A 57,671-nucleotide genomic window follows, 5' to 3' on the forward strand; every position below is an offset into this window, starting at 1 on the left:
TCTTGCAGCAGAACGCGTTGTGCGTCGCACTGGGCCAGCACGACGAAGCGCTCATGACCATCGTCGGCGCGGAGGACGGCCAAGGCCGGCAGCGGTGCCAGGGCCAAGCGCTTTAGGTCGGTGACGCTGCGCTTGGCACTCAGGCCGAGTTGCTTGGCTGCGCGCAGCAGCGTGGCGGTGTCTATGGCATCACTGGGGGCCAGACCCAGTTGGTGCGCCAGCGTGGCCGGGTCGGCCGCAATCTGATGGAAGCGGGCAACGGTGCAGAGCGCCGCCAAGGGCGCCCAACTGCGCCTCGCGTCGGGCGACGGAGCGCTCGCTCTGTCCTCAGCAATCAGCTCCCCCTGCACAGCGCTCATTGTCGTCTTTTGTAAGTTCCCTTACCAAAAGATAACTTAACGCCAACTGACCTGCAAGTGCCAGATGCGGATTTTCTTACCGCCGAATTGTGTTCAGCCGGAGATCAAAGTCAACAGAATGTTGGCAATGAAAACGGCTCAGTGCGTCGGCACCAGGAAGTCCTGGCTGATCCGCCACCCCAGCTCGTTCACCCGGTCGAGGAACTGCGTCAGGTAGGCGTGCAGCCCGGTCGCGAGGATCTCGTCGACGCGGGCGTACTGCAGGTCGGCCAGCAGCTTGCCGGCGCGGCGTTGGGTTTCGGCGCTCTGGTCGTTCTGCACCTTGGCGAGGTTGGCCACCACCTCGGCCAGGCTGGCGTGCAGCGAGCGCGGCATGTCGGGGCGCAGGATGAGCAGTTCGGCGACGCGCTCGGGCTTGATCACGTCGCGGTAGACCTTGCGGTACACCTCGAAGGCCGAGACGCTGCGCAGGATCGCGCTCCAGTGATAGAAGTCGTACTCCTGGTCTTCCTCGGTGGCGGCGCCGAAGAACTCGCTGTTGAGCGCATGGAACTTCACGTCGACCAGGCGCGCCGTGTTGTCGGCGCGCTCGAGGAAGGTGCCCAGGCGCGAGAAGTAGAAGGCCTCGTCCTGCAGCATGGTGCCCAGCGTGACGCCGCGCGACAGGTGCGAGCGGAACTTCACCCACTCGAAGAACTGGGCCGGGTCGCGCTCGAACTCGCCGGCGCGCAGCATGCGGTTGACGTCGAGCCAGGTGGTGTTCTGCGTCTCCCAAGCCTCGGTGGTGAGCGCGCCGCGCACCGCACGGGCGTTCTCGCGCGCGGCCTTCAGGCAGGAGATGATCGACGAGGGGTTCGACTCGTCCTTGACCATGAACTCCATCACCTCGTCGGGAACGATCTGATCGTGCTTCTCGTTGTAGGCCGGCAGCAGTTCGCTGATGGACAAGAGGCCCTGCCAGCCGTACTTGGCCACTTCGGCCGACTGCGGCAGCAGCGAGGTCTGGTAGTTGACGTCGAGCATGCGCGCGGTGTTCTCCGCGCGCTCGGTGTAGCGCGACATCCAGTAGAGGTGGTCGGCGGTGCGTGACAGCATGTGTGGCTTCTCCTCTTGCTTCAGGCCGACTGAGTTTGGGTTTGCGATGGCGCGGCCGCCGGTGCGGCGGCCCTGGGGCGCCGGTCGGCTTCGAGGATCCAGGTGTCCTTGGTGCCCCCGCCCTGCGACGAGTTGACGACCAGCGAACCTTCCTTGAGCGCGACGCGCGTCAGGCCGCCCGGCACCATCTGCACCTCCTTGGCCGACAGCACGAAGGGGCGCAGGTCGATGTGGCGCGGCGCGATGCCGGCGTCGACGAAGGTCGGCGAGGTCGACAGGCTCAGCGTGGGCTGCGCGATGTAGCCGTCGGGCTTGGCGATCACGGCCTGGCGGAACTCCTCGATCTCGGCCTGCGTGGCGGCCGGGCCGATGAGCATGCCGTAGCCGCCCGCGCCGTGCACTTCCTTCACGACCAGGTCCTTCATGTTGTCGAGCGTGTATTGCAGCTCGTCCTTGTTGCGGCACATGTAGGTCGGCACGTTCTTCAGGATCGGCTTCTCGCCGAGGTAGAACTCGATCATCTTGGGCACGTAGGGGTAGATCGACTTGTCGTCGGCCACGCCGGTGCCGACCGCATTGCTGATCGCGACGTTGCCGGCGCGGTAGGCGCGCATCAGGCCGGCGCAACCCAGCGTCGAGGTCGGGCGGAACACCTCGGGGTCGAGGTAGTCGTCGTCGACGCGGCGGTAGATCACGTCGACCCGCTTCGGGCCGCGCGTGGTACGCATGTAGACGAAGTCGTCCTTCACGAACAGGTCCTGCCCCTCGACCAGTTCGACGCCCATCTGCTGCGCCAGGAAGGCGTGCTCGAAGTAGGCGCTGTTGTACATGCCGGGCGTGAGCACGACGACCGTCGGCTCGGCGGTGGCCGGCGGCGCGCTGGCGCGCAGGGTTTCGAGCAGCAGGTCGGGGTAGTGCGCGACCGGCGCGATGCGGTTCTGCGCGAACAGGTCCGGGAAGAGCCGCATCATCATCTTGCGGTTTTCCAGCATGTAGCTCACGCCGCTGGGGACCCGCAGGTTGTCCTCGAGCACGTAGTACTCGCCGTTGCCGTCGGCATCGGGCGCGCGGACGATGTCGATGCCCGAGATGTTCGAGTAGACGTTGTTCGGCACCGTCACGCCCATCATCTCGGGGCGGAACTGCGCGTTGTCGCGGATCTGCTCGATCGGGATGATGCCGGCCTTGACGATTTCCTGGTCGTGGTAGACGTCGTGGATGAAGCGGTTGAGCGCATTCACCCGCTGGACCAGGCCCTTCTCCATCAGTTCCCACTCGTGCGCGGGAATGATGCGCGGCAGCAGGTCGAAGGGGATCAGGCGCTCGGTGCCCGAACCGTCCTCGTCCTTGGCGCCGTACACCGCGAAGGTGATGCCGACACGGCGGAAGATCATCTCGGCCTCTTCCCGCCGGGATTTCATCAACTCGCCGGGCTGTTTGGACAGCCATTGGTCGTAGCGCTTGTAGTGGCTCCGGATCGCAGCGCCCGCGTAGGGCAACTGCTCGTACATCTCATCGAATTTGTGCATGGAACGACCAATCTCCTTCGACATAGCTTAGCAAGTTCAAGGCCAAGCTTCGGGCGATCTTTGCACAAGCGGGACTTCGGCCGCTCAGCCACCCCGCTCGATCAGGGCGTCCAGCACCACGGCGCCCTGGCCCCGGGCCGCGACCAGCACCGGGTTGACGTCGATCGATGCGATGGCCCCGCCGGCCCCCACGATGAGCTTCCCGACGGCCACCACCACCTCGGCCAGCGCGTCGATGTCCAGCGGCGGATCGCCCCGCACGCCCTCGAGCAGCGGCGCGATGCGCAGCGTGCGCAGGGCTGCCGTCACGTCGGCCGCGGCAAAGGGCGGCACGAGCACAGCCACGTCCTGCAGCGCCTCGACGTACTTGCCGCCATCGCCCACCACCACCACTGGCCCGAAGACCGGGTCGATGCGCGCGCCGACCATGAATTCGTGCTGCCCGCGGCGCATGGCGGCCACGATCACGCCTTCTTGCGTGGCGCCGAGCTCGGCGAGCTTGGCCCATTGCCGATCGAACAAGGCAGCCGCCTCCGCCGCCGTACCGACGTTCAGCGCCACCAGGCCGTGCTCCGACTTGTGCGGCACATCGCCCGAACAGGCTTTGACGACGGCCGGGGCACCCACTGCGGCCAGTGCGTCCTCGGCCTCCTTCGCGCTGCGACACAAGCGATGCGCCACCACCGGCACGCCGGCCGCGGCCAGCACCGCCAGGCTTTGCGCTTCGTTCAGGAACTGCCCGGTGCCGGGCGGCAGCGCGGGGGCCGTGTCGGCGGGCCACGGCACGATCGCCTTGCGCATCAGCGCCGTGTGCGACGCCAACTGCGCCAGCGTGCCCAGCGCGTCGTTCTCGTTGACGTAGGTCGGAATGCCCTGCGCCTTGAAGGGCGCGGCCACCGAGTCCTGCCAGGCCGCCACGACCACCGGCTTGCCCGTGCTCAGCGCGAAGGCGGCCGTGTCGCGCGCAAAGGCCTCGACGTCGTAGCCCGCACCGGCCACCGGGATGTTGATGAAGAACAGGTCGGCCGCCGGGTCCTGCGCCACGGCCGGCAGCACGTCGCCGAACAGGCCGCTGTTCGACAGCAGCGCGGCGGTGATGTCGATCGGGTTCAGCGCCGTCGCGAAGCCCGGCAGGCGGCTCGCCACGTCGGCGCGGGTGGCGGGCGCCAGTTCGGCCAGCGGCAGCCCGAATTCCTCCGACGCATCGGCGCCCATCACACAGCTCGCGCCCGAGTTGCTGATGATCACCAGCCGCCGGCCCTCGGGCCGCCAGCCTTTCAGATAAGCCTCGGCCGCCAGCGCCTGCGCATGCGGGTCGCGCACCCGCCAGATGCCGTGGTGGCGGAAGAAGGCGTCGACCGTGCGGTCTTCGTTGGCCAGCGAGCCGGTGTGCGACGACGCCGCCTTCTGTCCGCTCTCCGAGCGCCCGGCCTTCACCGCGATGATCGGCAGGTCGCGCTCGCGCGCATAGGCCGCGGTACGCGCCAGCAGCTCCGGGTTGGCGATGTTCTCGAGGTACAGAAGCAGCAGCTTCACGTCGGGGTCGTGCGCCACCGCCCAGGCCAGGTCGGACACGGTGATGTCGGCCTCGTTGCCAGTCGCGTGCACATGGCGCACGCCCAGGCCGCGGCCGCGCAGCAGGCCGTAGGCCATGGCGCTCATGCCGCCGCTCTGGCTCACGATGCCGACCGGGCCGTCGGCCGGTGGCACCTCGACGAACATGGTCGAGAAGCCGGCGATGGCGCCGGTGCTGAAGTTGGCCAGCCCTTGCGTGTTGGGCCCATAGAGGCGCATGCCGGCGGCGCGCGCGGTGGCGACCATGGCGTGCTGCACCGCACGACCCGCCTCCCCCGTCTCGCCGAAGCCCGACGCGACCACCACCGCCGACTTCACGCCGAACGCCGCGCATTGCGCCACCGCATCGACCGCCTTGTCGCCGCCGACGATGACCATCGCCAGGTCGGGCGCCTCGGGCAGGGCCGCGAGCGACGCGTAGCTCTTGAGCCCCTGCACCTCCTCGCGCGCCGGGTTGATCGGGTAGATGCGCCCGCCGAAGCCGTGCTTCTGCATGTAGTAGATCGGCCGTCCACCGATCTTGTGGATATTCTCGGAGGCGCCGATGACGGCGACCGATTGCGGGTTCAGGGCGGATTCGAGCAGGTCGGACATGGAAGTGCTTTGCAGAGAAGAGAAAGAAGCGTCGGCCTCAGCCGCGGCGCGTATTCAGGAAGGATGCGATACCTTCACCGCACGCGTCGCTGTAGAGGCTCTCGACGAAGGCGTCGCGTTCGGCGTCGAGCTGTGCGCGCCGCGAGCGGCCGCGTGCCGCATGCACCAGCTGCTTGATGCGCGCCTGCGCGTCGAAGGGGCCGGCGGCCAGCCGCTGCGCCCAGGCCATGGCGGTGGCGAGCGCCTCGCCGTGCGGCACCACCCGGTTGACGACACCGAGCGCATGCAGCCTGTCGGCCGTGCAGACGCCGCCGTCGAGCAGCAGCTCCAGCGCCAACTGCGACGGCAGCGCGCGCGCCAGCGAATCGGAGCCGCCGCCGTCGGGCGTGAGTGCGAGCTTGACGTAGGACATGACGAACTTCGCGTCCGCGGCCGCGACGATCAGGTCGCAGCCCAGGCAGACCGAGAAGCCGCCACCGGCCGCCGCGCCCTCGACGGCGGCGATGACCGGCTGCGGCGCGTCGTGCATCGCCATCGCCCAGTCGTGCAGTGCGTCGAGGTGCGCCGCCTGCGTCTCGCGCGGCAGTTCGCGCTGGGCCGCCAGGCGCTTGAGGTCGCCACCGCCGCAGAAATGATCGCCCTCGCCCGTCAGCACGATGGCGCGCACCGCGCGGTCGTCCACCACACGGCGCAACGCATCGACCGCGGCGCGATAGAGCGACGGATGCATCGCGTTGCGCGCCGTCGGGTTGCTGATCGTCATCACCAGCACCGGGCCGTCCCGGTGAACCAGAAGACGCGCGGCGGTCTCGGCCGGTTCGGGCGTCGCCATCAGTCGACCTTGATGTTCGCCGTGCGCACCACCTTCGTCCATTTGGCGATCTCGGCGTGCAGCATCTTTCCGAAGGCTTCGGGCGTGCTCGGCATCGCCTCGGCCCCGACGTCGTAGAGGCGCTGCTTGACCCGCGGGTCGTCCAGCGCCTTGCCGATGTCGGCACTCAGGCGCTGCACCACGTCCTTCGGCGTGCCGGCCGGCGCCAGGAACGCGGCCCACGAATACGCCTCGTAGCCCGGCAGGCCCGACTCGGCCACGGTCGGCACGTCGGGCAGCAGCGCCGAGCGCTTGGCACTGGCGACGGCAATGGCGCGCACCTTGCCGGCCTTGATCTGCGGCAAGGCGGTGGGCGCGTCGCTGAACATGAACTGCACCTGCCCGCCGAGCAGGTCGGTCATGGCCGGCGCGCTGCCCTTGTACGGCACATGCAGCAGCTTCGTGCCGGCCTGCATGTTGAACAGCTCGCCCGCCAGGTGCGTGCCACCGCCGTTGCCGGCCGAGCCGAAGCTCAGCGTGCCCGGCGCGCGCTTGTCGAGGGCGATGACGTCGGCCACCGTCTTCACCGGCACGTCCGGGTGCGCCACCAGCACCACCGGGAACATCGCGCCGAAGCTCACCGGCACGAAGTCGCGCTCGATGTCGTAGGTCAGCCGCGGCTTGAGGCTGGGCAGCACCGAATGGTGGATGCTGCAGACGAAGACGTTGTAGCCGTCGGCCGGCAGCTTGGCCGCGATCTCGGCCCCGACGATGCCGCCGGCGCCCGCGCGGTTGTCGACGATGGCCTGCTGGCCCCACAGTTCCGACAGCTTCTGCGCGACGGCGCGGCCGGTGGTGTCGACCGGGCCGCCGGCCGGGAACGGCACGACGAACTTCACCGGGCGGCTGGGGTAGGCGCTCTGCGCGAAGGCGGGCAGGGCCAGCGTGCCGAGCGCGGCGGCCGCGCCGCCCAGCAGGGTTCGGCGGCCGATGGCGGGGCCATGGATCTCGGGGGTCTGCATCGTCATCTTGTCTCCTCGTCGTTGGTTTGAAAACTCAGGCCGCGAACACGGCGTGGCCGTGGTCGAGCACCACCTTGTCGCGCGCCGGCACGCGGACGCGAAAGCGCACGTCGCTGTCCTGACGGAACAGTTCGAGCCGCAGCGTCTCGCCCGGAAAGACCGGGGCCGAGAAGCGTGCGTACAGGCGGCGCAGCCGCGTGGGGTCGCTGCCGGCGCACTGCGCCAGCAGCGCATGCGCCGCGATGCCCCAGGTGCACAGGCCGTGCAGGATCGGCCGGTCGAAGCCCGCCGCCCGCGCCGTCGCGGGGTCGGAATGCAGCGGGTTGCGGTCGCCGCAGAGGCGGTAGAGCAAGGCCTGTTGCGGCAGCGTCGGGATGTCGACGATGGCATCGGGCTCGCCCGCGGGCACCGGCACGGGCGGCGGCGGCGCGGCATCGCCGGGCATGTCGGCGGTCGCGAAGCCGCCGTTGCCGCGGGCGAAGGTGGTGTGCGTCACGGTCGCGAGCAGCGCGTCGCTGTCGGCGTCGTGCAGCGCCTTGTCGTAGCTGATGGTGGCGCCGCGGCCCGGCCCCTTGTCGACGATGCGGGTCACGCGGTGACGCGCCCGAACGGCGCCTGCGGCCGGCAAGGGCCGGTGCCACACGACCTGCTCTTCGCCGTGCACGATCTGCGCGAAGTCGATGCCGGTGGCCGGGTCCTGCATCCACGAGCCCGGGAAGCCCAGCACCACCGCCATCGTCGGCAGCGCCAGCGGCGCCGCGGGTGAGTCGTTGACGAACTGCAGCTGCTTCGCGTCGGTCGGGTCACCGCCCAGGCCCAGCGCGAGCGCGTAGCGCATCGTGTCGTCGGCGTCGTAGCGCTGCACGACCTCGTCGAAGCGCCATGCCTTCAGTCGATGGAAGTCGATCACCTCAGTCCACCTTCGCGCCCGACACCTTCACGACCTTGGCCCACTTGTCGACTTCGGCGGTCATGAAGCGGCCGAAGTCGTCCGGTGAGCTCCAGGCGGCGGCGAAACCCTGCGCCTCGAACTTGTCCTTCACGTCCGGCGCAGCGAGCACCTTCTTCAACTCGGCACTCAAGCGCGCCAACACCTCGGGCGGCGTACCGGCGGGCGCCAACAGGCCGTTCCATGCGATGGCCTCGTAGCCCGGCAGGCCGGACTCGGCCACGGTCGGCACATCGGGCGCCACCGGCGAACGCGCAGCGCTCGTCACGGCCAGCGCCTTCAGCTTGCCGCCCTTCACATGCGGCATGGCCGACAGCATGGTGTCGAACATCAGCTGCGTCTGTCCGCCCATGGTGTCGGTCAGCGCGGGCGCGCTGCCCTTGTACGGGATGTGGTTCATCTTTACGCCGGCCATTGCCGCGAAGAGCTCGGCCGACAGGTGCGTCGACTGGCCGTTGCCCGAGGACGCGAAGTTGAGCTCGCCCGGCTTGGCCTTGGCCAGCGCGATGAGCTCGGCCACGTTCTTCGCCGGCAGGCTCGGGTTCGCGACGATCACCAGCGGGCCGCTGGTCAGCAGCGACACCGGCGCGAAATCCTTCGACAGCGAATAGCCGAGGTTCTTGAAGAGCGACGGATTGATGGCGTGCGCCGTGGTCGCGACCACCAGCGTGTAACCGTCGGCCGGGCTGCGCGCCACCAGCTCGGCGCCCGTGTTGCCACCCGCGCCCGGCCGGTTGTCGACGATGAACTGCTGACCCATCGCGTCCGACAGCTTCTGCGCGACCAGGCGCGCCACGATGTCGGTCGGCCCACCCGGCGGGTAAGGCACCACCAGCTTGACTGGTTTGGTGGGATACGTCGGCGCTGGTGCCTGCGCCTGCGCGAAGGCCGGGATGGCCAGACACAGCGCGGCGCCCGCTGCGGCGAGCAGGCGGCGGCGTGAGGGAAAGCAGAAGCGGATCGCATGCATGTCTTTGTCTCCAGTCGTTTTGTTCTCGTTGACGGATGCCCCGATGCGCCACGCGCTACCCGGTGGCGGGCGAAAAGCGGACCAGCGTGTGGCCGTCGTGCGCGAAGAAGCCGGCCGCCACGCGGTCGCCGATGCGCACGCCCGGCTCGGCGTGCGCCATCAGGCGCGGGCCTTCGTCGAGCTGCGCGATGACCAGCGTGTACGGCGCGAGCGCGCGGAAGGCATCGGATGGCGCGCGCGACACCACGGTCACCGCATGCAGCGTGGCGGTGCCGCAGGCCGTTGCCCACGCCAGCGCTTCGCTGCCGCAGTGCGCGCAGGCATAGCGCGCCAGCGTCTGCGCCGTGCCGCACGCGGCGCAGCGCTGAAAGCGCAGTTCGTGCCGCGCGAGGCCATCGACGAAGGGCGATGCGAGCGCGCTGGAAGACGTGGCAGTCATGGCGAAGGCTCCTGCGAGAGGATCAGGCTCACATGCGAGGACATCACGCCGCCGTCGGCGTGGACGAAGGCATGGTTCGGCCGGGCGACCTGACGCGCGCCGGCCTGGCCGGTCATCTGCCGGAACACCTCGACCGCGTGCGCCATGCCGCCGGCCACGCCGCAATGGCCGAAGGACAGCAGGCCGCCGTGCGTGTTGAGCGGCAACGGCCCGCCCGGTGCGAAGTCGCCGTTGCGCACCCGCTGGGCCGCCCCGCCGCGCGGCGCGAAGCCGATCTCTTCGAGCAGCATGGTCAGCGTGATCGTGAAGGAGTCGTAGATGCCGAGGTGGTCGATGTCGGCCACGCCAAGACCCGCGTCGGCGAAGGCGCGCTGCGCCGCGATGGCCGCGCCGCACTGCATCACGTCGGCCATCGCGCTCAGGTGCTGGTGCCGATGCGCCTGGCCGGCGCCGGCCATGGCAACGCGCGGGCCGTCACCGGGCACGGCCGACACCACCAGCGCCATCGCGCCGTCGGAGATCGGGCAGCAATCCATCAGCTTGAGCGGGGCGGCGATCGGCTTGGAGGCCAGCACGTCGGCCACCGTGATCGGTGCGGTGAGGTGCGCGCCGGGGTGCCGCCCCGCGTTGGCGCGCATCAGCACGGCGAACTCGGCGAGGTCGGCTTCGGTGGTGCCGGTCTCGTGCAGGTAGCGCGAGGCCATCAGGCCGTAGTAGGCCGGCACGGACGCGCCGTTGGGCACCTCGTAGTCGGGGTCGCCGACCTGCGCCAGCGTCTGGATGGCGCTGTCGCGCGACTGGCCGCTCAGCCGGTTCTCGCCGGCCACCACCAGCACATGGCGGCAACGGCCGCTGCGCACCAGCTCGCGCGCCAGCATCAGCATCGCGGCGCCCGTCGCACCGCCCAGCTGCAGGCTGTGCGCGTAGGCCGGGTCGAGCGAGAAGCGCTCGCAGAACAGCGTGGAGATCATCAGGTGCGGCAGCGTGGTGGCGTAGCCGCACAGCACGCCGTCGATGTCCGCGCGCTGCAGGCCGGCGTTTTGCAATGCCTGCTGCGCGGCCTGCGCCATCAGGTCGAGCGCGCCCTGCCCGTCGTGGCGGCCGAAGGCGGTGCCGCCGACGCCGGTGATCCACGCCGTCGTGGGGTTCGTCGCCATCAGTGCACCCGCCCGCGCCGCGTGACGGCCGCGGCGCCGCCGGTGTGGGCGGCGCGGCTCCACAGCACTTCGCAGGTCGCGGCCTCGCGCCGCAGCGCCTGCGCCAGTTCGGCTTCGCGCGACGTGATGCGATCGTTGAGCGCCGCGATGCTGATGGCCGCGACCGGCCGCCCGTCGGCCCCGAGGATCGGCACCGCGATGCCGCCCATGCGTTCGATCACCACGTCGAGCAGCACGGCGTAGCCGCGCTCGCGCGCTTCGCGGGCCTGCTCTTCCAGCAGCTGCGCCGTGATGCGCGGGTAGCGCTGCAGCTGCGGCGCGATCACCGCCAGCGCGGCCTGCCGTTCGGCCTCGGGCATCCAGGCCAGCAGCGCCAGGCTGCCGGCGCCCACGCCCAGCGGGCGGCGGCTGCCGATGGTGAGGTAGTTCGCGCGGATCGGGTAGCGGCCCTCCTCCACGTCGACGCAAAGCGATTCGATGCCGCTCGGGATCGACAGGATCACGCTGTCCTCGAACTGCCCGGTGAGCCGCAGCAGCGCCGGCCGCACCAGCGGGCGCGGGTCGAAGCGGGCCAGCGCGGCGGCGCCCAGCACCAGCAGCTCGGCCCCCAGGCTGTAGTGCTTGCTGTGCGGGTCGCGCACGACGAAGCCGTCGTGCATCAGCACCTCGAGCAGGCGCAGCACGGTGGTCTTGTCGAGGCCGGTGGCAAGGGCGATGTCGGTCAGGCGCGTGACGCCGGGGTCGGACAGCGCACGCAGGATGCGGCAGGCACGCTCGACCGACGAGGTGGGTTCCACGGCCCGCTGGGCCAGCATCGACGCAGGGGTGCGCGTTCTTCCGGGCATGTTGTCTCTTGTTTCGTTCAGCGGAACACCGCGAAGTCGTTCTGCATTGAACGCGCCGCCGCTTTCCGGCGTCAAGCAAAGCCGGAAAAGTTGCCGCAGGCGAAACTTTTCAAGGGAAAACCCGGCACGGCCGGAGCCCGCTCACGGCACGCGGTGGTGCCAGTAGCGCGCCTGCGTCGCGCGCTCGCAGCGCACCGCCTGCGGCGCGCGGCTCGACCACTGCGCGGCGCCGCAGTGCGGGCTGTCGATGACCGTCGTGCCGCGCGCCTCGTAGGCCTCGCGCACCGGTGGCGCGGGGTGGCCGAAGCGGTTGCGGTAGCCCGCCTGCATCAGCGCCAGGCGCGGCTGCACAGCGTCCAGCAAGGCCGGGCTCGACGAGCTCTCGCTGCCATGGTGCGGCACCAGCAGCAGGTCGGCGCGCAGGGCGCCCTCGGCGCTGCGTGCGACGAGCGCGGCCTCCTGCGCGCGCTCGATGTCGCCGGCCAGCAGCACGGCGGCGTGCCCGTTGCCGATGCGCAGCACGCAGGAGACGGTGTTGGGCTTGACCGACGGGGCGTCGTAGTCGGCCGCCCGTGGATGCAGCACCTCGAAAACCACGCCATCCCAGACCCAGCGCTGGCCGGCGATGCAGCGCTGGGCCGGCCGCAGCGTCTGCGCCGGATGGGCGGCCTCGATCGAACTGAGCAATGCGGCCTGCGGCTGCATGGCGAGCACGGCGGGCGCGCCGCCGGTGTGGTCGCTGTCGCGGTGGCTCAGCACCACGGTGTCCAGGCGCTCGCCGCCCGCGCGCAGCAGCGGCACCAGCACGCGGTGGCCGGCATCACTCTCCAGGCTATAGCGCGGGCCGGCGTCGTACAGCAGGCTGTGGGTGGCGGTACGCACCAGCACCGCGTTGCCCTGGCCGATGTCGGCGGCCAGCAGCTCGAACTCGCCGACGGGCGGGCGTGGCGCCTGCCACAGCACCACGGGCAGCAACAGGGGCAGGCCCAGCACGCGCACCGACCACGGCAGGCGCATCGCCAGCAGCACGCCGCCCGCCACGCCGCCGACCGCGGCCCACAGCGGCGGCGCCGCCGTCGAGACGGTCGCGAAGGGCAGCGCCGCGAGCCACTGCAGCCACCACGACAGGCCCTGCACCGCCCAGGCGGCGGCATCCCATGCCCACGGCACCAAGGCGCCGAGCATGGCCAGCGGCGTCACGACCAGCGTGACCCAGGGGATGGCCAATGCGTTGGCGAACAGCCCGACCACCGACACCTGCTGGAACAGCAGCAGCGTCAGCGGCGTGAGCGCCAGCGTGACGACCGCCTGCTCGCGCGCCAGCCGGGCGAGGCGGCGGCGCCAGGTCAGGGCCTGCCCGGCCTCGGCCATCGCGTCGGTCGCGAAGAGTGCGGCGACGGCGACGAAGCTGAGCCAGAAGCCGGCCTGCATCAGGGCCCATGGGTCGACCGTCACCACCACTGCGCAGGCCAGCAGCCACACGCACGGCCAGGGCCAGCGCCGGCCGACGATGCGCAGCAGGGCGACGGTCGCCAGCATCCACACCGTGCGCTGCGAAGGCACCCCCCACCCGCTGAAGAGCGCGTACAGCCCGGCCAGCGCCACGCCGCCGACGAGGGCGGCCTGCTGCGCCGGCCAGCGCAGCATCAGGCGCGTGCTGCGCCGCCACAGCGCCCCGACGAGCAAGGCCGCGAGCCACGCGAACATGGTGATGTGCAGTCCCGAGATGGCCATCAGATGCGCCACGCCCGTCGCGCGGTAGACGTCCCAGTCGGCGCGGTCGATGGCACCCTGGTCGCCGGTCACCAGCGCGGCGATCACGCCGGCCAGGCGCCGGTCGGTCACGCGCTCGAAGACCGCGTCGCGCACGGCTTCCCGGGCGCGCTCGACGGGGTGCCGCCAGGTGGCGGCGAGGCGCTCGGGCGGCGCATCGCGGGCGCCGGTGCGCACGTAGCCGGTCGCCTGCACGCCCTGCTCCCACAGCTGCAGCTCCTGGTCGAAGCCATGCGGGTTGAGGTTGCCGTGCGGGGCCTTGAGGCGCACGGTCAGCCGCCAGCGCTCGCCGGCGTGCAGCGCTGCGGGGCGGCGCGGGGCCTGCGGCGGGGCCGCTGCCTCCTCCGCCCCGCGGCCCCACAGGCCGGTGCCCTCGGCGTACCAGCCCAGCGCGATGCGGCGCGGTACGCGCGGCGGCGGTGGCTCGCTCGCCGCGTCACCGGCCCATCGCGCCGATTCGACATCGAGCCGGAAGCGCGTGCCGCTCTCGTCGTGCTGCGGCATCTGGGCGATCACACCCGTCACCTGAAGGTCTCGGCCCTCGAGCGACGGGTCCAGCGCGTCGCCGACATAGACCACCGCGCGCCATCCCGTGAGGCCGGCACTGGCGAGCGCTGCCAGCACCAGCCACGCGGCAACGGCCATTCGACCATGACGGCGCGTGCGCCAGATGGCGTACAGCGCCAGGCTCGCCGCAACGGCCAGGGCCGCATAGCGCCCGGCCGGCCACAACACCGCCTGCTGCAACTGCAGGGCAGCGCCCGCGATCGCGCCGGCCATGGCCGCGAATGGCGCCCAGCCGCGCAGCGCGTGCTGCGCCCTCAAGAAATCTCTCCCTGATCCATGCGGCCGGACCTCCCTTTACACGCTTTCCGTGGCGCGTTAATTGCTTTGCCGGTGGGCTAGTATGCGTCTCACCCGAGACCCGTCGCCGCTCCGAGAAAAACCGATGTCCATTCACGCCGCACTCCACCACGTCACCCACTACAAGTACGACCGTCCGGTGCAGCTCGGCCCGCAGGTGGTCCGCCTGCGCCCGGCGCCCCACTGCCGCAGCAACGTCATCTCGTACTCCCTGCGCATCGAGCCCGAACAGCACTTCATCAACTGGCAGCAGGACCCCTTCGCCAACTACCAGGCCCGCCTGGTGTTCCCCGAGAAGACGCGCGAGTTCAAGGTCACGGTCGACCTCGTGGTCGAGATGGCGGTCTACAACCCCTTCGACTTCTTCCTCGAGCCGCAGGCCGAGAATTTCCCCTTCACGTACACGGCCGAGCAGGCCGACGAACTCGCCCCCTACCTGGTGGTGGAGCCGGCCACGCCGCTGGTGCAGGCCTACCTCGACAAGATCGACCGCACCGAGAAGCGCACGATCGACTTCCTGGTTGGCATCAACCAGCAGGTGCAAGGCGACGTCGATTACCTGATCCGCATGGAGCCCGGCGTGCAGACGCCGGAAGAAACGCTCACCAACGGCAGCGGCTCCTGCCGCGACTCGGGCTGGCTGCTGGTGCAGCTGCTGCGCCACATGGGCCTGGCCGCGCGCTTCGTCTCGGGCTACCTGATCCAGCTCACGCCCGACGTGAAGGCGCTCGACGGCCCGAGCGGCACGACGGTCGACTTCACCGACCTGCACGCCTGGTGCGAGGTCTACCTGCCCGGCGCCGGCTGGATCGGCCTGGACGCCACCTCCGGCCTGCTCGCCGGCGAAGGCCACATCCCGCTGGCCTGCACGCCCACGCCGTCGAGCGCCGCGCCGATCGAAGGCGTGGTCGACGACGCCGAGGTCGAGTTCGGCCACGAGATGGTCGTCACCCGCATCCACGAATCGCCCCGCGTCACCAAGCCCTACACCGACGAACAGTGGGCCGAGGTGCTGGCCCTGGGCGAAGCCGTCGACAAGCGGCTGGCCGTCGGCGACGTGCGCCTGACCATGGGCGGCGAGCCGACCTACGTGGCCACCAGCGACCGCGACGCCGCCGAATGGAACACCGACGCGCTCGGCCCGACCAAGCGCGGCTATGCCACCGAGCTGGTGCAGAAGCTGCGCGCCGAATACGGCAACGGCGGCTTCCTGCACTTCGGCCAGGGCAAGTGGTACCCGGGCGAGCAACTGCCGCGCTGGGCGCTGTCGATCTTCTGGCGCGCCGACGGCCAGACCATCTGGCACAACCCCGAGCTCTTCGCCGACGAGCGCGTGCCCACGCACTACACCAGCGAAGACGCGCGCCGCTTCACCACCGTGCTGGCGCACCGCCTGGGCCTGACCGAGCGCTACATCCAGCCCGGCTACGAAGACACCTACTACTACCTGTGGCGCGAGCGCCGCCTGCCGGTCAACGTCGACCCCTTCGACTCGAAGCTCGACGACGAGATGGAACGCGTGCGGCTGCGCCGCGTGTTCACGCAGAAGCTCGACGCCGTCATCGGCTACATGCTGCCGGTCGAGCCTGGCAACGCCGATGCAGACGCGCCCGCGCTCGAAGGCCCCGGGTGGAAGACCGGCCCCTGGTTCCTGCGCGACGACCGCATGTACCTGATCCCCGGCGACTCGCCCATGGGCTACCGCCTGCCGCTCGATTCGCAGCCGTGGGCCAGCAAGGGCGACTACCCCTACCTGGTCGATCGCGACCCGACCGCGCCGCTGGCCGACCTGCCGAACGACGCCGACTACCGCGCACGCTACGCCGGCCTGCCGACCGGCCCGAAGGACGACCTGGGCGCCGTGCCCTATGCCTTCGGTTCGCCGCCGCAGACGCCGGCCGCCCTGCGCATGCAGGGCCCGGGTACGGCAACTGCAACCAGCACTGCGACAGGCCCGGGCGCAGCTTCGGCGGATAGCGCCGACCCCACCACGCCGCGCCAGCCGCGCCGCGGCGAGTCGGCCCACTGGATCACCCGCACCGCGCTGTGCGTCGAGGTGCGCGACCCGCGCCGCGCCAACGGGCCGGCCGCCGAGAAGGTCGGCGATTCGTCGGGCGTGCTCTACGTCTTCATGCCCCCGTTGCGCCGCCTGGAGGACTACCTCGACCTGGTCGCCGCGATCGAAGCCACCGCAGAACAACTCGGCTTGAAGATCGTGATGGAAGGCTACCCGCCGCCGCGCGACCCGCGCCTGAAGATGCTGGCCGTCACGCCCGACCCGGGCGTGATCGAGGTCAACATCCACCCGGCCAACAACTGGAAGGAACTGGTCGCCCACACCGAGTTCCTGTACGACGCGGCCTTCGAGACGCGCCTGTCGGCCGAGAAGTTCATGACCGACGGCCGCCACACCGGCACCGGCGGCGGCAACCACTTCGTGATGGGCGGCGCCACGCCCGCCGACAGCCCCTTCCTGCGCCGGCCCGAGCTGCTGGCCAGCCTGCTGCTGTACTGGCACAACCACCCGTCGCTCAGCTACCTGTTCTCGGGCATGTTCATCGGCCCGACCAGCCAGGCGCCGCGCGTGGACGAAGCGCGCAACGACCAGGTCTACGAGCTGGAGATCGCGCTCAAGGAGATCGCCAGGAACCGCGAGATCTACGGCCAGAACATGCCCGCCTGGCTGGTCGACCGCACGCTGCGCAACATCCTGGTCGACGTCACCGGCAACACGCACCGCAGCGAGTTCTGCATCGACAAGCTGTACTCGCCCGACTCCTCCACCGGCCGCCTCGGCCTCTTGGAACTGCGCGCCTTCGAGATGCCGCCGCACGCCCGCATGAGCATCGCGCAGCAGTTGCTGCTGCGTGCCTTCATCGCGCGCTTCTGGGACGAGCCCTACCAGGCGCCGGCCACCCGCTGGGGCACCGAGCTGCACGACCGCTTCCTGCTGCCGACCTTCGTCAAGATGGACTTCGAGGACGTCATCAGCGAGATGCGCCAGGCCGGCTTCCCCTTCGACCCCAACTGGTTCGCGCCGCACCTCGAATTCCGCTTCCCGCTGGTCGGCCAGGTGCAGGCGATGGGCGTCGAGCTGTCGCTGCGCAACGCGCTCGAGCCCTGGCACGTGATGGGCGAGGAAGGCTCGGCCGGCGGCACGGTGCGCTATGTCGATTCGTCGCTCGAACGCATCGAGGTGCGCGTGACCGGCCTCAACGAGAGCCGCCACGTCATCACCGTCAACGGCAAGGTGCTGCCGCTGCAGCCCACCGGCACGGTCGGCGAATTCGTCGCCGGCGTGCGCTACAAGGCCTGGAACCCGCCGTCGGCGCTGCATCCGAGCATCGGTGCGCATGCGCCGCTGACCTTCGACATCGTCGACACTTGGATGAAGCGCTCGCTGGGCGGCTGCCAGTACTTCGTCGCCCACCCGGGCGGACGCAGCTACGACACCTTCCCGGTCAACGCCTACGAGGCCGAGAGCCGTCGCATGGCGCGCTTCACGCGCATGGGCCACACACCGGGCCTGATGAAGACGCCGCCCGCGACGATCGAACTGGCCGGCAGCCGGGAATTCCCGTTCACGCTCGACCTGCGCCGATGAGGCTGCCCACGCGGCCGCATTGCGCAGGCGCCGGCATTCTGTCGTGCGGCCGGCGTCGTGCACGCGTGACCACGGTGTGACAATCGGCGCACCGTGGAACCCTTGAACGACTCCCTTTTCGGCGCGCAGTCGCTCGAATCTCCCGCCGCGCTGGCTTCAGCGCTGGCGCCGCCGGCCGCGCCTGGTCATTTCGACGAACTTCGGGGCGCCGCCACCCCAGCAGCCGTACCGCGCCAGCAGCCCGCGCCGGCCGGTGCGCCCCTGCACGACGCCGCCCTGCCGCCCCCCGCTGCCCCGGAATCGCCCGCCCCGGCGACCACCCCGGCCGCCGCCCCGGAACTGACGCCACCCTGGGCGCGCTTCTTCGAGCACCTGGGCAGCGGCGGTTTCGCCGACCTGCCGCGGCGCGCGCTCAACCTGGAGCGGCAGATCCGCGACAACGGCGTCACCTACAACGTCTATGCCGACGCCGACGGCCCGCAGCGGCCGTGGTCGCTCGATCTCTTCCCGCTGATCATCTCCCCGGAGAGCTGGACCCAGATCGAGGCCGGCGTGCTGCAGCGCGTGCGCGTGCTCGACCGCGTGATGGCCGACGTCTACGGCCCGCAGCAACTGCTGGCCGAGGGCCTGCTGCCGGCGGCGCTGGTGCGCGGCCATCCCGGCTACCTGCGCCCCATGCACGGCGTGAAGCCGCCCGGCGACACCTGGCTGCACATCGCCGCCTTCGACCTGGCGCGCGGCCCCGACGGCAACTGGTGGGTGGTGTCGCAGCGCACGCAGGCGCCCTCGGGCCTGGGCTACCTGCTGGAGAACCGGCTGGCCATCTCACGCCAGTTCCCGCAGGCCTTCGAGGAGCTGCAGGTGCAGCGGCTGGCCGCCACCTACAGCGCCATGATGGAAGGCCTGCAGGGCATGTGCCCGGCCGGTTCGCCGCCGCACATCGCGCTGCTCACGCCCGGCCCGTACAACGAAACCTACTTCGAGCACGCCTACCTGGCGCGCTACCTCGGCATCACGCTGGTCGAAGGCAACGACCTCACGGTGCGCGACCAGCGCGTGTACCTCAAGACGCTGCAGGGCCTGCGCCCGGTGCACGGGCTCATCAAGCGCCTGGACGACCAGTACCTCGATCCGCTCGAATTGCGGCCCGACTCCACGCTCGGGGTGCCCGGCCTGCTGCAGGCCATTCGCGCCGGCAACCTGCTGGTCGCCAACATGCCGGGCTCGGCCTTCCTCGAATCGCCGGCGCTGCTGGGCTTTCTGCCCGCGCTGGCGCGGCGTCTCATCGGCGAGAAGCTGCAACTGCCCGCGCTGCCCACCTGGTGGTGCGGCGAGCGCGCGGCACTGGAATCGGCACTGCCGCAGCTGGGCGACTGCGCCATCAAGGCCACCTACCCCGGCTACGACTCGCACACCAGCTTCGAGGCGGTGCTCGGCAGCCGCATGAGCCGGCGCGAGCTCGACGAATGGGCCGGCCGCATCGTGCGGCAAGGCGACGAGCACACGGTGCAGAGCTACCTGCCGCTGTCGCAGATGCCGACCTGGGCACCGAACTTCGGCCGTGGCCACATCGCACCGCGCGCCGTGATGCTGCGCGTGTTCGCGGTGAGCGACGGCGCGCGGTCCTGGCGCGTGCTGCCCGGCGGGCTGGCCCGGCTGGCCGGCGCCGATGCGCAGATCGCCTCGATGCAGCGTGGCGGCAGCAGCGCCGACGTCTGGGTGCAGACGCGCGGCGAGGTCGACCGCACCACGCGGCTGCAGCCGCATGCCACACCGGCCTCGCTGGCGCGGCACCGCGCCCCGGTCACCAGCCGCGCGGCCGAGAACATGTTCTGGCTCGGCCGCTACACCGAGCGCGCCGAGAACGCGGTGCGCCTGGCGCGCCTGGTGCTCGACCGCCTGGGCGGCGAGGAGCCCTCGTCGCGCCCGCTGCTCGAGTGGCTGCACGGGCTGTCCACGCGCAACACGCTGATCGCGCCCGAGGTGCCGATCGGCACCAAGGCGCGCCGTGTGTTCGAACGCGCGCTGATCGCCGACCTGGGCAACGCCGAGACCGGCGGCAGCGTGGGCTACAACCTGCGCTGCGTGCGGCAGGCCGCCGCCGCGGTGCGCGAGCGCCTGTCGCAGGACCACTGGAACCAGATCGTGCGCGCCGAGGAAGAATTCCTGCGCCGCACGGCCGAGCAGGACGACGACGAACGCGAAGGCGGCTTCGCCGCCGGCGCCGCACTGCACTCGCTCGAAGCCGCCAGCGCCGCGCTGTCGGCCATGACCGGCGCCCAAACCGACCGCATGACGCGCGACGACGCCTGGCGCCTGCTGTCCATCGGCCGCCACATCGAGCGCCTGGCCTTCCTGTCGAGCGCGCTGGCCGCGGGCTTCAAAGGCGGCGCGGTGCACGAGGTCAACGGCTTCGAGGCCGTGGTCGCGCTGTTCGACAGCACCATCACCTTCCACGCGCGCTACCAGCAGCGCCGCGACGTCGCCACGCTGGTCGACCTGCTGGTGCTCGACGGCGACAACCCGCGCTCCCTGGCCTGGGTCACGCAGACCCTGCGCGGGCGCATCGCCCGGCTCGCGGGCAGCGCCCCGGGCAAGCTCACCGCGCTGTCGTACGAACTGCCCGACCCGGCGATGTGGACGCTGGAGAACCTCTGCGAGGTCGACGCCGACGGCAAGTACCCGGCACTGGTCCAGCTCTTCGAGTACTGCGAAGCCGCGGCCTACCACGTGTCCGACGCGATCGGCATCCGCTACTTCACGCTCACCTCCGAGTCGGTTCGCTCCGTGGGAGTCTGACCATGCTGCTGCACGTCACCCACGAAACACGCTACGACTATGCGCCCCCGGTCGAGACGGCGCAGCACCTGGCGCACCTCAAGCCGCGCGAAACGCCGTCGCAGCGGCTGGTGAGCCATGCGCTGTCGATCACGCCCGCGCCGGCGCAGCAGAACGAATCGCCCGACCTCTACGGCAACACCCGCGCCTTCTTCGCGCTCGAATCGACCCACGAGGAACTGGTGGTCACGGCCGAGAGCGTGGTCGAGACCTCCACGCCGGTGCTGGCCGCCAGCATCGCGCGCGAGCTGCCCTGGGAAGAGGTGCGCGAGCGCTTCCGCTACCGCAAGGGTTCGCGCTTCGATGCCGCGTCCGACTTCGTCTTCCCGTCGCGCTACGTGCCGCGCCACGACGACTTCGCCACCTATGCGCGGCCCAGCTTCGCGCCCGGCCGGCCGACCTTCGACGTCGCCACCGACCTGATGCAGCGCATGTACCACGACTTCGACTACGACGCGGGCAGCACCGAGATCAGCACGCCGGCCGTCGAGGCGCTGGCGCAGCGCAAGGGCGTGTGCCAGGACTTCGCACACATCCTCATCGCCTGCTTCCGCACCATGGGCCTGCCGGCGCGCTACGTCAGCGGCTACCTGCTGACGCAGCCGCCCCCCGGCCAGCCGCGGCTGGTGGGCGCCGATGCCTCGCATGCGTGGGTGTCGGTCTACCTGCCCGGCGCCGACGGCCCCGGTGACTGGGCCGACTTCGACCCGACCAACGGCCGCCAGCCCGGCGAGGACTACGTGACGCTGGCCATCGGCCGCGACTACGCCGACGTGTCGCCGATGCGCGGCGTGCTGCATGGCGGCGCGCGCCACACGCTCGACGTCGGCGTCACGGTGCGGCCGCTCGAGGAACTGCGGGCCGAGGCGGCCGCTGCGGCGCGCTCTGTCGACGGTTCGCAGTCGCAGTCGCAATCGCAATCGCAAAGCCAGTCGCAATCGCCATCCTGATCGCGCACCGGGTCACCGCGCGTCCGTTAACCTCGGATACTTTTCATCCGGAGCGATTTCCATGAGCGTTTACGACAAACTCACCCAACTCGGCATCGAACTGCCGCCCGTCTCGGTGCCCGCCGCGGCCTATGTGCCCTTCGCCAAGACCGGCAACCTGGTCTTCCTCTCGGGCCATGTGGCGAAGAAGGACGGCAAGCCCTGGGTCGGCAAGCTGGGCGAGAACATCACGACCGAAGAAGGCAAGCTGGCCGCCCGCGCCGTCGCCGTCGACCTGCTCGGCACGCTGCATGCGGCCACCGGCGACCTGAACAAGATCACCCGCATCGTCAAGGTGATGAGCCTGGTGAATTCCACCCTGTCCTTCACCGAACAGCACCTGGTGACCAACGGCGCGAGCGAGTTGCTGGCCGAAGTGTTCGGCGCCGAAAAGGGTGCGCATGCACGCAGCGCCTTCGGCGTGGCGCAGATCCCGATGGGGTGCTGCGTCGAGATCGAGCTGATCGCCGAAATCGGGTGATGCGCTCGATGGCCTCGTGAGCAAGGCCGTGGGATGAGGCCGGTGAACCTGGCCATCGTCCGCGCCTTCGAAGAGCGCAGTTTCAACGCCTGGCCCGCGCGCCAGACCGTGCTCTTCAACGGCTGGCTATTTCGCATGGCCGGCGGCTTCACCAAGCGTGCGAATTCGGTCAATGCGATCGAACCCGGCGCCCGCTTCGGCGGTGTGCGCGCCGCTGCCGAGGCACTCTACGAACGGCACGGGCTGCCGGCCATCTTCCGGCTGTCTCCGCTGGCACCGACCGAAGCCGACGCCGAGCTAGCCGATGCAGGCTATGCGACGTTCGACCCGACGAGTGTGGCCGTGTCGTCGTTGGCCAGTGCCGAGCGGCACGCCTCGGTCCACATCGCATCGGCATCGATGCCCGAGTGGCTGGACGGCTTCGCTGCAGCGAATGGCATCGCTGCTTCGCACCGGCCCATGCACGACTCGATCGTGCATGCCATTGCCCTGCCCACCGCGTTCGCAACACTGCACGCACATGGCCAGCCCATCGGCTTCGGCCTTGCGGTGCTGGAGCGCGGCGCCGTGGGCCTCTACGACATCGTGATCGATCCGTCGAAACGCAGGCACGGCCATGGCGGCACGCTGACGCGCGCACTGCTGCACTGGGCGCGCGAGCAGGGCGCGACATCGGCCTACCTGCAGGTGCGCGAGCAGAACGAGGCCGCCCGACGCCTCTACGCCGGGCTCGGCTTCGAAGACCTGTACCGCTATCACTACCGGGTGCCGCCCATCGCACCCACGCGGTCAAGCTAACTGGGGCCTGCAGGCGTTCTACGCGGTCAGGCCGGCGATCGTCGCCAGCAGCGCCTGCGCACGCGGCACCAGCGTGTCGAGGCAGCAGTACTCCTGATCGGTGTGCGCCTTGGCGCCGACCGGGCCGACGCCGCACAGCGTCGGGATGCCGAGCGAGGCGGTGAAGCCCGCGTCGGAGCAGCCGCCGGTGAACTCGCCTTCCACTGCGAAGCCGATCTTTGCGGCGCTCGCCTGGTAGCGGGCCAGGAGTTCCTCGCTCCACTTCGGTTCGAGCGGCAGGAACTCCGAAGTCTGCGTCACGGTGGCTACCGTCCCCGGAACACCCGGCTCGGCCACGATCTCGCGGATGCGCGCGAACAGCGTTTCGCGCTGTTCCAGCGTGCAGAAGCGCACGTCGAGCCTGCCCTGCGCCGACGGTGCCACGGTGTTGCTCGACATGCCGCCGCTGATGAGGCCGACGTTGGCCGTGATGCCGGCGTCGTAGTCGGTCAGCGCATGCAGCGCCTGGATCTTGCGCGCCAGGGTTTCGATGGCGCTTGCGCCGTCGGCGTGGTTCATGCCGGCATGCGCGGCGCGGCCGGTGACGTCGATGACGAAATTGGCGCCGCCCTTGCGCGCGGTCACGAGGTTGCCGCTGACCCGGCCCGGCTCGGCATTGAAGGCGGCCCGCGCGCCGCGCGCGTGCGCCTCGATGGCGATGCGGCCGCGTTGCGAGCCGATCTCCTCGTCGGCGGTGAACAGACCCAGCACCGGGAACGGCAACGGCGCCATGCGGCGCAGCGCCATGAGCACGAAGCACTGCAGCACCAGGCCGGATTTCATGTCCGACACGCCGGGGCCGTAGCCACGATCGCCGTCGACACGCCACGGTCGTTGCAGCACCGTGCCCGTCGGGAACACCGTGTCGCGGTGGCCCATCAGCACCACCGGCGCCTGCGACGCGTCGAGGCCCGGCAGGCGCGCGAGCAGCACGTCGCCGTCGGCCTGGTGCGTCGCCTCGATGTCGTCGGCGAGCAGCCAGCCGCGCATGGCGTCGGCCACGCGGTCGGTGCCGGCCTTGTCGTGGCTGTTGGAGTCGATGTCGACCAGATCGGCCAGCGCGGTCTGCATGGCGCCGCGCTGGTCGGCGAGCCAGGCGATGGCGGCTTCGCGTTGTGCGGCGCTCATCGACGGTCCTTGAAGACGCCAGGGCCTTCTTCCGCCAGGTCCCAGAACAGGCCCGCCATGATGTGCAGCGACTCGCGCGTCACGTCGGCCAGGATGTGTTCGTTGGGCGCATGCTGCGAACACGCCGGGTAGGAATGCGGCACCCACAGCGTTGGCAGGCCCAGCGTTTCGGAGAACACCTCGTTGGGCAGCGAGCCGCCCAGATTCGGAAGCAGCGCGGGCCGTTGGCCGGTGCTGCGCTCGATGGAGGCAAGGCCCCAGCGCACCCAGGCGTCGTCGGGGTCGAGCCGAGTGGCAGCCATGCGCACGTCGGTCTTGCGCAGCTCGACGTCGTCGAAGCCGTGCGCGTCCAGGTGCGCGCGGATGTGGTCGAGGAAATGGGTGTGGTCGCTGCCGACGACATAGCGCATGTGGCAATGGGCGCGCGCCTCCGACGGGATCGCATGCACCGGCATGGCCGGGTTGCCGGTGGTGAAGGCCAGCACCTCGAAGCTGTTCCAGCCGAGCACCCGCTCGGCGGCCGACATGCCGGGCTCGCCCCAGTCCGGATCGATCTCGGGGTCGTTCACGTCGCCGCCGACCGCGATGTCCTTCAGCGCGGCGCGCACGCTCTCGGGCAGTTCCTTCGGCAGCAACCCGGGCACGAGGATGCGGCCCTTGGCATCGACCAGGCTGGCGATGGCATGCGCCAGGCGGATGCCGGGGTTGCGCAGCAGGCCGCCCCAGTTGCCCGAATGGTGGCCGCCCTCGCGCAGCTTCAGGTGCAGGTCGAAGTTGAAGACGCCGCGCGAGCCGAGGAACATGGTGGCACGCGAGGCCGACACGCGCGGGCCGTCGGAGGCGATGAACAGGTCGGCCGCAAGCAGTTCGCTGTTCGCCGCGCAGACCTCGTTGAGGCCCGGCGAACCGTCCTCTTCGCCCATCTCCAGGATGATCTTCACGTTGTAGCCCAGCTTGCCGCCGCGCACCGCGAGCACCTGCTCCAGCGCCGTGAGGTTGATGGTGTGCTGGCCCTTGTTGTCGGCGGTGCCGCGGCCGTACCAGCGGTTGCCTTCGACCACGATCTCCCACGGCTTCAGCCCGGCGCGCCATTGCGCGTCGTAACCGCGCACCACGTCGCCGTGGCCGTAAGTCAGCAGCGTGAAGGCCGCACCAGCCTCGATGCGCTCCGCCAGCAGGAAGGGGCTCTTGCCGGCGATGGGGTTGTCGACCACGCGGCAGCTGAAGCCCAGCGCCCCGAGCTGCGGTGCGATCTCGTCGTCGAGATAGGACCGCAGGATGGGGCCGCTGGCGGCGTCCTGGCTTTCGGTACGGAAGGCGACGCGGCGCGCCAGCGTCTGCTGGAAGCGTCCGTCGTCGAAGCGGGCCAGCGTCTGGTCGATGGCTTGTTGGCGGCTCATGGCAATGTCTCGGATGAAGGGGTGAAGGAAGGGAGGATCATGCGACGGCGAGCGGCAGTTCGCGTTCGATGTCCGGAATGCCCAGGCCCGGCTCGGGCGTGAGGGCCGACGCCAGCAGCATGCGGGTGTAGGCGTGTTCGGGTCGCGCGAAGATCTGCTCGCGGGTGCCGAGCTCGACGATGCGGCCGCGGTGCATCACCGCCACGCGGTCGACCAGGTGCTCGACCACGCCGAGGTCGTGGCTGATGAAGAGGTAGGTCAGGCCGAACTCGGCCTTCAGGTCGAGCAGCAGGTTCAGGATCTGCGCCTGCACCGACACGTCCAGCGCCGAGGTCGGCTCGTCGCAGATCAGGATCTCGGGCCGCAGCACCAGGGCCCGCGCGATGGCCACCCGCTGGCGTTGCCCGCCGGAGAGCTGGTTCGGGTACTGGCTGTGCGTGCGCTCGGGCATGCCGACCAGGTCGAGCATCTCCTTGACGCGCTTCTTCTGGTCGGCATGCGTGCCGACCCGGTGCAGCCGCAACGGCACGCCGACGATGTCGGCCACGGTGCGGCGCGGATTCAGCGACGAGTACGGGTCCTGGAAGATCGGCTGCACCGAGCGCGCCAGGGCCTTGCGCCGGGTCGGGTCGATCTCGCGCCCGTTGATCAGCACGTTGCCCGACGTCGGTGCGAGCAAGCCCAGCAGCATCTTGGCCAGCGTGCTCTTGCCGCAGCCCGACTCGCCGACCAGGCCCAAAGTCTCGCCTTTGCGGATGCGCAGCGACACGTCGTCGACGGCCTTGATCTCGCCGGGCGCGCGGAACAGGCCGCGCTTGAGCTGGTAGACGCGGGTCAGCGCGCACAGCTCCAATGCGACGTCGTCGCCAGACGAGATCTGAGTGGGGTTGATCACTGCGCTCACGCGGCCTCCGCCATCTCGGCCTGCGCATGCACGCAGCGCACGGCATGCCGGTCGTTCAAGGCGACGTACGGTGGCGTCTCCGAACAGGCCGGCTGCACCACCGCACAGCGGTTGGCGAAGGCGCAGCCCCGCACCTCGCCCACCAGGCTCGGCACCACGCCGGGAATCGCCTGCAGATGGCTGCCCGGCGGCGTCTTGCCGCGCACCGGGATGCAGTTGAGCAGGCCGCGTGTGTAGGGGTGCGTCGGCCGCGCGAACAGTTCGCCGACGGGCGCCGTCTCGATCACCTCGCCGGCGTACATCACGGCCACGCGATCGGCGATGCGCGCCACCACGCCGAGGTCGTGGGTGATGAAGACCACGGCGGTGCCGAACTCCTTCTGCAGCTCGCGGATCAGCCGCAGGATCTGCGCCTGGATGGTCACGTCGAGGGCGGTCGTGGGCTCGTCGGCGATGATCAGGTCGGGGCCGCACATCAGCGCCATGGCGATCATCACGCGCTGGCGCAGCCCGCCCGAGAGCTGGTGCGGGTACTGGCGCATGCGGTCGGCGGCCTGCGGCACGCCTGCGCGCTCGAGCAGGTGCACGGCGCGGTCGCGCGCTTCGGCGGCCGTCACCTTGCGGTGGGCGCGCAGCGCCTCGCACAGCTGGTCGCCCAGCGTGTACGAGGGGTTGAGCGAGGTCATCGGCTCCTGGAAGATCATCGCCATGCGCGCGCCGCGCAGCGCGGTCATGCCCTTCTCGGGCAGCGTCTGCAGGTCGACGCCGTCGAAGCGGATGTGGTCGGCCGTGCGCACCGCCTTGCGCGGCAGCAGGCCCATCAGCGCGAGCGAGGTCATCGACTTGCCGCAGCCCGATTCGCCGACCAGGCACAGCATCTCGCCGCGGTCGACGTGGAAGTCGATGCCGCGCACGGCATGCAGCAGGCCGCGGTCGGTGGGCAGGTCGACGCGCAGGTTCTTCACGTCCAGCAAGGGAGTGTTCATGGCGATGCCTTTCAGTTGCGGCCGTCGGGCGCGGTCAGGTCGCGGATGCCGTCGCCCACGAGGTTGATGGCCAGCACCAGCAGCGCCAGCACCACGCCGGGGATCAGGATCACCCAGGGCTGGAAGAACATGTAGGCCTTGCCTTCGGCCACCATCAGTCCCCACGACGGCGTGGGCGGCTGCACGCCAAGGCCGAGAAAGGACAGCGTGGATTCGAGCAGGATCGCGTGCGCCATCTCCAGCGTGGCCACCACGGTGAGCGCACTCATCAGGTTGGGCAGCAGCTCGCGCAGCAGGATGTAGGGTGTGGACGCGCCCAGCGCCTTCGCCGCCGCGATGAATTCGGCGTCGCGCAACTGCTGCGTGGCCGAGCGCGTGACGATGGCGAAGCGGTCCCACAGCAGCAGGCCGAGCAGCAGGATCACCACCTGCAGCGAACCACCGACCAGCGACGCCATGGCCAGCGCCACCAGCACCACCGGCATGGCCAGGCGCGTGGTGATGATGTAGCTGATGACCGCATCGACCCGGCCGCCGTAGTAGCCGGCCAGCACACCGAGCGTGGTGCCGATCACACCCGCGATCACCGCCGTGACCAAGCCGATGATGAGCGACACGCGCGCACCGAAAAGCAGCCGGCTCAGGTAGTCGCGGCCCAGCTTGTCGGTGCCGAGCAGATGGTCCCACGTGCCCTTGTCGTGCCAGATCGGCGGGATGAGCCGGCGCGTGACGTCCTGCGCATACGGGTCGTGCGGCGCGAGCCAGGGCGCGAACAGCGCGGCCAGCGCGATGACGGCCAGCATCACCGCGCCGATGGTCAGGCCGTGCTGGCCGAGCACGCGACGCAGCAGGCGGCGCCAGGCGGCGGTGGGCGGCAGGGCCAGCGTGGCAGGCTTGGTCATGGCGGGGGAAGGCAATGCAGATGTGTTCATCGCGGTTCCTCAGCGTGTACGCATGCGCGGATCGAGCGCGGCATTCAGCACGTCGGCCACGAAGGTCAGGCCGATGTAGAACACCGCGATGATGAGCACCACCGCCTGCACCACCGGGTAGTCGTTGCGCGAGATCGAGTCCCACGCCAGCTGCCCCAGGCCCTGCATCGAGTACACCGACTCGATGACCACCGAGCCGCCGAGCATGAAGCCCAGCTCCACCGCGGCCAGCGCCACCACCGGGATGATCGCGTTGCGCAGCGCATGCTTGAAGACCACGCGCGCCGGACTCAGGCCCTTGGCGCGCGCAGTGCGGATGTAGTCGGAGCCGAGCACGTCGAGCATGCCGGCGCGCGTGAGCCGCATCATGGCCGGCATGGCGTAGTAGCCCAGCGCCACGGCCGGCAGCACGAAGTGTTGCCAGCTGGTGTTGCCCGACACCGGCAGCCACTTGAGCCCGACCGAGAACACGATGATCAGCGTCAGCGCGAACCAGAAGGTCGGCATCGCCTGCCCCACCACCGCCACCATCAGCGAGAGGCGATCGATCCAGGTGTCGCGGTAGATGGCGGCCAGCACGCCCAGCGGAATCGCCACCAGCACCGCCAGCAGCAGCGCCACGCCGCCGAGCTTGAGCGTGATCGGCAGACGTTCGCCTATCAGCTCGACCACCGTGTTCTGGAAGTAGAACGAACGCCCGAAGTCCAGCCGCGCAGCCGCACCGAGCCAGTCGAAGAACTGCGCCGTGATCGGCCGGTCGAGCCCGTACTGCACGCGGATCTTCTCCACGTCGGCCGCGGTCGACTCGGGCCCGGCGATGGCCGTAGCCAGGTCACCCGACAGGTGCAGCAGCATGAAGCTGATGACGGCCACGGTCAGCATGACCGAGACGGCCACCAGCAGCCGGCGGAAGATGTAGATCAGCATGGCAGGGGGCCTCGCTCGACGCGCGCCTTACTTCCAGCTGACCGCGAAGAAGCGCGGCAGCTCGTCGGGCTGGGCGTCGAACTTCAGGTCCGACGTGAACGCGTAGTTGGTCGAGTACGAGAACAGCGGCGCCCACATGGCCTGCTCCGAGATGCGCTGCAGCGCCTGCGCGTACCTGGCCTTGCGCTCGGTCTTGTCGACCGTGGCGTCGGCCGTCTGCAGCAGCGCAATGGTCTGCGGGTCCTTGGCCGTGTCGTCCGGGCCGCCCTTGAAGAAGTTGCCGGCAAAAGCCGAGGCATCGTTGATCGAGAACGAACCCCAGGCCTGGAAGGTCAGCGGCGCACGGCCGGACCGCACCTCGTTGCGCAGCGCCGGGTACTGCACGAAATGCAGTCGTGCGCGGATGCCGATCTTGCGCAGGTCGCCGATCATGGCTTCGGCGTAGTCGCGCTCGCGGTACGCCCAGATGTCGGTGTCGAAGCCGTTGGGGAAACCGGCTTCGGCCAGCAGTGCCTTGGCCTTGGCCGGGTCATACGGGTACTTCACCACCTTGCCGGTTTCGCAGCCGTACTGCGTGCGAAAGCAGGTCGCATACACCGGCTGGCTGCCGCCGCGCACCAGGCTGCCGGACAGGCCCTTGCGGTTGATCGCCATGTTCACCGCCTGGCGCACCCGCACGTCCTTGAAGGGTGTGGACTCCGGCGCGGTGCCGTTGTTGTTGATGGTGATGAAGCCGACGCGCATGGTTTCGCCGCTGAGCACCGTGAGGTTGGGCGCGGCCTTGAGCGATTCGGCCTGGTCGGCGGGCACGCGCCAGATCCAGTCGACCGCGCCGGTCATGAGCTGGGCCATGCGCGCTTCGGGGTCGCGGATGACGACGAACTTCACGTTGCCGATCTTCGGCTGGCCGACGGGGCTGTCCTTGAAGTAGGCAGGGTTCTTGACCATCGTCACGCCCTGGCCCGGCGTGACGGCCGTGATCTTGTACGGGCCGGTGCCGATCGGCGCCTTGCTGTAGCCCTCGAGCCCGACCTTCTTGAAGTAGGCCCCGGGGTAGATCGGCGTCGGGCCCGAGAGGTATTCGAGCGCGGCCGGGAACGGTGTCTTGAGGTTGATGCGCACCTGGTACTCACCGATCTTCTCGACGTTCTTGATCCAGTCGGTGTTCTGACGCGTAGCGATCCTCGCATCGGGGCCGGTGACCTCGTTGAAGGTGTAGGCCACATCGTCCGCAGTGAACTTGTCGCCGTTCTGGAAGGTCACGCCCTGGCGCAACATGACGTTGAGCGCGGTGGGCGAATCCCACTTCCAGGCGGTGGCGAGTTGAGGCTTGAACTCGCCGGTCTGGGTGTCGCGGTAGATCAGCGTGTCCCACGCCATGGCGGCCAGGATCACGCCTTCGCGCATGTTGTTGTGGTACGGGCTCACGTTGTCGACCTCGCTGTCGGACGCGTAGGTGAGCGTGTCGTTGGCCTTGCCGGCGTGCGCGGTCGCGCCGGCCGCCAGTGCGATCGACAGAAGTGCGCGCCGCACCAGCGTGGTGGATAGATGCTTCATGACGAGTTCCTTGGAAGACGTTGACGAAAAGTTGAACCGGATCGCTTCGGCAATTGCAAGAATGGCGCCTCGGCAGCGTTTCATGGCTTACAGAATTTCGACATGAGCAATGCCAAAACGGCAAGGCTCCGCGCTTCCTGCGGAGGCCCTGCGCGCTCAAACTCCACGTCGCCATGGCCACCTCACCACTCGTCGCCCGCCAGCTCCAGGACACCGCCCTGCGCTACTTCCTCGAAGTCGTGCGTTGCGGTTCGATCAGCGAGGCCTCGTCGCGGCTCAACGTGGCCAGCTCGGCCATCAGCCGGCACATCGCGCAGCTCGAAGCGCTGCTGGAAGTGAGTCTGTTCGACCGGCATGCGCGCGGCATGGTGCCGAGTGCGGCGGGCGAACTGCTCGCCGTGCACGCCCTCCGGTCGGCGCACGATGCGGAGCGGGTCGTTGGCGACGTGCAAGCCCTGCAAGGCATGCAGCGCGGCCGCGTGCGCCTCGTGGCCACGGAAGGCTTCTCGATGGAGTTCCTGCCGCGCGTGATCAGCGACTTCGTGGCGCAGCACCCCGGCCTCCAGTTCCACCTGGGCGTGCATCCGCCGGCCGACTGCACGCGGCGCATCCTGCTCGGTGACGCCGACATCGGCTTCGTCATGAGCCGCGGCGCCGAGAAGGACATCAAGGTCGAACACCTCCAGCCCTCGCCCGTGCTGGCGGTGATGCGGCCCACGCATCCGCTGGTGCGCTTCAAGCAGATCAGCCTGCGGCAGCTGGTGCCCTACCCGCTCGCCCTGCCGGAGCCGGACACGACGGTGCGCCAGCTGTTCGACATCGCCTGCCATCGGCAGCGGCTGCCCGTCGAGCCGGTGCTCACCAGCAGCTACATCGCCAGCCTGCTGGGCTTCCTGCGGCACGCGCCGCTGGGCATCACGATCTGCGGCGAGATCTCGGTGCGCGAACCGATCGAGCGCGGCGAACTGGTGGCGATGCCGTTGAAGGACCGCGGGCTCGACCTGCGCAACATCGAGGTGCAGACGCTCGTCGGCCGCACGCTGTCACGCACGGCGCAGGCCTTTCTGGACTACCTCAAGACGCAGCTCGCGGCGTAGCGTCAACAGGCCTCAAATGGCGGACAGCTTCGCCCACTCGATGTCGGTCTCGACATCGAGCCGCAGTGCAGTCGCGAGCAATGCGTCGACGTCCGAGCCGGTCAGGCTGAGATAGCGCCGCCCCGCGGGCGCGAAGGCGCGGAGCATTTCGGGCCCGTCGCGCGGCCCGCGCGTGATGGCGAGGATCGGACCCTGCGTCAGCGCCATCAGGCGCTCGAAGCGGCTGCCGACCGCGGCGCCGTCGCCTTCCCGCCAGCGCCGCTCGCAGGCGATGCCGTCCTGCGCCATGCCCGCCCAGTCGTCGATGCGCCAGAGATCGACACCGATGCCGTACGAGCGCGCCAGCTCGGCCGCGACGGCCAAGGCCTCATCGACCACCTCGGCGCCGCAGACCCACTGCATGCGCCGACCCGACGCGATGGGGGCGTTCTGCAGCAAGTTCATAGCGCCCCTTAGAACGTGTGAAGGCTTAACCGTTGCGGAAGATGAAGCTGTACGCGCTCAGTGCCGGCACGCCGCCCAGGTGCGCATACAGCACCTTCGAGCCCGGCGGGAACTCGCCGAGGCGCACCTTCTCGATCATCCCGTGCATCGACTTGCCCTCGTACACCGGGTCGGTCAGCATCGCCTCGAAGCGCGCGCTCAGGCGGATCGCCTCCAGCGTTCCTTCGTTGGGCAGGCCGTACTCCGGGCCGCCGAAGCGGGTGTCGAGCACCACGTCCTTCTCGGTGATGTCGCGCCCGAGCTCGACCAGTTCGGCCGTGTTCTTCGCGATGCGAAGCACTTGGTCGTAGGTCTTCTCCGGCTTGGCCGATGCGTCGATGCCGATCACGCGGTCGGCCCGGCCGTCGGCCGCGAAGCCGACCACCATGCCGGCCTGCGTGCTGCCGGTCACGGCACAGACCACGATGTAGTCGAACTTGAAGCCCAGTTCGGCCTCCTGCTGGCGAACCTCTTCGGCGAAGGCCACGAAGCCCAGGCCGCCCTTCGGGTGCTCGGAGCAGCCGGCGGGAATCGGGAAGGGCTTGCCGCCGGCCTGGCGCACGCTCTCCATCGCGTCTTCCCAGCTCTTGCGGATGCCGATGTCGAAGCCCGCAGCGTCGAGGCGCACGTCGGCGCCCATGATGCGCGACATCTCGATGTTGCCGACCCGGTCGTACACCGCATCGGAATAGTTCACCCAGTTCTCCTGCACGAGCACGCACTTGAGGCCCAGGTGCGCCGCCACCGCCGCGACCTGGCGCGTCTGGTTCGACTGGATGCCGCCGATGGACACCAGCGTGTCATAGCCGCCTTCGAGCGCTTCGGGGATGAGGTATTCCAGCTTGCGCGTCTTGTTGCCGCCGAAGGCCAGGCCGCTGTTGCAGTCCTCGCGCTTGGCATAGAGCTCGACCTTGCCGCCCAGATGCGCACTGAGCCGCTTGAGCGGCTGGATGGGCGTGGGGCCGAAGGTTAATGGATAGCGCGGGAATTTCTGCAGATTCATGAGTGAAGTCCTGGTGAGTTCGACAGCCAATGTGTGGACTCGATCTTAGGAATGAAGCCGCGCCACAGGGTTGCAAAATAGGCGCTACTCGCCGAATCGATCGGCCTTCAGAATCCATTGATCGTTTTTTTATTGCGGAGATCGAAGCATGGTCACAACAAAACGCCGAACGCAAAGCGCCGCCGCTGCGGCGTCCCTGAAAGACACGCTGGACCGCACCGACCGGGCCATCCTGCGTGCGCTGCAGCGCGACGCGTCGGTCTCCAACGTCGCGCTGGCGGCCAAGGTGAATCTCAGCGCGCCGGCCTGCCTGCGCCGCGTGGAACGCCTCAAGGCGATGGGCATGATCCGCGGCATCGTCGCGCTGCTGGAGCCGCGTGCGCTCGACGCGGGCATGCTGGTGATGATCGGCGTGGTGCTCGACCGCTCCACGCCCGAGTCCTTCGCCGACTTCGAGAAGGCCGTGCAGAAGGTCTCCGGCTGCCTCGAATGCCACGTGGTGACCGGCGAGTTCGACTACTTCATGATGCTGCGCACGCGCGACCACGAGAGCTTCAACCGGCTGCACGCCGAGCAGCTGCTCTACCTGCCGGGCGTGCGGCAGGTGCGCAGCTTCATGGTGTTGAAGGAGGTGCTGTCGACGACGCAACTGACGGTGTAGCGCACACGGTTCCAGGCACCGGGCTCACGTCGATCGGCCGTACGACAAGCGCCGTACCTCAGCGGCCATAGGCCTTCCGTGGTCTGGTGGAGGCCGCGTGCTTCGCGGACCATCGGCGCCCGGCCCCATCCCGTCTTGCAGGGCCACCCAACCTGGTAGCCCGTCATGTTCACTTACTCGTATTCAAAAGCTCTGACCATCCTCGCGCTCGGCGCCGCACTCGCCGGCTGCGGCCCGTCGAATAAGCCACCGACCTCGCTGTTCTGGGATGTCCCGCCGCCGATCGCCAGCACCGAAGCCGTGCTGGTGGCGGGCGCCGCCTACATCGGCGACGTGTTCGCCGAAGCGGAGCAGCAGCTCAAGCAGGCGGGCGAACCGTCGGAACCGGCACCGAGCTTCTGATGCCCACCCGTGCGCGCTGGCGCGGCGCTATGGCGCGTGCAAGGAAGACGACCCGCGCACCACGAGCTCGCCGGGCAACAGCCGCTGGCGCGCTGCGCATTCGAGCCCGCGCAGGCGTTCGATCAGGCAGCCGGCCGCTGCGCGACCGATCTCGTCGGTCGGCTGCGCCAGCGTCGTGAGGCCTGGGCCGATCAACGGCGCCCATTCGGGATCGTCGAAGCCGACGAAGCCCAGCTCGCGGCCGAAGTGCCAGCCCAGCTGCGTCATGGCCGCCGCCACGCGCAACGTGACCACCGCATTACCCGCGATCACCGCGGCCTGGCGCCGCCCGCGCCTGGCGCGCTGGTGCAGGGCCCGCAGCGCCGCTTCCAGGCCCGCGGTGTCGCCCTCCTCGCTCTCGAAGACCTCGCCCTTGACCTGCGGCGCGTGCGCCGTCACGCAGTCGTGGAAGGCCGCGGCCCGCTCGCGCCGCGTGCTCACGCCCTTCTGCGGCTCGGTGATGTAGAGCAGCTCGCGCCAGCCGCCGCCCCGCAGATGCTCGCAGACCTGTGCCATCGCGCCTGCGTTGTCGAGCGAGACGAAGTCCGCGTGCATGCCTGCATGGCGCCGATCGACCAGGACCGCCGGCTTGCCGTGCAGCGCCACCGCGTCGACCGCGCCCGCACCGCGGCCCAGCGTGTTGAGGATGAAGCCGTCAACCTGGTAACCCGCCAGCGCATCGATAGCTTCGCGCTCTCGCCCGCTCTCGTTGCCGAGGTTGAACAGCATCACGAGGTAGCCGGCGTCCTGGCAGGCCTTCTCGGCGCCGCGCAGCACGGCCACCGAATAGGGGTTGGTGATGTCGGCCACGATCAGGCCGATGAGGCGCGACTTGCCGCGGCTCAGGGCCTGTGCCATCGGACTCGGTGAATAGCCGAGCGCGGCGATGGCCGTCTCGACCCGCGTCGCGATGTCGGGGCTCAGCAGGCGTTCGCGGTGGTTGAGGAAGCGCGATACCGTCGCCTTCGACACGCCCGCGGCGGCCGCCACGTCGGCGATGGTGGCCCGCTGGCCGGCGGGCTTGGGGCGCGGCGCGCGGGTGCTCACACGGCCGCCGTGTCGTAGACGGCGCCCGGCCGTTCACCGGCCAGCGCCTGCAGCAGGTTGGTGGTCGCGAGCTCGGCCATCGCATGGCGCGTCTCGTGCGTGGCGGAGCCGATGTGCGGCAGCGGCGTGACGCGCGGGTGCGTGCGCAGGGCCGAATCCATCGGTAGCGGCTCCTTGGCGAACACGTCGAGGCCAGCGGCACGCAGATGGCCGCTGTCGAGCGCGGCGAGCAACGCGGCTTCGTTCACCGTGGCGCCGCGGCCGCCGTTGATGAAGATGGCGCCCGGCTTCATCGCAGCGAAGAGTTGGGCATCGATCATGCCGCGCGTGGCATCGGACAAGGGCAGCATCGCGACCACGAAGTCGGCGCGCGCCAGCAGGTCGTTCAGCGGCGTGTGGGTCGCGCGGCCTTGCAGCTCCGGCGCCTGCGCGGCCAGATCGACCGGCCGGCGCGCGTGGTAGAGCACCGGCATGCCGAAGCCGAGCGCCGCGCGGCGGGCGATGGCCTGCCCGATGCGGCCGAAGCCCAGCAGGCCGATCGTCTTGCCATGCACGTCGAAGCCGAACAGGTCTTCGCCGATGTTCTTCGTCCAGCGGCCCTCGCGCACGAGGTTGGCCAGTTCGACCACGCGGCGGCTGGTCGCCATCAGCAACGCGAACACGGTGTCGGCCACCGTCTCGTCGAGCACGCCGGGCGTGTGGCACAGCACGATGCCGCGCGTGTGAAGGTCGGCCAGCGCGTAGTTGTCGACGCCGACCGACACGCTGGAGATGACTTCGAGCTGCGGCGCGCGCTCGAGCAGCGCGGCATCGACCGGGTAGCTGGAGCCGATGAGTCCGTGCGCGGTCGGCAGCGCGGCGTCGAAGGCGGCGAGGTCGTGCTTCGGGTCGGCCACCACGACATGGTGCGCAGCCTGCAGGCGCGCCAGCTGGTCGGGCGGCAGTTCGCGAAAGACGACGATGTTCTTCTTGCTCGATGCGTTCACAGTCCGGCCTCCTCCAGTTGCGCCCGCGTCGGCAGGCCTTCGGTATCCCCCAGCACCTGCACGGCCCGCGCGCCGATCCAGCAGCCGCGGCGCACTGCGTCGGGCACGCTGCGGCCTTCGAGCAGGGCGCTGATCACGCCCGCCGCGAAGCCATCGCCAGCGCCCACGGTGTCGATCACTTCCTTGACCGGAAAGCCCGCCACGCGACCGGTGCCGGCCACGTCGCTGTCGTAGTACGCGCCCTCGGCGCCGAGCTTGACGACGACCAGCTTGGCGCCGAGCTGGCGATAGAACCGCGCAACGCCTTCGGGTGTGCTTTCGCCGGTGAGCAGCACGCCCTCTTCCATGCCCGGCAGCACCCAGTCGGCGCGTGACGCGAGGTCGTTGATGGCGCTGCGCATCGCCTCGGTCGATGCCCACAACGTGGGGCGCAGGTTCGGGTCGAAGGAGATGGTGCGGCCGGCGGCGCGCATCACGTCCATGGTCTTGATCGCGGCCGGCAGCGTGGTCGCCGAGATGGCCGGGAACACGCCGGTGGCGTGCAGGTGACGGGCGGAAGTGAGCCAGGCCACGTCGACATCGTCGACCGTCATCTGGCTCGCGGCCGAGCCCTTGCGGTGGTACTCGACCGGCGGGTCGCTGCCGTCGGTGACGCGGCCCTTGAACTGGAAGCCGGTCTTCTGCGTCGCATCGCAGATGACGTGCGAACAGTCGATGCCCTCCGCCTTCATCGTCGCGAGCAGGCAGCGGCCCATCGAGTCGGTGCCGAGCCGGCTGGCCCAGCCGACCTTGAGGCCCAGGCGCGACAGGCCGATGGCCACGTTGGTCTCGGCGCCGGCGGTGCGCTTGTGGAAGGACTGCGCGTCTTCCAGCGGGCCGGGCCGGTCGGCCACCAACAGCAGCATGGCTTCGCCGAACAGGGCAACGTCGAAAGCGGTGTCAGTCATGGTCAGGCGCGGACTGCGCGGATGATGTCGATCTGCTGCCGCGTGACAGCCAGCAGGTCGTCGCCGATCAACGGGTATTCGATGGCGTGCGGCACGTCGGCCGGCAATGCGCGCAGCACGGCACGCCAAGGTGCCGCCGACTCGGTGAGCGGCACCGCCACCCACTTGGCGGGCAGCCGCTGCACGCCCTTGCAATGCACGTAGCGCACGCGATGGCCGAGGGCCTTGGCCGCTTCGAGCGGGCATTCGCCGACCCAGTGCCAGTTGCCCATGTCGAAGGTCATGCCCAGGTTCAGGCCGGCGCGGTCGGCCACGTCGAAGAAGGTCTGCAGCGCGGGCAAGGTGCCGGCGCCGACGGTCTGGTCGTTCTCGATCAGCAGCTCGATGCGCGTTTCGGACAGCGCCACCTTCAGGCCCCACAGCGAGCCGTGCGAGGACGCGCGGAAGTCGCCGATCGCCATCTTCAGGCGCTTGGCGCCGAGCGTCGTCGCCGCGGCGATGCCGCGCTGCAGGGCGGCGTTGTCGAGCCAGCCGCCTTCGGCCCACAGGCCCTCAGGGCTGCTGTAGACCGAGGCATGGCCGGCCAGTGTGGGCAGTTCGGCTGCGGGGTCGCGCAGCAGTTCGCCGCGCACCTCGACCGAATCGGCACCCGCCGCTCGCGCGAGTTGCGCGCACCACAGTTGGCCGTGCCGGCCCACCTCGGCGGCGCCGAACGAAGACAGCGAGATCAATACCGGAAGTGTGGCCATCAATGCGCCTGGTGCGAGGAAAGAATCTGCCCGAGAAACTGCCTGGTCTTCTCGTTCTGCGGGTTGCCGAAGAACTCGGTCGGTGGTGCCTGTTCGATGATCTTGCCGTCGGCCATGAAGATCACGCGGTCGGCCACGCTGCGGGCGAAGCCCATCTCGTGCGTCACGCACAGCATGGTCATGCCGTCGTCGGCCAGCGAGATCATGGTGTCGAGCACTTCCTTGACCATCTCCGGGTCGAGCGCCGAGGTGGGCTCGTCGAACAGCATGATCTTGGGCGTCATGCACAGCGCGCGCGCAATGGCCACGCGCTGCTGCTGCCCGCCGGAGAGCTGGCTCGGGTACTTCTTCGCCTGTTCGGGAATGCGCACACGGGTGAGGTACTTCATCGCCACCTCCTCGGCCTGCGCCTTGCTCATGCCGCGCGAGCGCATCGGCGCCAGCGTGCAGTTCTCGAGGATGGTGAGGTGCGGGAACAGGTTGAACTGCTGGAACACCATGCCGACCTCGGCGCGCACCGCGTCGACGTTCTTGCCGCCGGCGGTGAGGTCGATGCCGTCGACCACGATGCGGCCCTGCTGCACCGTCTCGAGCCGGTTGATGCAGCGGATGAGCGTCGACTTCCCCGAGCCCGACGGCCCGCAGATCACGATGCGCTCGCCCGCGCGCACCGCGAGGTCGATGCCGGTCAACACCTGGAATTCGCCGTACCACTTGTTCACGCCCTCGAGGCGGATGATGGGCTCGGCGCCGTTCGTCGTCACTGCGTCGGTCATGGAAGTTCCGTCAGGTCGTGCTTACTGCAGCTTGGGCAGGTCGGCGCCCAGCCACTTTTGATACAGCTTGTTGAGTTCACCGTTGGCGGTGTTCTTCGCGACGAAGTCGTTCACGGCCTTGGTCAGCTCGTCCTGGCCCGGACGCATGGCGATGCCCATGGCCTGCTGCATCAGGTTGAACTTGTTCTCGAAGGTGTTCGGCGGCACGCGCTTGGCGATCTGCGCGGCCACGGTGACCGAGCAGCCGATGGCGTCGACCTGGCCCGACATCAGCGCCTGCATGGCCGATGCGTCGTCGTCGAAGCGGCGGATCTCGGTGCCTTCCGGTGCAGCCTTGGTCACGGCGACGTCCTGCGTCGATGCGCGGGCCACGCCGATGCGCTGACCCTTCAGGTCGGCACCGGACTTGATGTTGGCGCTGGTCTTGCCGTACAGCACGATGGTCGCGGCGGCGTAGGGCGTGGAGAACTGCACCTGCTTCGCGCGCTCGGGCGTGACGGCCAGCGAGGCGACCAGCAGGTCGACCTTGTTGGTCAGCAGGAAGGGAATGCGGTTCGGGCCGGTGACCGGCACGATGTTGGCCTTGACGCCCCAGTCCTTGGCCAGCAGCTTGGCCACGTCGGCGTCGTAGCCGTCGGGTTCGTTCTTGGCGTTGGTCGTGCCGTAGGGCGGGAAGTCGACCAGCATGCCGATGGTGATCTCGCCCTTCTTCTTGATGTCGGCCACCGACTGCGCGGCGGCGAAGGGGGCGAAGACGGTGAGCGCGGCGCCCAGGCCGAGGGCGGCCAGTGCGGCGGTGGTGCTGCGGCGGGTGGTGTTGAACGAGGTCATGTCGAAGTCTCCTAGGTTGGGATCGAAACGGGAAAGATGAAAGCGGTGTCAGCGTGCGAGCGCGAGGTTGCGCTTGCGTTCCATGCGGGCCGCCAGCAGCGACAGCGGCCAGCAGATCGCGAAGTAGATGGCGGCCACGGTTGTGAAGACGTACAGCGGCTGGAAGGTCGCGTTGTTGATGATCTGCCCGGCGCGCGTGATCTCGGTGAAGCCGATGATGGCCGCCAGTGAGGTGCCCTTGATGATCTGCACCACGTAGCCGACCGTCGGCGCCAGCGCGATCTTGAAGGCCTGCGGCAGCACCACGTCGCGCATGCGCGAGGCGTACTTGAGGTTGAGCGCATGCGCCGCCTCGATCTGCCCGCGCGGGATCGCCTCGATACAGCCGCGCCAGATCTCGCCCAGGAAGGCCGCACTGTTGAGGATGAGCGCCGCGCCGGCGGCGATCCATGGGTTGATGTCCAGCCCCAGCACCGGGGCGCCGAAGAAGATCAGGAAGAGCTGCAGCAGCAGCGGCGTGCCCTGGAAGATCTGGATGAAGCCGATGGCGAGGCCGCGTGCGGTCTTGCTCTCGGACGTGCGGGCCAGCGCGATGACCAGGCCGAGGATCGCACCGCCGACGAAGGCGATGGCCGACAGCGCCAGGGTCCACTTGGCGGCTTCGAGGATGAAGAGGAATTCGGGATAGCCGAAGGTACGCATGAGTGTTCTCCGGGCTTATCGACGATCGGGGTAGTTGAGCGTGCGCTGGTAGATCAGCTTGAACAGGGCCGAGAAGGCCATCGCCAGCACCAGGTAGATGGCGGCGACCACGATGTAGATCTCGAAGCTGCGGAAGGTCTGCGACTGCAGGTTGGCCGCGACCGAGGTCAGGTCGTCCGCCGAGATGACCGACACCACCGCCGAGCTCAGCATCAGCAGGATGAACTGGCTGGTGAGCGCCGGGTAGATCGCCTTGAGCGCCGGCTTGATGATGATGAAGCGGAAGATCTCCCAGGGCTTGAGGTTGAGCGCCCTGCCCGCCTCGATCTGGCCACGCGGGATCGACTCGATGCCGGCGCGGATGATCTCCGTGGCATACGCGCCGAGGTTCACCACCATGGCCGTCAGCGCCGCCGTGTAGGGCGACCAGCGCAGCCCGATGGCCGGCAATGCGAAGAAAAAGAAGAACAACTGCACCAGGAACGGCGTGTTGCGGATCACCTCGATGTAGGCATTGACGATGAAGCGCAGCCAGCTCGGCCCGGAGGTCTTGCCCCAGGCGCAGAACACTGCCACAACGAGGCCGAGCGCGGTGGCGATGAGCGACAGCTGGACGGTGATCCAGGTGCCCTTGAGCAGCAGCGGCCAGGCCGCGAAGACCGCGTCGAACTGGAATTGGTAATTCACGGAATAGGCCCCGCGGACAGGGATCGGTGCATGGGCTGAGCAGTGTATGAAACCGGTTTCAGACCGGCATCGGTGTTTACCCTGCATGCCAGAAGACCGCGGGTTCAAGGCTCGCCCACGGCCCGCTGCCATCCTCCGTCACGCCCTTGGCCACGCCATGTTTCCCCGAGCGAATCCTCCTCGGCATCGAGTTGCAATAGTTGAGAAAATGTTACAGTAGGAAACAATCATGAACCAAATGCGCCGACGGGATTTGCACTCGGTCGGCACCGCTCCCGCCCTCACCGAGACCTCCGTGACACGTCCGACCTCCGCACTCATCCCGCGCGCCGCTCCTGCCCTCGCCCTCGCCAGCGCCCTCCTGTTGATCACCGGTTGCTCATCGCTGACGCTCGACAGCGCCAGATTGAGCGCCGCCGAGGTGAAGTCCACCCTCGCGGCCGACAGGGAGGCGCTCGCGCGCGATGTCGAACCGCTCGCCGGGCCGCTGACGATGGAAGGCGCGGTGGCTCGTGCCATCAAGTACAACGCGGATCGCCGTTACCGTGCGATGGAAGAGGCCGTCGCCATGGGCGCCTTCGAGGTCGGCCAGTTCGACATGCTGCCCAAGGTGATCGCCTCGGCCGGCTACCGCAACCGCAGCAACGACCTGATCACACGCAGCACCGACTCCGTCACGGGCCAGCCTTCGCTCGCCAACCCGTACATCTCGTCGAGCCGCGAAGCGTGGACCGGCGACGTCGGCATTTCCTGGAGCCTGCTCGACTTCGGCCAGAGCTACTACGCGGCGAGGCAGAACGCCGACCGCGTGCTGATCGCGGGCGAGCGCCGTCGCAAGGCCCTGCACAACCTGATGCAGGAAGTGCGCGCCGCCTACTGGCGCGTGGTCGCAGCACAGCAGTTGCTGCCCGTGCTGCGCACGACCATCACCGACTCGGAAGCCGCGCTGCAGGATTCGCAGAAGGTCGAGGCCGCCAAGATCCGCTCACCGCTGGAACCGCTGCGCTACCAGCGGCAGCTGCTGGAGAACCTGCGCCTGCTGGAGCTGATCGAGCAGGAGCTGTCCACCGCGCGCGTGGAACTCGCCTCGCTGACCAACCTGCCGCTCGCGAGCACCTTCACCGTGGTCGAACCGGCCGCCGACAACAACGGCGGCTGGCTGCAGCAGCCCGTCGAACAGCTCGAGGAGTTCGCGCTGATGCGCAACCCCGATCTGCGCGAAGGCATGTACAACGCCCGCATCGCGCAGCAGGAAACCCGCCGCACGCTGCTCAAGCTCTTCCCCGGGGTGTCCTTCAACTACGGCTTCCGCAGCAGCAGCGACTCGTACCTCATCCACCGCCAATGGACGGAGACCGGCGCGCAGATCTCCTTCAACCTGCTGGGCCTCTTGTCCGCGCCGGCCCAGATGCGCCTGGCCGACACGGGGGTCGCGCTGGCCAACCAGCGCCGCATGGCCACGCAGATGGCCGTGCTCACGCAACTGCACATCGCCCGCCTGCAATATGCGAACGCGACGAGCCAGCTGGCGCGCGCCGATGCCATCGTGGGCGTCGACAACCGCCTGGCACAGCAGGTGGCCAACCAGGAAGAAGCCCGGAAGATGACGGTCCTGGACCGCGTGTCGCAGCAGAGCGCGGCGGTGCTGTCGCAGCTGCGCCGCTACCAGGCGCTGTCGAACAGCCAGGCCGCGGCATCGCGGCTGCAGGCCACCCTGGGCCTCGAACCCGTGGTGCCCGACGCGGCCACCACGCCGCTGTCGGACCTCACCACCGCCGTGGCGGCCTCGATGCAGTCCTGGAACCGGGGGCAGCTGCCGCCGGCCGAGGCCGCACCGTGAGCGTCGCTGCAAGCCTGCGGTGGTCGCTGGCCGCCTGGAGTCTGGCGATGGCGTGCACGCCGCCGGTCTGGGCCGCCAGCGAGACGGCGCTCGACATGCGCGAGATCCGCGCGCAGCTCGCCCCCCGGCGCTACACGACGGTGGCCGCCGAGATCGGCGCCAAGATCACGCGCCTGCCGGTCGTCGAGGGCTCGGCCTTCCGGCAGGGGCAGGTGCTCGTGCAGTTCGACTGCTCGCTGCAACAGGCGCAGCTGGCCCGCGCGCAGGCCGCGCTGATGGCCGCCGACACCAACTGGCGCGGCAACCAGAAGCTGGCCGAACTCAATTCGGTCGGCACCGTCGAGCTGGAGATGTCCAAGGCGGAGACGCTCAAGGCCCAGGCCGAAGTCGCCGCCAACCGCGCGCTGCTCGGCAAGTGCCAGGTCGCCGCGCCGTATGCGGGCCGCGTCGCCGAACAGAAGGTGCGTGAACAGCAGTACGTGCAGCCCGGTCAGGCGCTGCTCGAGATCCTGGACGACAGCACGCTCGAGCTCGAGTTCATCGTGCCTTCACGGTGGCTCGTCTGGCTGCGCAACGGCTCGACCTTCCAGGTGAGCATCGACGAGACGGGCAAGACCTACCCGGCCAAGGTGCAGCGCATCGGCGCGCGGGTCGACCCGGTCACGCAGTCGATCAAGCTGAACGCGGTGATCGACGGCCGCTTCGCCGAGCTCATGGCCGGCATGAGCGGCAAGGTGCTGATCGCGCCGCCGGCACGCTGAGGCCTTGCCCGACCCCATCCCCGCGGAGATTCCGCGCCCAGTCCCTGCGCCACGGTGCGCCCCGAGGAGCCCCTCTTGTCCCCTTCGACCCCGTTCCTTTCGCGCATCGCCGGGCGCACCACGACGCAACGGCCCCTGCGCCGGACCTCGCAGCTCCTGTCGCTGGAGCAGCGCTTCATGTTCGACGGCGCGGCCGTCGATGCGGCACACGCCGCCGAGCCGGCGCATGACAGCGCACCGCCGCCCGTGCCGCCCGCTGTCGAGGTGCGCGCGCCTGAGCCGGCGCGCGACCAGGGCAAGAAGGAAGTGGTGCTGGTCGACACCTCGCTGGCCGACTACAAGACATTGGAAGCCGGCGTGCGCGAGGGCGTCGGCATCGTCGAGTTCGACGGCACGAAGGACGGCCTCGCGCAGATCGCCGCCTGGGCCGCCAGCCAGGAAGGCTACGATGCCATCCACATCCTCTCGCACGGATCGGAAGGCGTGATCAACCTCGGCAGCATGCAGCTTAACCAAGCGTCGCTGGTGAGCTCCGCCGTGCAAACCGAACTGACCCGGCTGGGCCAGGCGTTGAGCACCGACGGGGACCTGCTGTTGTATGGCTGTGATGTCGGCGCCGGCGCCGGCAGCGCGCTGCTGTCGGGCATCGCGAAGGCCACCGGCGCCGACGTCGCCGCCTCGACCGACACCACCGGCGCCGCGCGCCTCGGTGGCAACTGGACCCTGGAAGCGCACGACGGCACCATCGACGCGCGCGAACTGGCGCTGACGCAGTACGACGGCGCGCTGACGCTGGTGCCTTTCATCTACGGCACCGACGCCGACGAGTCGATGCCGCGCACCTCCATCGTCAAGACCGTGTCCGGACACAACATCACCTTCACCGGCCCGGAGATGTACCTCTTCGCCAACGGCACTCCGGACGACGGTCTGTATCCCTACGCCTCCGACGGCAGCAACGGAGTGAGGCTCACCGTCACGGCCGCGGCCGGGTACTCCTTCGACATCAGCTCCTTCGGCGTCCAGGCCATCAGCGGGGCGGTCAATTTCAACATCACCTGGGCCGACGGCACCACCTCGTCCTTCACCCAGAGCGGCTTCAACATGGCTGGCGTGGTCTCGACGGTATCGGGCTTCAACACCGCGCTCGACGACATGCGCAGCGTCACGATCACATCGAGCGACTACACGACCTTCCAAAACTTCAACATCACCGACGTCAAGCTGCTGCCGCCAGTCGCGAAGGTCAACAGCGCGAGCCTGGGGGCTGACACTGGGACTAGCGGCAGCGACTTCATCACCAATACGGCTGCCCAGCTCATCAGCGGCACGCTGTCGGCCAACCTGGCCAGCGGCGAAAAGGTCCAGGTTTCCTACGACAACGGCAGCACCTGGAGCGACGCCACCACCTATACGGTCGGCACCGCCGCCTGGAGCACCACCACGACGCTGGCCGGCAACGGCACTTTTGTGGCCCGCGTGGCCAATGTCGATGCCACGAGCACCGCCTACACGCACACCTACACGCTCGACACCGCCGCACCGACCACCAGCTTCAGCGGCATCGCGCTGTCGGCCGATACCGGCACCAGCAGCACCGACCTCATCACCAAGACCGCGTCCCAGACCATCACTGCCACGCTCAGCGGCGCGCCGGCCGGCACCGACGTCGTCTGGGGTTCGGTCGACGGCGGCAGCAGCTGGATCGACATCACCAGCAAGGTCAGCGGCACCACGCTGAGCTGGAACGGCGCCACGCTCGGCGCCGGCAGCAACTCGATCATGCTCAAGGTCACCGACGCCGCCGGCAACGACAGCTCGCTGAGCTTCCAGAACTACACCCTCGACACCACCGCGCCCACCAAGAGCGTGGCCACGGCCGCCTTCTCCAACGACAGCGGCAGCTCCTCGACGGATTTCATCACCAGCCAGGCCGCGCAAACCGTCAGCGGCACCCTGTCGGCCAACCTGGCCAGCGGCGAGACCGTCTATGTCTCGCTCGACAACGGCGCCACCTGGAGCGCCGCCGCGGCCACCGTCGGCACCAACGCCTGGTCGCTGGCCGGCCGCACGCTGACTGCCAGCAACACGCTCAGGGTCAAGGTCAGCGACACCGCCGGCAACGACGGCGCCGTGCTGTCGCAGGCCTATGTCTACGACACCACCGCGCCGACCACCACTTTCGGCGGACTGGCGCTGTCGGCCGACACCGGCGCCAGCAGCAGCGATTTCATCACCCGCACCGCGGCGCAGACCATCAGCGCCACGCTGAGCGGCACGCTGGCCGGTGGTGACATCCTGTACGGCTCGCTCGATGGCGGCGCCACCTGGACCGACATCACCGGCAAGCTCAGCGGGATGACGCTGACGTGGAACGGCGTCACCCTGGGCAGCAGCGACACGCTGCAATTGAAGGTGGTCGACGCCGCCGGCAACGAGGGCGCCGTGCGCAGCCGGGCCTATGTGCTCGACACCAGCGCGCCGGCCACACCCGGCACCCCGGTGCTGGCCAGCGGCAGCGATGGCGGCATCTCGAACAGCGACGGCATCACCAACGACAGCACACCGACCTTCACGGGCACCGCGGAAAGCGGCAGCACCGTTAGCGTCTACGACGGCGCGACGCTGCTGGGCACCGTCGTGGCCACCGGCGACAGCTGGAACTTTACCGCCGGCTCACTGAGCCAAGGCGGACACACCATCACCGCCGTGTCGACCGACACGGCCGGCAACGCCTCCGCCGCCTCCGCCGGGCGGACCATCACCATCGACACCACCGCACCGGCGGTCAACTCCGTCGCCGTGCCGGCCAACAACACCTATTACAGCGGCGACGCGCTGGACTTCACTGTCAACTTCAACGAAGCGGTCATCGTCGACACCACCGGCGGCACGCCGCGCATCGCCATGGTGGTCGGCGCCACCACGCGCTACGCCAGCTATGTGGCGGGCTCGGGCAGCAGCGCACTGATCTTCCGCTACACCGTGGTCAATGGCGACACCGATAGCAACGGCATCACGGTCGGCGCACTGTCGCTCAACGGCGGCTCGCTGAGAGACACCGCCGGCAACGACGCCACGACCACGCTCAACAGCGTCGGCAGCACCGTCACGGTACTGGTCGACGGCTCGCAGCCGAGCGTCACCGCCATTGGCGCCAGCACCGCCGACGGCAGCTACGGCGCCGGTGCCGTCATCACCATCACCGTGGACTTCAGCAGCGCGGTCACGGTCGACACCAGCGGCGGCACGCCGACCCTGGCGCTCGGCAGCGGCGGCAGCGCCACCTACACCGGCGGCTCCGGCAGCAGCACCCTGAGCTTCAGCTACGTCGTCGCGGCCGGGCAGAACAGCGCCGACCTCGACTACAGCGCGAGCAGCGCGCTGGCCCTGAACGGCGCGACGATCACCGAAGTCGGCGGCGCCCAGCGCAGCGCCTCGGTGGTGCTCGCCACCCCTGGCACGGCCGGCTCGCTGGGCGCCAACAAGAACATCGTCATCGACACCGCCGCGCCCACCACCACCGTGGCCGACGCCGCCTTCTCGGCCGACAGCGGTTCCTCGGGCAGCGACTTCGTCACCAACACCGCCGCGCAAACCATCAGCGGCACCCTGTCGGCCAATCTGGCCAGCGGCGAGCACGTCTACGTCTCGCTCGACAACGGCGCCAGCTGGGCCCAGGCCGCCGCCAGCGCCGGCAGCAACAGCTGGTCGCTGGCCGGCCAGACGCTGACCGGCAGCAACACCCTGCGGGTGCGTGTGGTCGACGACGCAGGCAACATCGGCGCGGCGTATGCGCAGGCCTATGTGCTCGACACCACGGCGCCGAGCACCGGCTTCAGCAACGTCGCGCTGTCGGCCGACACCGGGGTGCCCGGCGACCTGATCACGAACACCGCCGCCCAGACCATCAGTGCCACGCTGAGCAGCGCGCCGGCCGCCGGCGACGTGGTCTATGGCTCGCTGGACAACGGCGCGACCTGGACCGACATCACCAGCCAGGTCTCCGGCACCACGCTCAGCTGGACCGGCGTCACGCTGGCGGGCAGCAACACGCTGCGGCTGCGCGTGACCGATCAGGCCGGCAACAACGGGGCCGCCACCAGCCGGGCCTATGTGCTCGACACCACCGGCCCGACGACCAGCGTGGCGAGCGTCGCCTTCTCCGGCGACAGCGGCGCGTCGTCCACCGACTTCATCACGAACATCGCGGCGCAATCCGTCAGCGGCACGCTGTCGGCCAACCTGGCAGCGGGCGAGACCGTGATGGTCTCGCTCGACAACGGCGCGACCTGGAGCGCCGCCACGGCCACCGTCGGCAGCACCGCCTGGTCGCTGGCCGGCCAGACGCTGAGCGCCAGCAACACCCTGCAGGTCAAGGTGGTCGATACCGCCGGCAACGACGGCGCCGTGCTGTCCCAGGCCTATGTCTACGACACGGCGGCCACGGTCCCGACCGTCGACCCGCTGTCGACGACCAGCCTCACGCCGGTTCTCGGCGGGACGGCCACGCTGGCCGCGGGCGAGACGATGACCGTGAGCGTCGGCGGCGCCACCTACGACGTCACGCCGACGGCGGGCGCCTGGCGCCTGGACCTGTCGACGGCCGTACCGGTCAGCGGCACGCTGACGCTGGCGCTGAACCAGCGCTACGAGGTGGTGGCGTCCGTCACCGACCTCGCCGGCAACAGCGCGGCCGACGCGACGGTCGGCGAACTGACGCTGGGCACGGCGCCCGCCACCACGGTCACGGGCGTCGCGTTCTCGGCCGACCAGGGCGCCAGTGCCAGCGACTTCGTGACCAACGCCGCCGGCCAGACGATCAGCGGCGGCCTCTCCGCGGCGCTCGCGGCCGGCGAGTCGGTCCAGGTGTCGCTCGACGGCGGCAGCACCTGGCGCCCGGCGGCGGCGACCGTCGGGTCGACGCAGTGGTCGATCGACGCCACGCTGCCGGCGGGCAGCGGCACCCTGGCGGTGCGCGTCTCCAACGCGATCGGCGGCGGCACGTCGTACCGGCAGGCCTACGTGCTGGATACGACGGCGCCCGCCAGCACGCCCGAAGGCATCGTGCGAACCGCCGACGGCGTCGTGCAGGGCAGCCTGTCGGCGCCGCTGAGCGCGGACGAAACCCTGTTCGCCTCCCGCGACGGCGGGCAGAACTGGTTCGCCGTCGCGGTGGATGCCGACCGCCGGGCCTGGTCGCTCTCCGGCGCCGGCGATGGGGCGATCCAGCTGCGCGTCACCGACCTGGCCGGCAACACCGGGCCGCTGCGCGACGTAGCCGCTGTGACAGCGCCCGCTCCGGCTCCGGCTCCGGCCCCGACCCCGGCCCCGGCCCCGGCCCCGGCTCCCGCCGTCCCGCCCCCCGTCTTCCAGACGCCCCCACCGCCCGTGTCGGAACCCTGGCTGCCGCCTGCCATGCCGCCGTCCGCGCCCTCCGCGGCCGGCAGCACGTCGATCGGCGTGCCCCTCGCGCCGCAGGAGGCGCGTGGGGTCGACGGCTGGCAATCGCCCCTGCTGCAGCGCGACACGCTGCAGCCCGGTGCCGTGCTGCGCGGTGGGCTCGTCGAACTGCTGGCCGTCATGCCCGGGCCCGACGGCTCCTTCGTGCGGCCGGACCAGGCGCTGTCCGGACCGGGCCCCATGACCGCAGCCGATCGCGCCGACCGTGGCGAGGTGCTGCTGGCCAGCGCGCCGATCCAGGACCTCACCGTGCGCAGCGGCGGCCGCATCGACTTCCAGCTGGGCGCGGACACCTTCGTGCACGGCGTGCCCGGCGCCGTGCTGCAGCTGAGCGCGAGAACCGCCGACGGCAGGCCGCTGCCGGCGTGGCTCAAGTTCGATGCGCGCACCGGCCGCTTCGAAGGCGTGCCCCCCTCGGGCTTCAGCGGGACGCTGACGGTGCAGGTCATGGCGCGCGACGCCCAGGGTCGCGAAGCGCTTCAGACCTTCAGGATCGTCGTCGAACGCGACGGCCGTGCGCGTGTCGCCCTCGAGGCCGGCGGCCGCAGCAGCCTGAACCAGCAACTGCGCGAGGCACGCGGCACGGCCCATGAGGGGCTGGCGGCGCTGGCAGCGGCGACACGCAGCGTGCAACGCGCCGACGAACACGCATGAACGACGCCACGCCGGCCTCCGTGCCGGCCCATCCCCTGCTCGCGCTCATCGAGCTGGGCCGGCGTGCCCGCGCGGCGGAGAGCGCGGCGGAGCTGGGGTTCCTGGCGGTCAACGACACGCGCGACCTGGTCGCGTACCGGCAGGCCGCGCTGTGGATGGCCGACGGCGGCGTGCGCGCGCTGTCCGGCGTCGTGGCCGTCGAAGGCAACGTGCCCTACACGCAGTGGCTGGACCGGCTGTGCCGCGCGCTCGCCACCCACCAGGGCACCGAGGTCGGCCCCGTGGATGTGGAAGCCCTGCCCGCGGACATCCACCACGAATGGCAGGACTGGCTGCCCACAGCGGCGACCTGGGTGCCGCTGACTGGCGCGAACGGCGCGGAAGGTGGCCTGCTGCTCGCGGGCGACGCGCCGGTGCCGCCACCCCACTACCCGCTGCTGAGCGAATGGCGCGAGATCTGGCTGCACGCCTGGCACGCACGCGCGCAGCGCCCGTCGTGGTCCCCGCTCGGCTGGGCGGGCGCGCTGCGCCGCGGCTGGCAGGGCGGCTCGGCCGGCACGCGCAGGCGACGCGGCCTGATCGCGGGCGGTGTGGTGCTGGCCGCGCTGGCGTGTCCGGTACGCCTCACGGTGCTGGCCCCGGGCGAACTGGTGCCGGCCAATCCGGTGACGGTGCGCGCGCCGCTGGACGGCGTGATCGCCGAGTTCGGCGTGCGCCCCAACCAGATGGTCGAGGCCGGCCAGATGCTCTTCGCCTTCGACCAGGCCCCGCTGGACAGCCGCCTGGAGGTCGCCCGTGAGGCACTCGCCACGGCGCGCGCCGAATACCGGCAGGCCGCGCAGATGGTGCTGAACGACCCGCGCTCGCGCGCGCAGATCGCCACCCTGCTGGGCAAGATCGCCGAGAAGGAGGCGCAGGCGGCTTTTCTCGCCGAACAGTCGCAGCGCTCGCGCGTGGTCGCGACCCGGCCGGGCATGGCCGTGTTCGACGACCCGACCGAATGGATCGGCCGCCCGGTGCAGACCGGCGAGCGCATCCTGCAGCTCGCCGCACCGGACGACGTCGAGATCGAGGCCTGGGTGCCGATCGGCGACGCGATCCCGCTGGCCGAGAAGGCGCCGCTGCAGCTCTACCTGGCTGCGTCCCCGCTGGCCTCGCTCTCGGCCACGGTGCGCACCATGAGCCTTCGCGCCACGGCGCGGCCCGATGGCAGTTACGCCTACCGCGTACGCGCCACGCTGAACGCGCCCGCCGGTCAGCGCATCGGGCTCAAGGGCACCGCCAAGCTGTCGGGCGAGCGGGTCCCGCTGGTCTACTGGATCCTGCGGCGTCCGCTGGCGGCCATCCGGCAGTTCCTGGCCCTCTGAGCGACGCGCGATGCCTGCTTCGCCCGCCTTGCCGTCCCTGCGCCAGGAGCTGTCGCTGGTGCCCGGCCCGCGCCTGACCGACGGGCAGCCGAGCTGGACCTTGCACGACCCGGTGCGCAACCTCTTCTTCCAGATCGACTGGCCGAGCTTCGAGATGCTCAGCCACTGGGCGCTGCGCGAGCCGGCCGCGATCCTCGACCGGATCCGGCGCGACACCACGCTCGACCTGGACATCGATGCCCTGCGCAACCTGCTGGCCTTCCTGCAGGAGCAGCAACTGCTGCAGCCCGCGAGCGGTGCGTCGCCCGCCATGGCCGCCGCGCTGGCCAGGCGGCGGGGGAGCTGGCATCAATGGCTGCTGCACAACTACCTGTTCTTCCGCATTCCGCTGCTCAAGCCCGACCGGTGGCTGACCTGGCTCCAGCCGCACCTGGACTTCTTCTTCTCGCGCGGCTTCGTCGGCCTCACGGCGCTGGCCGCCGTGCTGGGCATCTTCGGCGTCTACCGGGAGTCCGACCGCTTCGCCGCGACGCTGATGGACACCCTGACCTGGCGCGGCGCCCTCGCCTACGGCACGGCCATCGCCTTCGCCAAGGCCTGCCACGAGATGGGCCATGCCCTGGCCGCCAAGCGCTACGGCTGCCGCGTACCCACGATGGGCCTCGCGTTCCTGGTGATGTGGCCTGTCGCCTACACCGACACGAACGAGGTCTGGAAACTGCGCCGGCGCGAACAGCGGCTGCTCGTCGCCGGCGCGGGCATCCTCACGGAACTGGCCATCGCGGCCTGGGCCACGCTCGCCTGGGCCTGGCTGCCCGAAGGCGCACCCAAGCAGATGGCCTTCCTGCTGTCGACCACGACATGGATCGCCACGCTGGCGATCAACGCCAGCCCCTTCATGCGCTTCGACGGCTACTTCCTGCTGTCGGACTACCTGGGCCTGCCGAACCTGCACGCCCGGGCCTTCGCCCTGGCGCGCTGGGACCTGCGCGAGCGACTCTTCGGCCTGCGCGAGGCACCGCCCGAAGAGCTGCCGCACCGGCTGCGCGGCGGCCTGGTCGTCTTCGCCTGGATGGTCTGGATCTACCGGCTCGTGCTGTTCCTGGGCATCGCCGCGCTGGTCTATCACTTCTTCATCAAGGCGGTCGGCATCCTCCTCTTCGCGGTGGAGATCGGCTGGTTCGTCGCGCTCCCGCTGTGGCGCGAACTGCAGGCATGGCGCCTGCGCTGGCGGGCCATCCGCCAGAGCCGGCGCGCGCGGTGGAGCGCGGCGATCGCCGTGCTGCTGTGCGCACTGCTCGTCGTGCCTTGGCCGAGCCGGGTGCTGACGGCGGGTCTGCTGCAGCCGCAGCGGCACCTGGCGCTGTATGCGCCGCCGCATGCCGCCCTGGCCGACCTGAGCGTGGCCAGCGGGCAGACGGTGGCCGCCGGGGCGCCGCTGCTGCGCCTCACGTCGCCGGACCTGGCCCTTCGGGCCGACGAGATCACCGCACGCCAGGACCTGCTGGGTTGGCAGGCCGGCGTGGCCGGCTTCGACGAGACCGCGCGCCACGACTGGCAACTGCTGGACGACCGCCGGGCGCAGCTGCGCGCGGAACACGCCACCGTGGGCGCCGATCTCCAGCGCTACCGGCCGGTGGCGCCGTATCCGGGCATGCTGGTCGACCTCGACCCCGATCTGCGGCCCGGCGACTGGCTCAAGGAGCGGGAGCCTCTGGGCGACTTCGTCGGCATGGGTGCCTGGCAGGTCGTGACCTATGTCGACGAGGACGAGGTTCGACGGCTGCACCCCGGCGACCGCGCCGTGTTCATTCCCGACGGGTTGGGCGGCTCGGCCCTCGCCGCCCGGATCGCCGGCATCGACCGCGATGCATCCCGCACCCTGAGCGAGCCGGAACTGGCCGCCCCCGCGGGCGGCCATGTCCTGGTGCGCGAGAAAGGCGGCGTGCTGTATCCGGAGCATGCGATGTACCGCGTCGTCCTGAGCGTCGACACCGACCTGGCGCCCAACAGCCCGCTCTGGCGAGGGCGCGTGGCCATCGCCGGCGACTGGGAAGCCCCGGTCGTGAACTTCCTTCGCGCCGCCACGACGGTTGCCTGGCGCGAACTGGGCTTCTGAGCAGGCGAGCGCTGGATCAGCGGTCCAGGCCCATGATCCGGTTCCCCATGCCGATGCCCGCCGCGCTCATCGAGCGGCCGAGCGCGAGCTGCTGCGCCTCCCAGCGCGCCAGCCGGTCCTCGGCGGGCCCCTGCGCACCCACGCGCAGCGCCTGCGCCAGCGACAGCGCATTGGCCGCCGCCTTGGCGGTGCTGCCGGCGGTGTGCGGGCGCGGCACGAAGGCGGCATCGCCGATCAGCACCGTGGCGCCGAAGCGCATGCGCGGCACGCTCAGATCGACGATGGCCTGCACGAAAGGCGCCTCCGTGGCGAGCACCAGCGCGCGCAGGCTCGGCGACAGCAGGGCCAGCGCATCGCGCCGCAGCGCGGCCACGTCGCCATCCTTGGCGAGCCCGGGCGGCAGGGCCAGCGCATGCACCGAGCCGTCGCGCGCGGTCAGCAGCCGCGCGAGGCTCTCGCGATCCAGGGGGCGGTACCACACCCAGTTGCGGCGCCTCGCCCCCTCGGCCGTGGCGCCGTCCTCTCCGGGCACGAGGTATTCGAGCAGCAGGTGATCCGGCCCCTGTTGAAAGACGAAGGCCTGGCCGAGTCGGTTCGCCACCGACGTGGCCACCTCCTTCTCCGGCACGAGGCCGCGCCACGCCACGTAGCCCGCATAGCGCGGCGCGTGGCCCGGCAGCAGCTGCCCCCGCACGGCGGAGCGGGCGCCGTCGGCCCCCACCAGCAGATCGCCGGTCTCCAGGCGACCGCTCTCGAAGAGCGCCGTCACCGTTCCGACGGCCTCGCGGAAACTGACGAGCCGCTCGCCGGCATGCACGGTGCCGGACGGCAAGGCGCTGCGCATGGCCCCGTAGAGCATGTTCCAGGACGTCTGGGTCTGCGGCATGAAGCTCCGGTGCACGACGCGGTCGGCCGCATCCAGGTAGATGCGGTCGCCGGAGCGCACGCCCAGCGCGCTACCGTGCGCCACGCCGGCAAAGCGGAAGGCGTCGAGCACGTCGGGCTGCAGCACGATGCCGCCGCCGCGGCTGTCCAGCGCACTCGGCGAGCGCTCGAAGACGTCGACCGACCAGCCGGCGGCACGCAGCGTGGTGGCGGCGAGCAGTCCGCCGAGCGAACCGCCGACGACGATGGCGCGGGGCGAGGACGAGCGGGTCATGCTGCGCTCGACGTGGCGAAGGGTTGGCGAAGAGAGGTCATGAAAGACTCCTGGGGCACGGCGACGAGGGGCCGCGACCTGGCCAATGTGCGCGGCAGGCGTTTCAGCGCGATGTGCCGGCGCACCGGCTGCGCTTACAGATGCAATACGCCTGCAGCGCCATCGTCAGGTAGGCTCGCGATGCTCGACACACCATGACCGCCGACACCCCCACGCCCACCACGGACGATCGCGAGCCCTCGCTGCGCAGCGCTACGCTGTCCGACGTGACGGCCCGCCGCCTGCCGCGCCCCGAGAGCGTCACTGCGGTGATCCGGCACCACGTGCGACCCGACGCCGCCGCGGCCTACGAGCAATGGCTGCAGCGCATCGTGCCGATCGCCGAGCGCTTCCCCGGGCACCGCGGCGTGCACGTCATCCATCCGCCGGCCGGCTCGACGCTCTACACCGTCACGATCCGCTTCGACTCGCTGCTGCATGCCGAAGACTGGTTCCAGTCGACCGCGCGCCATGCGCTGCTCGACGAGGTGCTGCCGATGCTCGACAGCGACGAAGAGGTCAAGACCGTGACCGGCCTCGAGTTCTGGTTCCACCCCGGGCCGGGCCAGAAGCCGGCGCGGCGCTACAAGCAGTTCCTCATCACGCTCTGCGTCATCTTCCCGCTCACGCTGTACGTGCCCCGGGGCGTGCAATGGCTCGCCGGCTGGGTGCCGGCGCTGCACGACACCTACCTTTCCCACTTCGCCACCGCGGCCATCGTCGTGGCGCTGATGACCTACGTGCTGATGCCCCGCATCACGCGGCGCCTGGCCGGCTGGCTCTACCGCTGACACCCGAAGGCTGTGCGAACGCGGTCTGCGCTCAAGGCCTCGGGCGCCCGGATGAACTGACGGCGCGCCCTCCTTGATGCCGATCACGTTGGGCAGTTGCACCAGCCGCTCCAGCACCTCGGCCGTGTAGGCCAGCGCACCGGCACGCACGCCGGCCTGGTACAGGAACAGCGGCAGCGAGCTGTTCGACGTCGCGATGCGGTGGTGCCGCACCGCCATGTTGGCGTCTTGCGAGAGCGCCCAGGAGAACGGCGGGAACACCAGCACCGCATCAGCGCCCGCGGCCTCGGCGTCATCGACATGGCGCTGCGCCTCCAGGCTGTCTTCGGCGTTGATGCCGCACACCAGCAGCGTGTGCGACGGGCACGCCTGCCGCGCGATCTCGGTCACGCGGCGCTTCTCGTCGCGGCCGAGCATGAAGTTCTCGCCCGCATGCCCGTTGATCAGCAGGCCGGTGATGCCGTCGGCACGCGACACGGCCGACAGGTGCGCCGCCAGCGTGTCTTCGTCGATGCCGCCATCGCCCTGCAGCGGGCACACGGTGGCGGCATGGATGCCGCGGAAATGATCGAAAGACTCGGAAGGCATGGCGGCACGCGATGAAGGACTGCGGCCACCTTAGCGGCGCGCCGGGGCGGCGGCCAATGCGGTTTGGGGGCCGGTCTATAAGGGAGGCGAATAGCCCATCGATGGATGGGCCGCTATCGAGGCAGTGCTCAGATCGGGCGCTGGCGGCGGACTTGAAAATGCAGCTTCCGAGGCAACTCCCGACCATCTCCACAGGAATCGAAGTTCTCCCTGACTTGGCCCCAGCGGATAGGCCAAGGAATCTGGCCGTTTCCACAGCGATCGTGTGACCGTGTTCGCGGCGACGACGTGATCAGGTCATTCCGATGACGCTCTGCAGCAACCTCACTCGTTTGTCATCGGTGCGACAACGTGAGTTAATTTCCAAGAATGAAGTGAACTGATGTCAGTGCGAGTGCTTGATCCTTCGGCATGTCGGTTTTTCCGTTGGCTTGTTCAAGGCTGCGCGGATCATCGTGACTAAATGTTGAAGAAGTCTCGATGCTGTGCGATTATCGGCTCTCGCCGTCAACTGAATTACATGGAATGAGTCGCCAATGGTTTTCGACCAACTATTCACTGCGGAGAACTTCCGCCGCATATATGATTCCGAAAACCGCAAAGGTTCAGACTTAGCAACCCGCTTTTTCCCTACACTCGAACCGTACACGATAGCTGTACGCGACAAAGTGAAGGAAATTCGTGAATTAAGAAAAATTGAAGCCGCACTAACGGTTGCAGATTTCGAGGCAAAGTTGCTTGCAATGAAGGCTGAACTCGTTGCCTTGAAGACCGCCAAGTCAGATGCCGTTGACGTGCTGATGGATGAAATTAGCCAAAAGATACTCAAACCAAGCTTCAAAATCAGGCTGTCACAAAAGACCGGCCCGAAGAGAAAGCCGGTTTTTTGCGTCGACGCGGAGCCTGAGACATTTTTCGTCATCAAACAGCTCCAAGTAAACATCCATTACATCTACGATGTCAAACAGGCTGGCCGCCACGACTTGGCATGCCAACTTCGTGACATGCTCTCCAGCAAATTTCCGTTTGAGCTAGTCCGCACTGACATCTCTTCGTTTTATGAGAGCATTGACCGAAAACTCTTGATCGAGAAACTGGACCGAGATCAGTTATTGAGTTCTGCCTCCAGAAAATACATTAAACAAGTACTGAGCTCATACGGTGACGTTTCCGGCACGACGGTCGGTATTCCCCGCGGCGTTGGCATCAGCGCATATCTCTCTGAGCTTTATCTAAAGCCTGTGGACACAGCAATCCGAGCGCTGCCCGGCTTGGTCCTATATTGCAGGTTTGTTGATGACATTGTGGCAATTTTTGCACGACCGCCGACTGGCCAGAACCTCGGCTCGTTCAAAGACTTGATCATTGGGATTTTCGGCCGCAACGGCCTCACGCACAATTTGGACAAGACACGTGAGTTTCAACTTGCTGATGCCAGCCCAAAGAAATTCGAGTATCTGGGCTACCGATTTCTCGTCAAATCGGGCAAAGTCGAAATAAGTCCAAGCGCAGCGAAGGTGCTGAAATATCGGGCTCGGATGAATGCTGCATTTTTGGACTATTGGCGAGAAAATCCAACCAATCCGAAAAGTGCATTCAAAAATTTAGTTGCGCGCATGAAATTTCTGACAGGCAACACCCGCCTCGCCAACAGCAAGGCATTCGCGGTTACTGGCATTTACTTCAACAACTCGATCACAACCGACTTATCGAGCTTCAAGCTACTCGACAAGCAACTCAATAGAAGCACCAAGAAACTAAAACGGACAAGTCTTCAAAAGAAGCTGAAAAATTTTAAATTTTCTTCCGGCTTTGAGCAACGGCAATATCACAATTTCAGCACAAGAGAGCTAAAAATGATCGTTCAGGCTTGGAAACATGACTAAGCGGCGCGTCTCACTCACCCACAGAAAAC

The 57,671-nt window shown here is 69.3% G+C and carries 46 protein-coding genes and 1 pseudogene (1 of these 47 running past the window's edge); 16 read left to right on the forward strand and 31 right to left on the reverse strand.

Annotated elements, in window-relative coordinates; genetic code table 11:
- The 12 genes from N8A90_RS22940 to N8A90_RS22995 form a co-directional block, all read right to left on the reverse strand.
- On the reverse strand, positions 1-359 hold a 359-nt coding region (locus tag N8A90_RS22940; RefSeq protein WP_262077542.1), incomplete at its 3' end, for a cysteine peptidase family C39 domain-containing protein.
- A gap of 138 nt (positions 360-497) precedes the next feature.
- The gene (locus N8A90_RS22945; protein ID WP_262077543.1) at positions 498-1,454 is read right to left on the reverse strand and encodes an alpha-E domain-containing protein; all 957 of its coding nucleotides are present in this window, start codon (positions 1,452-1,454) and stop codon (positions 498-500) included.
- Positions 1,455-1,474: 20 nt separating this feature from the next.
- Entirely contained in the window at positions 1,475-2,983 is a 1,509-nt protein-coding gene (locus tag N8A90_RS22950; protein ID WP_262077544.1) for a circularly permuted type 2 ATP-grasp protein, read from the reverse strand.
- An 84-nt stretch (positions 2,984-3,067) separates the two neighbouring features.
- A complete protein-coding gene (locus tag N8A90_RS22955) occupies positions 3,068-5,152 on the reverse strand; it encodes an acetate--CoA ligase family protein (protein ID WP_262077545.1) in 2,085 nt (694 codons plus the stop codon).
- A 37-nt stretch (positions 5,153-5,189) separates the two neighbouring features.
- The gene (locus tag N8A90_RS22960) at positions 5,190-5,984 is read right to left on the reverse strand and encodes an oxepin-CoA hydrolase, alternative type (protein ID WP_262077546.1); all 795 of its coding nucleotides are present in this window, start codon (positions 5,982-5,984) and stop codon (positions 5,190-5,192) included.
- The gene (locus tag N8A90_RS22965) at positions 5,984-6,991 is read right to left on the reverse strand and encodes a tripartite tricarboxylate transporter substrate binding protein (protein ID WP_410087736.1); all 1,008 of its coding nucleotides are present in this window, start codon (positions 6,989-6,991) and stop codon (positions 5,984-5,986) included. The genes N8A90_RS22960 and N8A90_RS22965 overlap by 1 nt, the downstream gene beginning before the upstream one ends.
- A 28-nt stretch (positions 6,992-7,019) precedes the next feature.
- Entirely contained in the window at positions 7,020-7,895 is an 876-nt protein-coding gene (locus tag N8A90_RS22970; RefSeq protein WP_316044035.1) for a MaoC family dehydratase, read from the reverse strand.
- Position 7,896: 1 nt separating this feature from the next.
- On the reverse strand, positions 7,897-8,904 hold the full coding sequence (locus N8A90_RS22975) for a tripartite tricarboxylate transporter substrate binding protein (protein ID WP_262077547.1): 1,008 nt from the start codon (positions 8,902-8,904) through the stop codon (positions 7,897-7,899).
- Between the two features lie 55 nt (positions 8,905-8,959).
- The gene (locus N8A90_RS22980) at positions 8,960-9,343 is read right to left on the reverse strand and encodes a Zn-ribbon domain-containing OB-fold protein (protein WP_262077548.1); all 384 of its coding nucleotides are present in this window, start codon (positions 9,341-9,343) and stop codon (positions 8,960-8,962) included.
- The gene (locus N8A90_RS22985) at positions 9,340-10,500 is read right to left on the reverse strand and encodes a thiolase family protein (RefSeq protein WP_262077549.1); all 1,161 of its coding nucleotides are present in this window, start codon (positions 10,498-10,500) and stop codon (positions 9,340-9,342) included. The genes N8A90_RS22980 and N8A90_RS22985 overlap by 4 nt, the downstream gene beginning before the upstream one ends.
- Positions 10,500-11,345 carry an IclR family transcriptional regulator gene (locus N8A90_RS22990; RefSeq protein WP_262077550.1) on the reverse strand — a complete coding sequence of 282 codons (846 nt, stop codon included), beginning with the start codon at positions 11,343-11,345 and terminating at the stop codon, positions 10,500-10,502. Before N8A90_RS22990 ends, N8A90_RS22985 begins: the two co-directional genes overlap by 1 nt.
- 141 nt (positions 11,346-11,486) lie before the next feature.
- Positions 11,487-13,898 (reverse strand): DNA internalization-related competence protein ComEC/Rec2, encoded by a 2,412-nt coding sequence (locus N8A90_RS22995; RefSeq protein ID WP_262077605.1) that lies wholly within the window; start codon positions 13,896-13,898, stop codon positions 11,487-11,489.
- Positions 13,899-14,067: 169 nt separating this feature from the next.
- On the opposite strand from N8A90_RS22995, the gene N8A90_RS23000 reads away from it, so the two are divergent.
- The 5 genes from N8A90_RS23000 to N8A90_RS23020 all read left to right on the forward strand — a co-directional run bounded on the left by N8A90_RS23000 (position 14,068) and on the right by N8A90_RS23020 (position 22,692).
- The gene (locus N8A90_RS23000; protein ID WP_262077551.1) at positions 14,068-17,586 is read left to right on the forward strand and encodes a DUF2126 domain-containing protein; all 3,519 of its coding nucleotides are present in this window, start codon (positions 14,068-14,070) and stop codon (positions 17,584-17,586) included.
- Between the two features lie 102 nt (positions 17,587-17,688).
- Entirely contained in the window at positions 17,689-20,385 is a 2,697-nt protein-coding gene (locus N8A90_RS23005) for a circularly permuted type 2 ATP-grasp protein (protein WP_410087737.1), read from the forward strand.
- Positions 20,386-20,387: 2 nt separating this feature from the next.
- On the forward strand, positions 20,388-21,374 hold the full coding sequence (locus N8A90_RS23010) for a transglutaminase family protein (protein WP_262077553.1): 987 nt from the start codon (positions 20,388-20,390) through the stop codon (positions 21,372-21,374).
- Positions 21,375-21,435: 61 nt separating this feature from the next.
- The gene (locus tag N8A90_RS23015) at positions 21,436-21,894 is read left to right on the forward strand and encodes a RidA family protein (RefSeq protein ID WP_262077554.1); all 459 of its coding nucleotides are present in this window, start codon (positions 21,436-21,438) and stop codon (positions 21,892-21,894) included.
- Between the two features lie 33 nt (positions 21,895-21,927).
- On the forward strand, positions 21,928-22,692 hold the full coding sequence (locus tag N8A90_RS23020) for a GNAT family N-acetyltransferase (RefSeq protein WP_262077555.1): 765 nt from the start codon (positions 21,928-21,930) through the stop codon (positions 22,690-22,692).
- 18 nt (positions 22,693-22,710) lie between these two features.
- Here the strand turns inward: N8A90_RS23020 and N8A90_RS23025 are convergent, their stop codons facing one another.
- Genes N8A90_RS23025 through N8A90_RS23055 form a run of 7 tightly spaced genes read right to left on the reverse strand, consistent with a single transcriptional unit; the run spans position 22,711 to position 30,565 of the window.
- Positions 22,711-23,859 carry a M20 family metallopeptidase gene (locus N8A90_RS23025; protein WP_262077556.1) on the reverse strand — a complete coding sequence of 383 codons (1,149 nt, stop codon included), beginning with the start codon at positions 23,857-23,859 and terminating at the stop codon, positions 22,711-22,713.
- The gene (locus N8A90_RS23030) at positions 23,856-25,259 is read right to left on the reverse strand and encodes a M20 family metallopeptidase (protein WP_262077557.1); all 1,404 of its coding nucleotides are present in this window, start codon (positions 25,257-25,259) and stop codon (positions 23,856-23,858) included. Before N8A90_RS23030 ends, N8A90_RS23025 begins: the two co-directional genes overlap by 4 nt.
- A gap of 37 nt (positions 25,260-25,296) precedes the next feature.
- Positions 25,297-26,163, reverse strand: coding sequence for an ATP-binding cassette domain-containing protein (locus tag N8A90_RS23035; protein WP_262077558.1), 867 nt, complete (start codon positions 26,161-26,163; stop codon positions 25,297-25,299).
- A complete protein-coding gene (locus tag N8A90_RS23040) occupies positions 26,160-27,149 on the reverse strand; it encodes an ABC transporter ATP-binding protein (protein WP_262077559.1) in 990 nt (329 codons plus the stop codon). Before N8A90_RS23040 ends, N8A90_RS23035 begins: the two co-directional genes overlap by 4 nt.
- A gap of 11 nt (positions 27,150-27,160) precedes the next feature.
- Entirely contained in the window at positions 27,161-28,081 is a 921-nt protein-coding gene (locus N8A90_RS23045) for an ABC transporter permease (protein WP_262077560.1), read from the reverse strand.
- A 9-nt stretch (positions 28,082-28,090) separates the two neighbouring features.
- A complete protein-coding gene (locus N8A90_RS23050; RefSeq protein WP_262077561.1) occupies positions 28,091-29,008 on the reverse strand; it encodes an ABC transporter permease in 918 nt (305 codons plus the stop codon).
- A 27-nt stretch (positions 29,009-29,035) separates the two neighbouring features.
- Complete coding sequence (locus N8A90_RS23055) at positions 29,036-30,565, reverse strand: ABC transporter substrate-binding protein (protein WP_262077562.1); 1,530 nt, start codon at positions 30,563-30,565, stop codon at positions 29,036-29,038.
- A 173-nt stretch (positions 30,566-30,738) separates the two neighbouring features.
- Here N8A90_RS23055 and N8A90_RS23060 point away from each other — a divergent pair, with 173 nt between their 5' ends.
- Positions 30,739-31,662, forward strand: coding sequence for a LysR family transcriptional regulator (locus N8A90_RS23060; protein ID WP_262077563.1), 924 nt, complete (start codon positions 30,739-30,741; stop codon positions 31,660-31,662).
- Positions 31,663-31,674: 12 nt separating this feature from the next.
- Here the strand turns inward: N8A90_RS23060 and N8A90_RS23065 are convergent, their stop codons facing one another.
- Positions 31,675-32,106 (reverse strand): hypothetical protein, encoded by a 432-nt coding sequence (locus N8A90_RS23065; protein ID WP_262077564.1) that lies wholly within the window; start codon positions 32,104-32,106, stop codon positions 31,675-31,677.
- A 25-nt stretch (positions 32,107-32,131) separates the two neighbouring features.
- Positions 32,132-33,148: a 1-aminocyclopropane-1-carboxylate deaminase gene (locus tag N8A90_RS23070; RefSeq protein ID WP_262077565.1), complete on the reverse strand. Its 1,017-nt coding sequence runs from the start codon at positions 33,146-33,148 to the stop codon at positions 32,132-32,134.
- Between the two features lie 148 nt (positions 33,149-33,296).
- Between N8A90_RS23070 and N8A90_RS23075 the strand changes: the two genes are divergently transcribed.
- Together N8A90_RS23075 and N8A90_RS23080 are read left to right on the forward strand one after the other, a co-directional pair.
- Positions 33,297-33,809 carry an Lrp/AsnC family transcriptional regulator gene (locus N8A90_RS23075; RefSeq protein ID WP_262077566.1) on the forward strand — a complete coding sequence of 171 codons (513 nt, stop codon included), beginning with the start codon at positions 33,297-33,299 and terminating at the stop codon, positions 33,807-33,809.
- 165 nt (positions 33,810-33,974) lie between these two features.
- The gene (locus N8A90_RS23080; RefSeq protein WP_262077567.1) at positions 33,975-34,211 is read left to right on the forward strand and encodes a hypothetical protein; all 237 of its coding nucleotides are present in this window, start codon (positions 33,975-33,977) and stop codon (positions 34,209-34,211) included.
- A 27-nt stretch (positions 34,212-34,238) separates the two neighbouring features.
- On the opposite strand, the gene N8A90_RS23085 is transcribed toward N8A90_RS23080, so the two are convergent.
- The 8 genes from N8A90_RS23085 to N8A90_RS23120 are packed head-to-tail and all read right to left on the reverse strand — an operon-like array spanning position 34,239 to position 40,975.
- Complete coding sequence (locus N8A90_RS23085) at positions 34,239-35,297, reverse strand: LacI family DNA-binding transcriptional regulator (protein ID WP_262077568.1); 1,059 nt, start codon at positions 35,295-35,297, stop codon at positions 34,239-34,241.
- A complete protein-coding gene (locus tag N8A90_RS23090; RefSeq protein WP_262077569.1) occupies positions 35,294-36,283 on the reverse strand; it encodes a 2-hydroxyacid dehydrogenase in 990 nt (329 codons plus the stop codon). Before N8A90_RS23090 ends, N8A90_RS23085 begins: the two co-directional genes overlap by 4 nt.
- Positions 36,280-37,230 (reverse strand): sugar kinase, encoded by a 951-nt coding sequence (locus N8A90_RS23095; protein WP_262077570.1) that lies wholly within the window; start codon positions 37,228-37,230, stop codon positions 36,280-36,282. The genes N8A90_RS23090 and N8A90_RS23095 overlap by 4 nt, the downstream gene beginning before the upstream one ends.
- A gap of 2 nt (positions 37,231-37,232) precedes the next feature.
- Positions 37,233-37,979: a sugar phosphate isomerase/epimerase family protein gene (locus N8A90_RS23100; RefSeq protein WP_262077571.1), complete on the reverse strand. Its 747-nt coding sequence runs from the start codon at positions 37,977-37,979 to the stop codon at positions 37,233-37,235.
- Positions 37,979-38,755: an amino acid ABC transporter ATP-binding protein gene (locus N8A90_RS23105; protein ID WP_410087738.1), complete on the reverse strand. Its 777-nt coding sequence runs from the start codon at positions 38,753-38,755 to the stop codon at positions 37,979-37,981. Before N8A90_RS23105 ends, N8A90_RS23100 begins: the two co-directional genes overlap by 1 nt.
- A 21-nt stretch (positions 38,756-38,776) precedes the next feature.
- A complete protein-coding gene (locus N8A90_RS23110; protein WP_262077572.1) occupies positions 38,777-39,586 on the reverse strand; it encodes a transporter substrate-binding domain-containing protein in 810 nt (269 codons plus the stop codon).
- A 48-nt stretch (positions 39,587-39,634) separates the two neighbouring features.
- Positions 39,635-40,288 carry an amino acid ABC transporter permease gene (locus tag N8A90_RS23115; RefSeq protein ID WP_262077573.1) on the reverse strand — a complete coding sequence of 218 codons (654 nt, stop codon included), beginning with the start codon at positions 40,286-40,288 and terminating at the stop codon, positions 39,635-39,637.
- A gap of 15 nt (positions 40,289-40,303) precedes the next feature.
- Entirely contained in the window at positions 40,304-40,975 is a 672-nt protein-coding gene (locus tag N8A90_RS23120) for an amino acid ABC transporter permease (RefSeq protein WP_262077574.1), read from the reverse strand.
- A gap of 295 nt (positions 40,976-41,270) precedes the next feature.
- Between N8A90_RS23120 and N8A90_RS23125 the strand changes: the two genes are divergently transcribed.
- From N8A90_RS23125 to N8A90_RS23145, 5 genes are all read left to right on the forward strand, one after another.
- Positions 41,271-42,815 carry a TolC family protein gene (locus tag N8A90_RS23125; protein ID WP_262077575.1) on the forward strand — a complete coding sequence of 515 codons (1,545 nt, stop codon included), beginning with the start codon at positions 41,271-41,273 and terminating at the stop codon, positions 42,813-42,815.
- Between the two features lie 47 nt (positions 42,816-42,862).
- A complete protein-coding gene (locus N8A90_RS23130) occupies positions 42,863-43,576 on the forward strand; it encodes an efflux RND transporter periplasmic adaptor subunit (RefSeq protein WP_262077607.1) in 714 nt (237 codons plus the stop codon).
- Between the two features lie 75 nt (positions 43,577-43,651).
- Positions 43,652-49,693, forward strand: a complete 6,042-nt coding sequence (locus N8A90_RS23135; protein ID WP_262077576.1) for an Ig-like domain-containing protein — start codon at positions 43,652-43,654, stop codon at positions 49,691-49,693.
- On the forward strand, positions 49,690-51,060 hold the full coding sequence (locus tag N8A90_RS23140; RefSeq protein WP_262077577.1) for an efflux RND transporter periplasmic adaptor subunit: 1,371 nt from the start codon (positions 49,690-49,692) through the stop codon (positions 51,058-51,060). The genes N8A90_RS23135 and N8A90_RS23140 overlap by 4 nt, the downstream gene beginning before the upstream one ends.
- Before the next feature lie 10 nt (positions 51,061-51,070).
- Positions 51,071-53,179, forward strand: coding sequence for an HlyD family efflux transporter periplasmic adaptor subunit (locus tag N8A90_RS23145; RefSeq protein WP_262077578.1), 2,109 nt, complete (start codon positions 51,071-51,073; stop codon positions 53,177-53,179).
- A gap of 16 nt (positions 53,180-53,195) precedes the next feature.
- Here N8A90_RS23145 and N8A90_RS23150 read toward each other — a convergent pair whose 3' ends face one another.
- Positions 53,196-54,338: an FAD binding domain-containing protein gene (locus N8A90_RS23150; protein WP_262077579.1), complete on the reverse strand. Its 1,143-nt coding sequence runs from the start codon at positions 54,336-54,338 to the stop codon at positions 53,196-53,198.
- Positions 54,339-54,532: 194 nt separating this feature from the next.
- On the opposite strand from N8A90_RS23150, the gene N8A90_RS23155 reads away from it, so the two are divergent.
- Positions 54,533-55,168 carry an antibiotic biosynthesis monooxygenase gene (locus N8A90_RS23155; RefSeq protein WP_262077580.1) on the forward strand — a complete coding sequence of 212 codons (636 nt, stop codon included), beginning with the start codon at positions 54,533-54,535 and terminating at the stop codon, positions 55,166-55,168.
- Between the two features lie 114 nt (positions 55,169-55,282).
- On the opposite strand, the pseudogene N8A90_RS23160 reads toward N8A90_RS23155, so the two are convergent.
- Positions 55,283-55,756, reverse strand: a pseudogene (locus N8A90_RS23160) (dihydrodipicolinate synthase family protein); the annotation flags it as partial.
- Positions 55,757-56,292: 536 nt separating this feature from the next.
- On the opposite strand from N8A90_RS23160, the gene drt3a reads away from it, so the two are divergent.
- Entirely contained in the window at positions 56,293-57,642 is a 1,350-nt protein-coding gene (gene drt3a, locus N8A90_RS23165; protein ID WP_262077581.1) for an antiviral reverse transcriptase Drt3a, read from the forward strand.
- On the forward strand, positions 57,635-57,671 hold the 5' portion of the coding sequence (gene drt3b, locus N8A90_RS23170) for an antiviral reverse transcriptase Drt3b (protein ID WP_262077582.1). The gene runs 2,036 nt beyond the window's last position; 37 of the gene's 2,073 nt are visible here — the first part of the coding sequence; its start codon is at positions 57,635-57,637; its stop codon lies beyond the right edge, outside the window. Before drt3a ends, drt3b begins: the two co-directional genes overlap by 8 nt.

The sequence above is a fragment of the Variovorax sp. N23 genome, from assembly GCF_025486315.1.
Classification (GTDB): Bacteria; Pseudomonadota; Gammaproteobacteria; order Burkholderiales; family Burkholderiaceae_C; genus Variovorax.

Coding starts and splice junctions, on each gene's coding strand:
- N8A90_RS23055 (WP_262077562.1), bottom strand. CDS start 30,565: ATGAAGCATCTATCCACCACGCTGGTGCGGCGCGCACTTCTGTCGATC.
- N8A90_RS23050 (WP_262077561.1), bottom strand. CDS start 29,008: ATGCTGATCTACATCTTCCGCCGGCTGCTGGTGGCCGTCTCGGTCATG.
- N8A90_RS22955 (WP_262077545.1), bottom strand. CDS start 5,152: ATGTCCGACCTGCTCGAATCCGCCCTGAACCCGCAATCGGTCGCCGTC.
- N8A90_RS23000 (WP_262077551.1), top strand. CDS start 14,068: ATGTCCATTCACGCCGCACTCCACCACGTCACCCACTACAAGTACGAC.
- N8A90_RS22950 (WP_262077544.1), bottom strand. CDS start 2,983: ATGCACAAATTCGATGAGATGTACGAGCAGTTGCCCTACGCGGGCGCT.
- N8A90_RS22945 (WP_262077543.1), bottom strand. CDS start 1,454: ATGCTGTCACGCACCGCCGACCACCTCTACTGGATGTCGCGCTACACC.
- N8A90_RS23105 (WP_410087738.1), bottom strand. CDS start 38,755: ATGACCGACGCAGTGACGACGAACGGCGCCGAGCCCATCATCCGCCTC.
- N8A90_RS23070 (WP_262077565.1), bottom strand. CDS start 33,148: ATGAATCTGCAGAAATTCCCGCGCTATCCATTAACCTTCGGCCCCACG.
- N8A90_RS22975 (WP_262077547.1), bottom strand. CDS start 8,904: ATGCATGCGATCCGCTTCTGCTTTCCCTCACGCCGCCGCCTGCTCGCC.
- N8A90_RS23130 (WP_262077607.1), top strand. CDS start 42,863: ATGGCGTGCACGCCGCCGGTCTGGGCCGCCAGCGAGACGGCGCTCGAC.
- N8A90_RS23100 (WP_262077571.1), bottom strand. CDS start 37,979: ATGGCCACACTTCCGGTATTGATCTCGCTGTCTTCGTTCGGCGCCGCC.
- N8A90_RS23030 (WP_262077557.1), bottom strand. CDS start 25,259: ATGAGCCGCCAACAAGCCATCGACCAGACGCTGGCCCGCTTCGACGAC.
- N8A90_RS23040 (WP_262077559.1), bottom strand. CDS start 27,149: ATGAACACTCCCTTGCTGGACGTGAAGAACCTGCGCGTCGACCTGCCC.
- N8A90_RS23020 (WP_262077555.1), top strand. CDS start 21,928: ATGAGGCCGGTGAACCTGGCCATCGTCCGCGCCTTCGAAGAGCGCAGT.
- drt3a (WP_262077581.1), top strand. CDS start 56,293: ATGGTTTTCGACCAACTATTCACTGCGGAGAACTTCCGCCGCATATAT.
- N8A90_RS23010 (WP_262077553.1), top strand. CDS start 20,388: ATGCTGCTGCACGTCACCCACGAAACACGCTACGACTATGCGCCCCCG.
- N8A90_RS23060 (WP_262077563.1), top strand. CDS start 30,739: ATGGCCACCTCACCACTCGTCGCCCGCCAGCTCCAGGACACCGCCCTG.
- N8A90_RS22990 (WP_262077550.1), bottom strand. CDS start 11,345: ATGCCCGGAAGAACGCGCACCCCTGCGTCGATGCTGGCCCAGCGGGCC.
- N8A90_RS23145 (WP_262077578.1), top strand. CDS start 51,071: ATGCCTGCTTCGCCCGCCTTGCCGTCCCTGCGCCAGGAGCTGTCGCTG.
- N8A90_RS23065 (WP_262077564.1), bottom strand. CDS start 32,106: ATGAACTTGCTGCAGAACGCCCCCATCGCGTCGGGTCGGCGCATGCAG.
- N8A90_RS22960 (WP_262077546.1), bottom strand. CDS start 5,984: ATGGCGACGCCCGAACCGGCCGAGACCGCCGCGCGTCTTCTGGTTCAC.
- N8A90_RS23075 (WP_262077566.1), top strand. CDS start 33,297: ATGGTCACAACAAAACGCCGAACGCAAAGCGCCGCCGCTGCGGCGTCC.
- N8A90_RS23115 (WP_262077573.1), bottom strand. CDS start 40,288: ATGCGTACCTTCGGCTATCCCGAATTCCTCTTCATCCTCGAAGCCGCC.
- N8A90_RS23150 (WP_262077579.1), bottom strand. CDS start 54,338: ATGACCCGCTCGTCCTCGCCCCGCGCCATCGTCGTCGGCGGTTCGCTC.
- N8A90_RS23080 (WP_262077567.1), top strand. CDS start 33,975: ATGTTCACTTACTCGTATTCAAAAGCTCTGACCATCCTCGCGCTCGGC.
- N8A90_RS22985 (WP_262077549.1), bottom strand. CDS start 10,500: ATGGCGACGAACCCCACGACGGCGTGGATCACCGGCGTCGGCGGCACC.
- N8A90_RS22980 (WP_262077548.1), bottom strand. CDS start 9,343: ATGACTGCCACGTCTTCCAGCGCGCTCGCATCGCCCTTCGTCGATGGC.
- N8A90_RS23155 (WP_262077580.1), top strand. CDS start 54,533: ATGACCGCCGACACCCCCACGCCCACCACGGACGATCGCGAGCCCTCG.
- N8A90_RS23140 (WP_262077577.1), top strand. CDS start 49,690: ATGAACGACGCCACGCCGGCCTCCGTGCCGGCCCATCCCCTGCTCGCG.
- N8A90_RS23025 (WP_262077556.1), bottom strand. CDS start 23,859: ATGAGCGCCGCACAACGCGAAGCCGCCATCGCCTGGCTCGCCGACCAG.
- N8A90_RS23045 (WP_262077560.1), bottom strand. CDS start 28,081: ATGAACACATCTGCATTGCCTTCCCCCGCCATGACCAAGCCTGCCACG.
- N8A90_RS23015 (WP_262077554.1), top strand. CDS start 21,436: ATGAGCGTTTACGACAAACTCACCCAACTCGGCATCGAACTGCCGCCC.
- N8A90_RS23110 (WP_262077572.1), bottom strand. CDS start 39,586: ATGACCTCGTTCAACACCACCCGCCGCAGCACCACCGCCGCACTGGCC.
- N8A90_RS22965 (WP_410087736.1), bottom strand. CDS start 6,991: ATGACGATGCAGACCCCCGAGATCCATGGCCCCGCCATCGGCCGCCGA.
- N8A90_RS23095 (WP_262077570.1), bottom strand. CDS start 37,230: ATGACTGACACCGCTTTCGACGTTGCCCTGTTCGGCGAAGCCATGCTG.
- N8A90_RS22995 (WP_262077605.1), bottom strand. CDS start 13,898: ATGGCCGGCGCGATCGCGGGCGCTGCCCTGCAGTTGCAGCAGGCGGTG.